Consider the following 57,671-nt stretch of genomic DNA (forward strand, 5'->3'; position numbering starts at 1 on the left):
GCCTGGACGGAAGACGAGAGATTGTTCTGGATGAACACGTTCGACAGCGTCGCGAAGATGAGGACGCCGAACACCGTACCGGTGATCGTGCCCCGACCGCCGACGAGCAGCGTGCCGCCCACGACGACCGCCGCGATGGCATCCAATTCGTAGAGCTGACCGTGCGTGGACGTGCCGGCCGTCGTGCGGCCGAGGATCATGACGGCCGCGATACCCGCGCACAGACCCGTGATGGCGTAGAGCCACATCGTGTGGCGGCGCACGTCGATGCCGGCGAGGCGCGCGGCCTCGCGGTTGCCGCCGACGGCGACCGTGCGACGGCCGAAGGTTGTGCGGTTCAGCAGCACCCAGCCGAGGGCCGCGACGATCGCGAAGATCCAGATGAGGATGTCGACGCCGAGGATGTCGGCGTTCATGAAGGTGATGAAACCGCGGTCCTGCACGACGAGCGTGCGACGCTCGGCGAGGATCTCGGCGAGGCCGCGGGCACCGACGAGCATGGCGAGGGTCGCCATGAACGCGACGACGTTTCCGTAGGCGATGACGATGCCGTTGATGAGGCCGGCGCCGACTCCCACCGCGAGCGCGATGACGACCATGACGCTCCAGTGCAGGTTGTCGGCGAGATCCTGCACGGCAGCGAGGGTCGCGACGACCGAGGCGAGGCCCATGACCGAGCCGACGGACAGGTCGATGCCGCCCGCAATGATGACGAGGGTCATGCCGATGCTGATCACACCGATGATCGAGGCCTGCCGGAGGATGACGAGCAGGTTGTCGACGCTCGTGAACGAACCGGGAGCGGTGACCGCACCGACGACGACGATCACGAGCAGGGCGACGACGAGGCCGATGTTTCGACCGGCCGAACCGGAGAGGAAGCGGCGCCAGGCCGGCGCGGGAGCCGGAGCCGCGACGGCCCCGGTCTCTGTGGGGACCGTGCGCGCACGTGTCGGGGTGGTCTGCTCGCTCACGCGGCGGATCCTTTCATGACGAGATCGAGCACGCCGTGCTCGTCGATCTGGTGGGAGGGGAGGGTGCGGAGGATCCGACCGTCGGCGACGACGAGGACGACGTCGGCGAGACCGAGCACTTCTTCGATCTCGCTCGAGACGACGACGACGGCGTTGCCTGCGGCGGCGAGATCGCGGATGAGGGCGTAGATCTCGGCGCGAGCGCCGACGTCGACGCCGCGGGTGGGTTCGTCGAGCAGCAGCACCTCGGTGCCGTGCACGAGCCAGCGGGCGAGGAGGATCTTCTGCTGGTTGCCGCCGGACAGGGTCCGGGCGGGACGATCGGGATCGGCGGGACGCAGCTCGAAGGCGTCGATCTGCTCACGGGCGATCTTGCGGGCGGCACGGTCGTCGAGGAAGCCGCCCTTGGCGAAGCGCCTCATCGACGCGAGGGCGATGTTGACGAAGATCGGCTCGTCGAGGACGAGGCCCTGGCTCTTGCGCTCCTCGGGAGAGAGACCGATGCCCGCCCCGACGGCGGCGCGGACGGACCCGCGGGGCAGCACCTTGTCGCGCACGCGCACCGTGCCGGCGCTCGATCGGCGCGCCCCGTAGACGGTCTCGAGGATCTCGGATCGACCGGAGCCGACGAGTCCCGCCAGTCCCACCACCTCACCGGCGCGCACCGAGAACGACACCTCCGAGAAGACCCCGTCGAGCCCCAGCCCCTGCACGTCGAGCACGACGGGAGCATCGGATGCCACGGGCACCCGCTCCGGGAAGACGTTGGCGACCTCGCGCCCGGTCATGAGCCGGATGAGCTCGGCCTTCGGGGTGTCGGCGGCGGAGAGGCCCACCGCGGTGGTGCGGCCGTCCTTCAGGACGGTGATGCGGTCGCCGATCTCGCGGATCTCTTCGAGGCGGTGCGTGATGTAGACGACGGCGATGCCCGCGGCGGTGAGTTCGCGCACGACCGCGAACAGGTTCTTGACCTCTTCGGTGTCGAGCACGGCCGAGGGCTCGTCCATGATGATGAGCTTGATGTCGTGCGACAGGGCGCGCGCCATGCTCACGATCTGCTTGTTCGCGGCGCTGAGCGAGCCGACCTCGGTGTTCGGCGAGAGCGAGGCGTGGCCGAGGCGGCGCAGCAGCTCCTTCGTCTGGCGAGCAGCCTCGGCGCGCTGCGTGAAGCCGCCGCGGGCGAGCTCGTGGCCCAGGAAGATGTTCTCGGCGATGGTCAGGCCGTCGACGACGTCGAGCTCCTGGTACATCGTCGCGATGCCCAACTCGATGGCCGCGTCGGGGTCGGCGATCTCGACGTTCTCGCCCAGCCAGACGATCTCCCCCTCGTCGGGTCGGTGGACCCCGGCGAGCGTCTTGATGAGAGTCGACTTGCCCGCGCCGTTCTGGCCCAGCACGCAGTGCACCTCTCCGGCGACGATGTCGAGGTCGACACCGCGCAGGGCGCGGACACCGGCGAAGGACTTGGTCACGCCTCGGACGGTGAGTAATGACGACTGATGGTCAACTTTGATCACGCGGCGAACATAACACGCCGCCTCTTCGTCGCGCGACCTCAATTCTGCGGAGGAGCCCGCCCCGCCTCCCGCGTGCGCGCGAGCGCCTCTTCGGCGAGAACACCGTGAGAACCGACTTATGCGGACAAAAAAACAAAAGTTGCTTGCGCATCCGACACTTCTGCTAGCGTGGGCGACGTCAGAGTGGACCCTTCCTTCCGGAATGACCCGGGGCCGCGATGACCCCAGCTGCATCACATTTCAAGGAGGAAACATGCGCTCACAGTGGAAGTCGCGTTCACGACTCGTCCTGACCGGCATCGCCGTCGTCGCCTCGGTCGGCCTGCTGGCCGGTTGCACCGGTTCGGGCGGCGATGACGACAACATCGTCGGCCAGGGCACCACGACCGAGGAGAACGCCGCCGCCGGCGACACGGTCACCATTGGCTTCTCCGGCCCCGCCGCCGACCACGGTTGGCTCGGAGCCATCAACTCCGGCGCACTCGCCGCCGCCGAGAGCTTCCCCGACGTCGACCTCAAGGTCGCCGAGGGTACCAACGACGTCAACGCGCAGATCGCGGCCGTCGAGACCTTCATCAACGACGGCGTGGATGCCATCGTGCTTCTCCCGAGCGACGGAGCCGCCCTCACCGAGGTCGCCATCAAGGCGATGAACGCGGGCATCCCCGTCATCAACGTCGACCGCGAGTTCTCGAGCCCCTTCGCCGCCCGCTCGACGATCCTCGGCGACAACTACGGCATGGGCGTCAGCGCCGGCACCTACATCTGCGAGCAGCTCGAGGGCAACAGCAACGCCATCGTCGGCGAGATCGCCGGCATCGACTCCCTGCCGCTCACGCAGGACCGCTCGGCGGGCTTCGCCGACGCCCTGTCGGACTGCGGCCTCAAGGTCGGACCCCGTGTCGCCGCGGACTTCACCGTGCAGGGCGGCGAGGCGTCGACCTCGCAGCTGCTGTCGGCCAACCCGAAGATCGACGCCCTCTGGAACCACGACGACGACCAGGGCATCGGCGTGCTCGCCGCCATCACGGCCGCCGGGCGCGACGAGTTCATCATGGTCGGCGGCGCGGGCAGCCGGAACGCGATGGAGTCCATCCAGGCCGACGACAGCGTCCTCAAGGCAACGGTCATCTACCCGTCGACGCAGGCCGCCGACGGTATCGCACTGGCGCGCCTGATCGCCCAGGGCAAGACCGCGGGAGACCTCATCACGCCCAGCGTCCCCAACCGCATCGTGTTGGACGCCCCCGTGGTGACGAAGGACAACGTCGCGTCCTTCATCGACCTCTCGTTCCAGTCCTGACCCGGTCCGGGGCGTCCGCGTTCGTCGCGGGCGCCCCGTCCCTCGTCCCCCCCACAGAAAGACGTCATCGTGACCCAGCCCCTTCGCATCGCCATGATCGGTGCGGGATTCATGGGCGCCGCGCATTCCCAGGGATGGCGCGTCGCCCCTCGTTTCTTCGACCTCCCCCTCGCCCCCGAGATGAGCGTGCTCGTCGGGCGCGACGTCGGCCGCACGCAGGCGGCCGCCAACACCTGGGACTGGCACGAGAGCGCGACCGACTGGCGAGAGGTCATCCACCGCTCCGACATCGACGTCGTCGACATCGTCACCCCCGGCGATTCGCACGCCGAGATCGCCATCGCGGCCCTCGCGGCCGGCAAGCACGTCCTGTGCGAGAAGCCCCTCGCCAACACCGTCGACGAAGCCCGCAGCATGGCCGAAGCCGCCGCGGCCGCCTCCGCCAGCGGCATCCGCTCGATGGTCGGCTTCACCTACCGGCGTCTTCCCGCCACCACCTTCGCCCGCGACTTGGTCGCCGCGGGTCGTCTCGGCGACATCCGCCAGGTCCGCGCCGAGTACCTGCAGGACTGGCTCAGCGACGCCGAGGCCCCGCTCACGTGGCGCCTGCAGAAGGACCGCGCGGGTTCCGGCGCCCTCGGCGACATCGGCGCCCACGCCGTCGACCTCACCGAGTTCATGACCGGGCAGCGCGTGACGCGCGTCACCGGCGTTCTCGAGACCATCGTGTCCGAGCGTCCCGTCCTCGCCTCGTCGTCCGGACTCTCGGGGTCGGCCGGCACCGAGCGCGGAGCCGTCACCGTCGACGACCTCGCCCTCTTCACCGGCCGTCTCGAGGGCGGCGCCCTCGCCTCGTTCGAGGCCTCGCGTTTCCGCCTGGGCCGCAAGAACGCCCTGCGCATCGAGATCTCCGGCTCCCTCGGCTCGCTGTCGTTCGACCTCGAGAGCCCCAACGAACTGCGGTTCTACGACGCCACGGCCCCGGCCACCGAGCAGGGCTTCCGCCGCATCCTCGTGACCGAGCCGGAGCACCCCTACGTGGGCGCGTGGTGGCCCACGGGTCACATGCTCGGCTACGAGCACGGCTTCTCGCACCAGGCGAAGGACTTCGTCGACGCCGTCGCCGCGGGGACCGCACCGACGCCCTCGTTCGCCGACGGCCTGCACGTGCAGGAGGTGCTCGATGCCGTCTCGCGCAGCTCCGAGGCCGACGGCGTCTGGACCGGGGTCGAGGCCGACCTCGCCGCCGCCCCTGCCGCGGGCCGCGCGTTCGCGGCATCCTGAATCCGCTCCCCCATGCGCACCGACGAAAGGACGACGCGATGACGCGACCGATCACTCTCTTCACCGGCCAGTGGGCCGATCTGCCCTTCGAGGAGGTGGCCCGTCTCGCCGGCGAGTGGGGTTACGACGGCCTCGAGATCGCCTGCTGGGGAGACCACCTCGACCCGTGGCGGTGGGACGACGAGGCCTACGTGCAGGGCAAGCTCGACGTTCTCGAGCGCAACGGCCTGAAGGTCTGGACCATCTCGAACCATCTGAAGGGGCAGGTCGTCTGCGACGACCCCATCGACCAGCGCCACCGCGACATCGTGTCGGACCGCGTGTGGGGTGACGGCGACCCGGAAGGCGTGCGCCGGCGTGCCGCCGAGGAGCTGAAGATCACCGCACGCCTCGCCGCGAAGCTCGGAGTGAAGACCGTCACCGGCTTCACCGGGTCGAGCATCTGGAAGTACGTCGCGATGTTCCCGCCCGCCACGGAGCAGATGGTGGATGCCGGCTATCAGGACTTCGCCGACCGCTGGAACCCGATCCTCGACGTGTTCGACGAGGTGGGCGTGCGCTTCGCCCACGAGGTGCACCCCTCGGAGATCGCCTACGACTACTGGACGACCAAGCGCGCGCTCGAGGCCATCGGTCACCGCGAGGCGTTCGGGCTGAACTGGGACCCCTCGCACATGGTGTGGCAGGACATCGATCCGGTCGCGTTCCTGTGGGACTTCCAGGACAAGATCTTCCACGTGCACTGCAAGGACACGAAGAAGCGTCTGAGCAACGGGCGCAACGGGCGCCTGTCGTCGCACCTGCCGTGGGCCGACCCGCGCCGCGGCTGGGACTTCATCTCGACCGGCCACGGCGACGTGCCCTGGGAAGACGCGTTCCGCATGCTGAAAGCGATCGGCTACGACGGTCCGCTGTCGGTCGAGTGGGAGGACGCGGGCATGGACCGCCTGGTCGGAGCGCCCGAGGCGCTCGGCTTCGTGCGGAAGCTGTCGTCGTACGAGCCCTCGGGGGCGGCGTTCGACGCGGCGTTCAGCCAGCGCTGATCCGGGGGGATCGGTCGGAAGCGAGACGAAGGGCCGGATGCCACGGCATCCGGCCCTTCCGCGTGCCGTCGCCTGGTCGAGTGTCCCGAACACGCCGCGCCATGCCGGGGCGGGACGGCGTGTCCTGCACACTCAACCGGGGGGCTGACCTGTCGGGCCCCGCGCGCGCGAGCCGCGGAGCGCCCGGATCGAGCGTCATCAGAACAGGGGATGCCACCAGAACAGGACGCAACCGCTCAGAACGACCTGTTCTCGACGCACCGCCCGCGGCGCCCCCTGCGCGAGACGCACCGCCCGCGGCGCAGGCAGCGCTCGTGCCAGACGCCGAGCCCGCAACACCCGGACGCGCTGCCCGGAGCCGTCACCAGAACAGGGGGATGCCACCAGAACAGGACGCAATCGCTCAGAACGACCTGTTCTCGGCGCATCCCCTGTTCTCGACGCACCGCCCGCGGCGCGGGCGACCCCCGCATCAGACGCCGAGCCCGCGCAGCACCAGGTCGCGCACGCCCGCGGCGGGCAGCGCCTCGGCATCGGGCAGCAGGCCGGCGTCGCTCGTGACGAGCATCGGCCCGTCGCGCCGCGACGACGACAGGCGCCCGTGCGTCCCGCGCACACATGACGGGTCGAGCGGTACGGTGCTCATCGCGTAGCGCAGGCCCAGCTTCTTCTTCACGAGGTTCGCCCCGGCCTTGGCTTTGGCGAGCCGGTCGGCCGGGTCGAAGAACAGCTCGGCGGGGTCGTACCCCGGCTTGCGGTGGATGTCGACGCCCCGCGCGTACTCGGGCGCTCGGTCGTCGTCGAGCCAGAAGTAGTAGGTGAACCACGCGCCGGGCTCGGCCACGACGACCAGTTCGCCCGAGCGCTCGTGGTCGAGGCCGTACCGCGCCTGCGCCTCGCGATCGAGCACCTCGTCGACACCCTCGAGCCCGCGCAGCAGTGCCGTGACGCGCGGGAGGTCCGCGGCATCCGGAACGTAGACGTGGGCCACCTGGTGATCGGCGACGGCGAAGGCGCGCGAGGTCCACGGATCGAGCTGCTCGCGGCCGTCTTGCACATAGACCTCGAGCAGGCCCTCGCGGCGGAGGGCACGGTTGATGTCGACCGGGCGGGATGCCTGCTCGATGCCGTACTCCGACACCGCGACGACCGTGTACCCGCGGTCGCCCGCATCGTCGAGCAGCGGGGTGATGGCGTCATCGAGCTCGCGGGCCGCGCGGGCGGCTTCGGCGCCGTTCGGTCCGAAGCGCTGCAGGTCGTAGTCGAGGTGCGGGAGGTACGCCATCGCGAGGTCGGGCGCCGGCCCCCATCGCTCGGTGATCACCCCGCGCGTCGCCTCGGCGAGCCACGCGCTGCTCTGGATGGTCGCGGTCGGCCCCCAGTACTGGAACAGCGGGAACTCCCCCAGCGCCCCCACGAGCTGGTCGTGCAGGGCGGCCGGACGAACGTAGGCGTCGGGGCTCTTGCGGCCGTCGGCGTGGTAGATCGGGCGCGGCGTCACCGTGATGTCGGTCGTCGCTCCCATCGCGAACCACCACCCGAGGTTCGCGGTCGTCAGCTCGGGCCGCGAGCGGCGGGCGGTCTCCCACACCTTCTCGCCCGCGACGAGCTTGTTGTGCTGGCGCCACAGCAGCGGGTCGCCGAGACCGCGGAAGTGCCAGCCGTTGCCGACGATCCCGTGCTCGCGCGGCATGGTGCCGGTGAGCATCGTCGATTGCACGCTGCAGGTGACGGCCGGGAGGATCGTGTCGAGTCCGAGGTGGCCGCCCGCGCGACCGAGGGCGGTGAGCCGGGGCATCGCGGCGAGCGCGCGCGGCGTGAGCCCCACGATGTCCAGCAGCAGAACCTTGCTCATGCGCGGCTCCTTTCGTCGGTTCCGGATGCCGGGACCCCGGCGACGGCGTGCGGCAGGTGCGCGTGCACCCAGCGCAGTTCGGCGGCGATCCCGCCCACGAGCGTCTCGGGCTGCAGAGCGTCGGGCAGCACCGCCCAGGTGTAGGTCTCGACGTCGAGGTGCGCCGCGTCGCCCCGGGGCGCTGCGAGGACCGCGTCGACGGCCGCGAGAAGCACCTCGGTCGTGGCGCGGAGGGGAGCCGCGGGGCGGGCGTGCAGGGGAATGTGGACGTGCACGCGCCACGGGCGGTCGGTCGGCCACGGCTCGGTGGCGGCGAGCACCTCGGGCAGGTCGTCGGCCCGCCGCGTGCCCTCGGCCTCGCGCACCTGGTGCACGTAGCGCTCCTCAGCGAAGGGCCGCAGCGCCTCCGCCGTGCGGGGGTCGGCGGGATCGGGCACCTCGAGGGCGACCGAGGCCTGCACCTTGACGATCCGGATGCCGGCGGCGGTGGCCGCGGCGACCGCTCCGGCGGGATCGGCGAACGACACCGCGAGGTGGCAGGTGTCGAGGCAGAGTCCGAGGCGGCCCTCGGCCGTCAGCCCGGGGCGCGCACCGAGCCAGGCCACGACGTCGGCGACGTCGTCGAGGATGCACCCCGGCTCGGGCTCGATCGCCACGCGCACGGTGCGCCCCGTCTCGCGCTCGAGATCGGCCAGGCCATCAACCAGCCGGGAGAGGTGCTGTTCCGCGGCGCGGTCGGCCGCGGCATCCCATCCCGCTCTCCACCCGAGCGGCAGCGTCGAGATGCTCCCCTCGGCCCCGTCGGGCAGCAGGGCCGCGAGGGCGCGTGCGCAGTCCAGGGTGTACCGCAGGCGCTCGGGCGTGGTCCAGTCGGGGCGGTAGACCGCGAGCTTGACGACGTCGTCGTGGAACCCCCGGTACGGGAAGGCGTTCACGGTGCGCAGCTCCAGACCGTTGCGCGCGAGGGCGTCGGCGAGCACGACACGGGCCCCCGCGTCGCCGGACAGGGTGGATGCCACGCCCACCGGCATCCACAATCCGACGCCGAGACGGTCGAGTCCCGCCGCCCGCCGGATCGGGCCCGCGTGCTCGTCGAGCTGGCGGACGATGCCCGGGAGGTCTTCGGCGGGGTGGACGTTGGTGCAGTACGACAGCTCCACCCTCAGGCCCCCTGGCGCGACGCCATGCCGCGCAGCACCGAGTTGCCCGCGAACAGCTCGGGGCCCTGGCGCGCGGGCGCGAAGCCCTCGATCGGGTCGGTGTTCACGCGGCCGCTCTGCGCGTAGAAGTCGCGGGGGTTGCGCCACAGGATCCGGTCGACGTCATCGTCGCTGAAGCCCGCGTCGAGCATGGCCAGGCCCGTCTTCGCGGTCTTGAGCGGGTCGGAGCGGCCCCAGTCGGCCGCGGAGTTGACGATCACGCGGTCGAGGCCGATGCGGTGCATGATCGCCACCACGCGCTGCTCGTCCATCTTCGTGTCGGGATAGATCGAGAAGCCCATCCACGCGCCGCTGTCGGCGACCGCGTCGACGCAGGTCTCGTTGAGGTGGTCGACGAGCACGTGTTCCATCGGGATGCCGGACTCGGCGACCACGTCGAGCGTGCGCTGCGTGCCGACGGTCTTGTCACGGTGCGGGGTGTGCACGAGGACGGGGAGAGCGAACTCGATGCCGAGGGCGAGGTGCTGGCGGAGGATCTCGTCTTCTTCGGGGGTCATCGAGTCGTACCCGGTCTCACCGACGGCGACGACCCCGTCCTTGGCGAGGTAGGTCGGCAGCTCAGCCATCACCTCTCGGCAGCGCGCGTCGTTCGCCTCTTTGGGGTTCAGCGCGATCGTGCAGTGGTGGCGGATGCCGAACTGCGCCGCCCGGAACCTCTCCCACCCGATCAGGGCGTCGAAGTAGTCGAGGAACGACCCCACGCTCGTGCGCGGTTGGCCGAGCCAGAACGCCGGCTCCACCAGGGCACGGACGCCGGCGTCGTACATGGCCTCGTAGTCGTCGGTGGTGCGCGCCGACATGTGGATGTGGGGGTCGAAGATGCGCATGTCAGGCCCTTTCGCGAGCACGCAGGAGGAAGAGGTCGTCGGGCACGGTCCGGCCCGCGGCGCGACGCTCGGCCGCGAAGCGCTCGGCCATCGCGGCGAGTTCGTCGTCGGCGCGGGCGTCGAGGCCCGACACGACGGAGAGGGGGATGCCGAGGAACACGCACTTCAGCACGCCGTGGCGCCACGCGTGGTCGTCGAGGTGCTCCGCCGCGAAGCTCCCGAGGGCGGCGGCGACGAGCCGGGTGTCGTTGGCGCGGAGGGCGTCGACGACCAGCTCGAGACCGGCCCCGCGCCACGCGGGCGAGGGCGCGGTGATCGCGTCGAGTCCGCGCAGCACGCCCCGGCGTTCGGCGTCGTCTCCGCGTCGGTACAGGGCGACCGCCACGGCGGGGTCGGCTCCGCTGTCGGCCAGGGCGGCGATGATCGCGGCGCGGGCGGCATCGTCGGCGGTCGGCCCGAAGGGCTCGGCGGAGAGGGGGTCGCGCCCCACCTCGCGCCCCGCCGACGCGAACAGGCGCGCGGCGCGGGTGGCATCCGTCCGCACCTGCTCGATCGCGCGGGTGGTCCAGGGGTGTGCCGGCGGGGCCGCGGGTCCCGGAGCGGAGGAGGTTCGGACAGCGGAGGACCCCGCGAGGGACCGGGGCCCTCCCCTGGCCGAATCTCCTCCCCCCGCAGGCCCCGCGGGGGCCGTGCGCTCCGCCGCCGCCACCAGCGCGGCCATGCTCGCGCGGGCCAGTTCGGGCGCCGCGTGCGCGTGCCGCGGCAGCTCGACCGCGATCACCCCGGCGTAGTCGATCTCGCGCAACGTCGAGAGCGCGGCATCCAGATCGAGCTCGCCCTCCCCGAACGGCAGGTGCTCGTGGGCGGCGGGCAGCATGTCGTCGGCCTGGACGTTGCGCAACAGCCCGCCCGCGGCGCGCAGGGCCCCGACCACTCCCGTGGGCTCCACGACCACGCAGTGCCCGAGGTCGACGGTCAGGCCCAGGTTCGCGGGGTGACCGAGGCGGGCTCGGAGCGCCAGGGCGTCGGCCACGGTCTCGACGAGCATGCCGGGTTCGGGCTCGAGGGCGAGGGTGACGCCCGCGTCGGCGGCGAACGCGGTGAGCTCGAGCAGACGCTCCTCGAGCAGCACGCGGGCCTGATCGACCGAGACGTCGTCGGGCACGACTCCGCTCCACAGCGACACGCACTCGGCATCGAGGATCGCGGCGATCTCGACGGCCCGGCGCAGGAAGGCCATGCGCGGTTCGGCCTCGCGGTCGACCAGGGTCGGCCGGTGCTTGCGCAGGGGATCGAGAAGATAGCGGGCACCCGTCTCGACGACCACCCGCAGGCCGCGGCGACGCAGGTCGGCGGCGAGCGCCTGGGTCAGCGCGCGCCAGTCGGCGGCGAAGGGGTCGAGGTGCGGGTGACCGAGCGTGAGGGCCACGGCACCGTAGCCGTGATGCTGCAGCACGTCGAGAGCGGCGGGCAGCGGGTGGTCGGTGAAGCCATTGGTGCCGTATCCCCAGGTCCAGCTCATGTGATGTCTCCCGTCGATCGGCGGCGGCCGAGCACGCGGCCGAGGGTCTCGACGCCCAGCAGGGCGGCGGTGGCGAGCGGCGAGCCCGCGCGGGCGGCGAGGGCCGACTGCAGGGGGACGACCGAGCGGATGCCGGCGCGGGTCGCGTCTCGCGCTTCGGCGGCTCCGGGCCGGCGGGCCACGCGCAGCTGCCCGGGCAGGACCGCGGCGAGGTAGCGAGCTGCCCCGAGGAGGGCGGCGGGGCGGTTTCCCCGACCGAGCAGACCGGATGCCGCGACGGCGACGCTCACGGCCACGGCGGCGCGCCCGGTGGTCACGGTCGATCCGTCGACCTCGCCCCGCGAGATCGCGGTGACGGCGACGGTGTGCGCGGCGACGGCGCCCGCGGGAACCAGCGCCGAGCGCCACCCCGGGCCCGCGGCGCCCATCATCACGTCGAGCCCTCGGCACGCGGCCATGACCACGGGGCCGGCCGCGGTGGGCTTGAACACGGTGTCGTACGCCCACAGTGCCCCGGCGAGAGCGATCGCGACCAGGCCCGAGGAGCGACCGGCGACGAAGGCCGAGCCGACGCCCAGAACGGTGAGTCCCGCACCGACCGCGAGGGCGCGGTCACGGCTGATCCGCCCCGAGGGAATGGGGCGTTCCGGGCGTTCGAGCGCGTCGAGGTCGGCATCCGCCCAGTCGTTCAGGGCCATGCCGGCGCTGTACAGGCAGACCGACGATGCCGCGAGGGCACCGATCCGCAGGGGGGCGGCCGCACCCGGCCCGCGCGCACTCAGCGCCCCGACGAGTGCGTCGCCGAGGACGGTGAGCGAGGCGGGGGCGCGGACGAGGTCGAGGTAGTCCGCGGCCCGGGTCACGGTGCGGCGACCCGAGCTGCCGCGACGGCGGCGGCGGTCTCGTGCACCCACGAAACGAACTGGGTGGTCTGCTCCCCGAAGCCGTGGACGTCGCTGCCCCACGGGTCTTTGAAGAAGCAGCCGAGGGCGGTGACGACACCGGCGTGGCCGGCGCGGGTCGCGAGCGACAGCGCGCGGACGAGGTCGATCACCAGGGGGGCGGCGAGGGCCGAGTCGTAGGCGCTCCACGTGGTCTGCAGCGTCACGCGGCTGCCGAGGAAACCAATCGCGCTGACGTGGTCCCAGGCCGTCTTGACGTCGCCGAGGTCGGGGACGTTGTCGATGTGCAGCGGGGTCACGACGTCGTCGCCGACCAGGGCGTGCAGGCCGCGGTTCTTCGACACGAGCTTGGAGCGCACCGCCTCGGGATCGGCCAGGGTCGCGCCGTCGCCGCCGCCGAGCAGGTTCGTGCCGGCCCAGGACTGCACGCGGAACCCGCGGGCCGTGAACATCGGGGCCAGCACCGTGCGCAGCAGCGTCTCGCCGGTCTTGCCGTCCTGACCCGCGTAGGCGATGCCCGCGCGTTCGGCGCGCTCGCGCAGGACGGGGAGGTTGAGGGATGCCGAGGGGGTGAAGGCCGCGTAGGCGGCTCCGGCCGCGATCGCGGCGAGGGCGGCGCGCGAGCTGGGCGGCAGCACCCGCACGCCCGGCGTCGTAAGAGCCGCCTGCAGCAGCTCCTCGTCCTCGAATCCCGGGTGGTAGGGCGGCAGGGGCTCGGTGGACGAGACGTCGATCACGACGACCTCGCGCAACTCGTAGCGCTCGCGGAAGTCGATGATGTCGGCCGCGAGGAGGTCGATCTCCTCCTGCTGGGTCGCCGTCATCGTGGGGACGGCGCGGAGGTTCTGCTCGGTCTCGCGCAGGCGCTCGACGACCCGGTCGACGAGGGCCGCGGGGAACATGCCCCCGGCGGCGAGCTGCCGCGCACGCTCTTCGAGCGGGGTGGTCGAGATGTCGTGGCCGCCGATGACGATGTCGGCAATCGCGGGGAACTCGTCGACGCGCACCGCGTCGGTCTCGGTCGTGAGGCCCACGGGGGTGGCGGCCCCCGTGGCGAGGGCGTGGATGCCGAGGGTTGCCGTCGTGGCGAGCGAGCCTCGCGCACCGATGAACCAGGCGCCGACGTCGGCGGTGCGGCGGGTGTCCGAAGTGTTCACGTGGGGGTCCGTTCTTCGTTGAGGGACGTCGATTGCCGGGCACGCGCGACGGCGCGACTCCGCGGGTGGGAGGTGTTCGGGTGGGACGCTCCCGTGGGGGATGGAGGGCGGCCCAGGGGTGATCGAGGGGGGACTCGTCGTCGAGGTGTCCTGGCCCTTTTGACAGTAGTGAGGCTTTTGCAGAAAGGCAACCAAAAGTTGTCGTATCGGGGCGCAATAAACGGAGACCGCTCGACGCAGCCCCCGGATGCCGCGTCAGCCGCGCACAGTGAGCGCGCGGAGTACCTCGAGCTGGTGAACCGGGCCGCCGCCCTCGTGGCCGTTCCAGGGGTAGACGCGGATGCTCTTCTCACCCGCGTAGTGGTTGTACGCCGCATACACGGTCGACGGCGGGCACACGGCATCCCGAAGTCCGACCGAGAACAGCGCGGTGACATTCGCCCTCGCGGCGAAGTTCACGCCGTCGAAGTAGGAGAGCGTGCGGAAGACCTCCTCTTCCTGCCCGCGCCGGGTCTGCAGGTAGGTGACGATCTCGCTGTAGGGCGCGGCGTCGGTGATCGCGACGGCCCGACGCATGGCGCTCAGGAACGGGAAGTCGATCGCGGCGAACCGCAGCCCCTCGCTCAGCGCCGTCGCGGCGAGGGCGATGCCCCCACCCTGGCTGCCGCCCCACACGCTCACGCGCGTCGCATCGATGGCCGGGTGCGCGCGCACGGCGTCGATCGCGAGCACCGCGTCGCAGAACACGCGCCGGTAGTACGAGCGGGCGGGGTCGTCGAGGCCCTCGGTCACGCGACCGGCGACGTGCGGAGCGCCGCCCACGGGGTCGGCGGTCGCACCGGGGAGCGCCCCGCTGGTCTGGCCCCGCGTGTCCATGACCATCACCGCGAAGCCGGCGGAGGGCAGGAGCGTGTGCTGGTGCGCGAGGCCGCGGCCCGAGTTATAGCCGATGTACTGCACGACGCACGGCAGGGGGCCGGAGGCCCCACGCGGGCGCAGCAGCCACGCCCGCACCTCGTGTCCCGCGAACCCCGCGAAGACGACGTCGTCGACCTCGACGCCGATCACACCGCTGTCGGCGGCGTCGACCGGGGTGAATCGCGCGGGCCATGCCGCCCTGCGCGCCTCGGCGAGCGTCTCGGTCCAGAACCGGTCGAAGTCGACGGGCTCCTCGCGCTCCGGGTAGAACGCCTCGAGCTCGGCCAGGGGCAGATCGAACTGGGTCACGGGTTCTCCTTCTCCCCGACGAGGCGCGAGAGCACCCCGTCGATGTGAGCGCGCGTGGCGGCGAAAGCGCGTGTCCGGACCTCGTCGAGACCGGCGTACTCGCGATGGCCGTAGGGCTGCACGTCGAGCTCGAGCTCGGCCCCCGGCGCCTCGTCGATCGCATTCGCGACCGCGAACTGGCCGGGCGGGGGAACGTGGCGGTCGCGTAGCGCGCACTCCACGCGAACCGGCACGCGCAGGAAGGTCGCCGCCGTCGAAGCGTCGAAGAAGCGCAACACCTCGCGCGCCTCGGGGTGGGTGGCGACGTGGGCGCGCACCCGCTCCCCGCTGCCCTCGCACGGCAGGCGCAATCGCAGGTCGTACTGACCGAAGCTCGGCACGATCAGCGTCGCGCCGACGAATCGGTCGTCCCACGGCAGGGCCAGCGCGCCGATCCCGCCCCCGAAGCTCTCGCCCACGTAATACAGGGGAACGGACCCGGCGAGCGCCCGCAGCGCCGACCCGGCGTGCCAGAGGTCGACGGCGCACCTGCCGAGGACGTACTCCTCGATCGAGTGGATGCCGTGGAGCACATGCCCCTCGGCGGGCGTCGGCGCCCCGAGACCGGCGTTGAGCACCCCTTGCCCCCGGGCGACGGGGAAGAACACCGCCGCATCGTCCGGGACGCGGTCGACGTCGGGCGCCTCTCGACCGCCGTAGCCGTGGCCGTGCACGATGCCCACGCGGGGCGGCACCCCGTCGACGGTCGTGGCGAACCACCCGCGCAGGCGCAGGCCGTCGGCGACGGTGTGCTCGACCAGGAACAGGGCACGACCGGCGACCCGCCCCAGGGGGCTCATGCGGGGGTCGGGGTCGACCCGCGTCGCCTCCGCCGCCCAGGCCCGCCAGCGCTCGGCGAATCCGGCGGACGGGGCGACCGGTGGCACCGCGCGCAGGGCCGGCAGCTCGAAGCCGTAGGCTCCATCGCCCGCGGGATCGGCGATGACGCCGTTCACGAGCGGACCGCCGTGGAAGACTGGAGGCCCGAACGAGAGGAGCGATCGTGCTCGCCGCCGAACGCCGATCCCGCCTCCTGGCCGAGGTCCGCCGCCAGGGCGCCGCCGCGGTCCCCGACCTGGCCGTGACCCTCGGCGTCAGCGAGATGACCGTCCGGCGCGATCTCGACGTGCTGGCCGCCGACGGCCGCGTCGACAAGGTGCGCGGCGGAGCCCGCAGCCCGCAGCCCGGAGTCGGCGGCTCTCGAGACCTCGCCACGCAGGCCCGCCGCAACGGCGACGGCAAGCGCGCCATCGCGCGCCGCGCCGCCGAACTCGTCGAGGCGGGCATGTCGGTGGGTCTGGGCGGCGGATCCACGACCTGGGCGCTCGCCCGCGAGCTGCGCGGAATCGACGACCTCACGATCGTGACGAACTCGCTGCCCGTCGCCGATGTCTTCGCCCGACCCGACCGGGCGGACGAGCCCTACACCCAGACCGTCGTGCTCACCGGTGGCGTCCGTACTCCCGCCGACGCGCTCGTCGGCCCGGTCGCGGTCGCCTCGCTCGAGCACCTCCATTGCGACATCGTCTTCCTCGGCGTCCGCGGGATCGACCTCACCGCGGGGTTGACGACCTCGAACCTGCTCGAGGCCGAGACGAACCGCGCGCTGGTCGCTGCGGGGGCCCGGGCGGTCGTGCTCGCGGATCACACCAAATGGGGAGCGGTGGGACTCACCACGATCGTCGATCTGAACGAGGTCGACCTCGTCGTCACCGACGCGGGACTCTCCCCCGAGGCCGAAGAGACGCTGCGCGCGCATGTCGCCGAGCTGTGGGTGGCCGCCGACGGCGACGCCTGAGACGCGCCCTCGTCCTCGAGAGGACCGGGCGGCGACAGCCGCGCTCACCGCGCCGTGCTCGCTCGCGCGATGACCGTGGCATCGACCACGATGTGCCGGACCGGGACATCGGCGCCCGGGCGAGCCGCCATCTGACGCTCGAGCTCGGCGAACGCCGCCTCGACGATGCCCTGGTCGTCGGGGGCGACCGACGACAGCGCGGGCACCGAGAATTGCGCTGCGTGCACGTTGTCGATGCCGATCACCGCGACCTCGCCCGGCACCGCGAGTCCGCGCTCGTGCAGCGCCGCCAGCACACCGAAGGCGACGGAGTCGTTCGAGCACACCACGCCGTCGAAGGCGATGCCCGAGTCGTGCAGACGCCGCAGCGCCGCCGCCCCCTCTTCCGAGGTGAAGGCGTCGACGGGCACGATCAGCCCGGGCTCGTCGGCCAGGCCCAGGCGCGACACGGCGTCGCGGTAGCCGGCGAAGCGCTGGTCCGCGGCATCCGAGGGACGGGAAACGCGCGGCCCCAGGAAGGCGACCCGGCGGCACCCGGCAGATGCGAGGTGCGAGGTCGCCAGGTCGGCCGTGCGACGGTTGTCGATCGAGACGTGGGTGAAGGGGCTTACGGCGATGTGCTCGCCGAGCAGGACGAGGGGGCCCGGGTCGGTGCGCCGCGTCAGGTCTCCGACGGTCAAGGACCGAGGGATGTGGATCAGGCCGTCGGTCGCCGGGAGCCCCACACCGTTGGCGATGTCGATCTCGCGCTGGTGATCGCCCTCGGTCTGCTGGATGAGAATCGACAGTCCGCGCGCCTCGGCACCCCGCGCCAGCAGCGTGGTCAGCTCGGCGAAGTACGGCTCTTCGAGATTCGGCACCGCCAGCGCGACGATTCCCGTGCGCTCGCGACGCGACAGGGGGGAGATCCGCCGCGTCGCCGAGGGCGTGTCGGTCATGGCGGGGCTCCTCGTCGAGGACCGGGCGGCGCTCGCGCGCGCCGCGGGGCGGTCTGTTCTGGGGGCTACGGTATCGCGCGGCATGTCACTCCTGAACACGGAAGGCCACGATGCGGGCCTCCGGCGCGCCGTGGGTCGCCGTCACCACCACTCGCGCGGCGCTGATCGCGCCGAGCCCCTCGGGGAGCGGGTGCCGGCGGCGGCGACGTCTGTTCTGCGTCACCGCCGCGACCTCGACCCATTCCTGCGCCCCGGCCGTCTGCGCCTCGACCCGGTAGGCCTCGACGAGCGAGGGCATCACGAGGTGCGGGTCGCGGTGGTGGTGGAGGGTGTTGAGCTCGACGTCGGGGTCGTCGTCGAACACCAGCACGACCTCGCGCGCGACGACCGGCTGCTCCCAGTCGAGACGGAGCCACGCGTCGCCCTCGGCCAGAGGTGCCGAGGCCCAGAGGTTCGGACCGCCGAAGGGGCGCTGGTAGCCGCCGACGGCGCGCTCCGGTGCCAGGGCCTCCGACGGAGAGGGGACGCGGAACTGCACCGACCGCCCCCGCAACGGCTTGGTCGGCCACTGCACGAGCAGCTCGTCGAGGCTCACCTGGACGTTCTGGTCGTCGGCATCCGAGGTGTGGACGAGGGTCAGGATGCCGGGAGGAAGCTCGTCTGTCACGAACACGCTCACGCCGGGCTGGGCGCGCACGACGACGACCGCATTGGCGGGGGCCTGGGGCTCCCAGCGCACCGGGGCGTGCACCCACTGCGCCTCGCCCGCGGCCACGGCGACGGTGACCGCGTGCTCGAGGTGCTCGGGCACGACGTTCTGCGGGAGCCCCGTCGACCACACCTCGACCTCGAGATCGACGTCGTGCTCGGCGGTGACCCGCAGGTCGAAGCCATCGAGACGCGGGTGCACGGGCACGACGATGCCGAGGTCGTGCTCGAGCGGATGGGGCCGGACCGAAGCCGCCTCGCTCGGTCCGAGACCCGCGCGCACGCCCGAGGCCGTCACCCGCGCCGAGGCGGCGAGGTTCTGCGGGTCGGTGTCGGCCACGCCGATGAGCGGGGCGTCCTGTCGCAACAGCAGCTGTCGGAGTTCTTCACGGTGATTCTCGTAGAGCCCGCGGGGGCTCGTGTGATGAGCGAGGGCGAGGGATGCCGCGGTCCCCGCCGCCTCGCCCATCGCGGCGCACGTGGCCATGACGCGCGCGGCGCCGAAAGCGATGTGGGTGGCCGAGACGTCGCGCCCCGCCATGAAGAGGTTCTCGACGTCGGCGGAGTAGAGGGAGCGGAACGGGATCTCGAAGACGCCGTTCGAGAAGCGCTGCACGGCGCCCGCACCGGTCGAGTACATCCCTTCTTTGGGGTGCAGATCGATCGACCAGCCCCCGAAGGCCACGCCGTCGTCGAAGCGCGTCTGCTCGATGATGTCGCGCTGGTGCAGCGTGTAGTCGCCGACGAGGCGGCGGTACTCGCGCTTGCCGGGGACGTTGCCGATCCACTCCAGGTCGAGGTTGTCGGCGTCGAACTCGCCCGAGTTCTTGATGTGGTCCCAGATGCCCAGGATCACCGAGCGCAGTTCGTCGCGGATGCGCTCGTTGTCGTGCACGATGTCGAGCTCGCCGCCCCACTCGATCCACCAGTAGTGCGCTCCGCTGTCACCGCTTCGGATGATGCGCGACGACGGGATCGGGGTCTCGAGGATCGACTTCGCCGAATCGGGTGCGACGAAACGCACCGGATGCCCCACGTCCTTCGTGTAGAACAACAGCGTCGAGCCGAGAAAGGTGCGCTCGGCCTCTTCCGGCGCCCAGTCCTCGTCGAACTCCACCCGCGACTCCTTGCCGAGCCGCGCCCTCGCCCCGGAGAGGTGGCCGACGAGTCCGTCACCGGTGCAGTCGAGGAAGACCGGGGCGACGAAGCGCGTCTCGGTCTCGGCTCCCATGGTCCATCCCGTCACCGACTCGATGCGGCGCGCACCCTCGGGGCCGGTGGCGGCCACGTCGCGCACGTCGGTGTTGAGGTACAGCGAGATATTCGCTTCGGCGCGCACGGCATCCAGCACCACGTCGTCCCAGTGAATGGGGTTGCCGTCGGGATTGCGGTACTGGTTCTCGAGGTACAGCTCGCCGATGATGCCGTTCTCGCGCGCCCACCTCTGATTGCCGTGCGCGGTCGCTCCGCACACCCAGACGCGGACCTCCGACGAGGAGTTCCCCCCCAGGACCGGTCTGTTGTTGATGAGGGCGACGCGCCGGTCGAGCCGGGCGGCGGCGATGGCGGCGGCGACTCCGGAGAGTCCTCCGCCGACCACGACCACGTCGAAGTCGGCCGTGTGTGAACGCATGCTGCGGGTGTCCTTCCTGGGACGCGGGGGCGTCCGGGTGTGGTGCGGGGAGCGATCGACGGGCTCAGTCCACGGCGATCGCCTCGATCTCGAAGACCCGGGCGACATCGGTAGTGGATGCCGAGGGATCGCTGATGAGCAGCCGCACGCCATCGGCGACGGCGCCCGCGGCCGAGATGCTCACCAAGCGCTTCGTGTTCGCGGTGACGGAGCCGAGGCTCGTCCAGCCGGTGGCCGTGTGCACCTGCACCTCGAAGGAGCGCAGGACGGCGGCCGAGCCCGAGTCGGCGCTGTAGCCGCTGCGCACCCGCACCTCTTCGAGCGCCGCCGGTGCGGTCAGGCTCAGCGAGATCCACGGCGCGGTGTCACCGACCGCCGAGATCCACCGGCTCGCGTCGCTGCAGACGCCGTCGACGGCGAGTGCGGGACCGGTGTCGGCGCGCAGGCTCGACGAGGCGGTGGCCGTCGCGCCCAGCGCGACGTTCACCCCGCCCGGGTCGTCGCGGAGGTCGGCGACCAGGTCGGCCAGCGAGGTGGCGGGACCGACCGCCGCGTCTCGCGGGACGACGGCGCGGGCGAGACGGGCCGGGGACGCCGCAGGGGCCGAGAGGTAGACGACGTCGGCGTCGTCGGTCGATCGCGTCTGCGCCCGCAGGCGCTGCTGGCCCAGGCGCGCCTCGCCGACGCCGGCGTAGGTCCACGCGGTGGCGGTGTCCGCGCGCTCGGCGACGACCGCGCGGCTGCGCACCTCGCCGCAGACCTGGGCGGTCACGACGGTGTAGAGCCGCGTCGTCGATCCGGCGCGGGTGACGTCGACGGCTGCCGACGTGGCGACCCCGTCGCCGAGGGCCGCGGAGTCCACGACCTTCTCGTCGATCCAGGCCGATCCGTCCCACCGCACGAAGCGCGCGTCGTAGGCCGTGCGGTCCTTCTCGACGAAACGGTAACCGATGCCCGCGAGAGCGGAGCCGTCGAGGGCGAGCTTCGCGGACTGCACCGCCGGGGTGTAGCTGCGGATCGTCTCGTCGGACTGGAACGGCCGCCAGACCACCGCCCCCGCCGAGGCGGGCGTGATCGGCCCCGCGACCGCGGCGCCGGCGGCGTCGGCGAGCAGGCCGGTCGCGGGGTCGTAGACGGCGTACGAGCCGAGGTGGCGCGCGGGATCCGCGGGGAACGGGCCCCACTCCCACAGCACGTGCACGCGGCCGTCGGGCGAGACCTCGAGGTCGTCGGGATAGAAGGAGTAGCCCTTCGCCGCGGCGATCGTCGTCTCACGCTCCCACGAGCCGGCACCCCGGTCGTAGTGGTAGAGCACGCCCTCGCGGGCCCCGTCGGCATCGGTCCCGGTCCGCACGAGCACCCACGCGTCGCCGTCGGCTCCGCGGGCGGTCACCGGGTAGGTGATGTCGACGTCGAGGTCGGGCATGGTCGAGGTGCGATCCACCATCGTGCGCACGTCGCCCGCGGTGTCGGAGCGGAAGTAGTTCCACTGCTCGTTGTGCATCGAGACGAAGGCGTGGATGACCCCGTCGCCGTCGACGACGATCGAGGGCTGATTGTGGCCGTTGTCGTCGACGAAGGTCACGCACGCGGCGCCCGGGGAGGTGCGCAGGCACCCCTCGGTCCAGGTGCCGTCGGCAGCCCGCGAGGCGAGATGCACCTCGTGCCGCGCCGCCTGGGCCGCGGGGGCGTTGAAGGCGAAGTAGGTCACGTCCCCCACGACATCGAGGGGGTTCCACCACGCCGCCTGGTTCGACGAGTCGACCGCGAACGGCAGCTCTTCGACCGTCGGTGCCCCACCGACGGCGTGTGCCGACGGCGCGACGACGAGGCCGAGGGCCAGCGCGGCGATCGCCGCCGCGCTGCCTCCGCGCAGAACCCGCATGTCAGCCGACCAGCTTCTGCGCGGCCTCGCCGGCCCGCTTCATCGCGTCCGCCGGCGAAGCGGACCCGATCAGAACGGCCTGGACGTTGTCGGCGATCGCCGACTCGATCTGCGAGTACGCGGTGAACTTCCACAGCGGGTTCGAGCTCGCCGTCGCCGTGATGCGCTCGCTGAACTGCGCTCCGAAGGTGTCGGCGGCGACCTCCGACGACGAGAGCGCCTCGGTGGTCGCCGGCGGCAGACCGCGCAGGGCGTAGTCGGCCAGGATCGCGTCGAGGTCGGACGTGGCGTACTGGGCGAAGTCGCCCGCGGTGGCCGCACCCGTTCCATTGACCACGGCGATCGCGCCGCCCCAGACGAGGGCGCGCGGGGTGTCACCCGCCTTCAGCACCGGGCGCGACACGGGGGCGAGCTTGGTCGCGAGACTCGCGTCGGGCGATTCCTTCGTCACCGCGGCGCGGCCCACGGGAGCGTCGTCGTACATCGCGGCGCGGCCCTGTGCGAACAGGCTCCGCGCGTCGAAGCGATCGACGTCGGCGGCGATCAGGCCCCGGTCGTAGAGCCCCTTGTACCAGGTGACCGCTTCGATGCTGGCGTCGTCGCCGATCGTGACGGTGTCGCCGTCGACCAGCGGGCTGCCGAAGGTCTGCATCCAGATGAGGATGTCCTTCAGCTGCGCGGCCTTGGTCGAGGCGGCGTAGGGGATCAGGCCGTTTCCGAGGCCCTTGAGCGAGACCAGGGTCTTCTCGAACTCGTCCACCGTCGTCGGGAACGCATCGGGGGCGACGCCGACCTTGCCGAGCGTCTCGGAGTTGGCGACGAGACCGATCGCGCCGATGGTCCACGGCAGGGCGTACTGCACGCCGTCGAAGGTGGCCGCCTGCAGGGCCGAAGAGGTGTATCCGCGACCGGATGCCAGGGCCGAGACGTCCTGCAGCTTGCCGGTGGCCGCGAGGCTTCCGAGCCAGGCGACGTCGACGTGCGCGGCACCGGTGAACTGACCGCCCGTGACCTGCAGCATGAGCTGGTTGATGTACTCGTTGTACGGGAACGCCGTGCGCTTGATGGCGATGCCGCGAGCCTTCTCGTACGCCGCGAGGGTGCCCTCGAGCGCCGGCTTCGCCGACTCCTCGGTGAGCGACCACGACGAGAACGCGAAGTCGGTGGGATCGGCGCCGTTCAGGCCGGCCGCGCCGGCGGCGGGCCCGGCGCTGCCGGTGGGTACGCATCCGGCCAGGGCCGCGGCGGCGGCACCGATGCCGAACATCTGCAGCGCGCGACGACGGGTGATCAACGGGTTGGGAAGCGATGAAGCTGACATAGGTGTCCTCCTTGACAGGGCGAGCAGAAGAAAGGGAGTTGGGGCGGTCAGCCCTTGACGGCGCCGGCCGTCATACCGCTGACGAGGAAGCGCTGCAGCAGCATGAAGGCGATCGCCACGGGCAGCGACACCACGAGCGAGGCGGCCATGAGTTCGGGCCACGCCGTGGCCGCTTCGCCGACGTAGGTGTTGACGAGGCCCGGGGGCAGCGTCTGCTTGTCGGGGCCGGCGAGGGTCAGGGCGAAGATGAAGTCGTTCCAGCCGCGGACGAAGGCGAACAGGCCCGCGGCGACCAGACCGGGGGCGGCCAGCGGGAGCACGATCGAGTGGATCGTGCGCAGGCGCGACGCACCGTCGACGCGGGCCGCCTCGATCAGCTCGTCGGGGATGGTGTCGAAGAAGCCCTTCAGCATCCAGACGCACAGCGGCAGCGTGAAGGTCGTGAACGACAGTACGAGCGCCGTATAGGTGTTCAACAGGCCGTACGCGCTGAACACGCTGTAGAGGGTGACGAGCAGCAGGGCCTGCGGGAACATCTGAGAGGCCAGCACGAAGTACATCAGCTGTCGGCGGCCGCGGTAGCGGAACTTCGAGAACGAGTACCCCATGTAGGCCGAGACGATCACCGACAGCAGCGCGGTGATGACCGAGACGATCACGCTGTTCTGCAGGTAGGTGAACAGCTGGGGGTTCGAGACCAGCGCGGTGTAGGCGTCGAAGGTGATGGTCGTGGGGAACAGCCTCGGCGGGTACGAGAAGACCTGATCGCGCGGGGTCAGCGAGGTGGCGAGCAGCCAGTAGACCGGCAGCAGGGCGAAGCCGCCGCAGACGATGAGCGCGGCCCACGAGGCGAGTCGGACACCCGGGCGGTCGGAGCGCAGCCCCGAGCTCGAACGACGACGACGCTCGGGCGCCGCGGCGGCGACCACCGGCGGCACGTCGGGGGCGGGGGTGACGGTGGGGAGTGCGGTACTGGTCATCGCTTCTCGCCCCTCTCGGAGAATCGGACGTGGACGACGACGAGCGCCATGAGCAGGATGAGCCAGAGCAGGCCGAGCGCACCGGCGTGGCCGAGGTCGAAGCCGTGGAAGGCCGTCTCGTACACCGAGGTCGCGAACGTCTCGGTCGAGCCGGCCGGTCCCCCGCCGGTGAGCACGTAGATGATGTCGAAGTGCTGGAAGTTCCAGATGAACTCCAGCAGCAGCACGAGGCCGATGATCCCGCCGATCTGCGGAACGGTGATCGAGAAGAAGCGGCGCACCGTTCCGGCGCCGTCCATCTCGGCGGCCTCGTGCAGCTCCTTGGGCACCGTCTGGAGCCCGGCGAGCAGCATGACCATCATCCAGGGGAACGACTGCCACGTCTTGGCCACGATCACGGCGAACATCGCGGTTCCGGGCTGGGCGAGCCACGCCTGCGGGCTGACGCCGAGCGGTTCGAGGATCGCGTTCATCACGCCGTAGTTGGCGTTGAAGATCCACATCCACAGGAACGAGACCACGACGCCCGGCACGAGCCAGGGGATGAGCATGAGACCGCGGAACACCTTCGACCCGCGGATCTGCGTGTTCAGGGCCAGCGCGAGGGCGAAGCCGATGACGAACGGCGCGATCGTGGTGCCGAGCGTGAAGACCAGGGTCTGCCACAGCAGGCGCAGGAAGTCGTCCTGCAGGACGTCGATGATGTTCTGGAACCCGACGAACTCACGACCCGGCAGCACCAGGCTCTGCTTGAAGAACGCCGTGACCAGAGCGGAGACGAGGGGATACGCCACGACGACGGCCATGAGCGCCATGCCCGGCACCACCAGCAGGACGGCGAACATGCCGTTGCCGAGCCGCTCGGGGCGGGACGCGCGAGTGCGCGGCTGCCTCGACCTGTTTGTTTTGTTTGAATCTGTTACCACTTGTGAGTTAGTCATCGTCACGTCCGTGTGCGCTTTCCTCGGCATTGAGGGACCCAGGGGCCCGTTTGCGGCGTCCTGCGCCGTCATCGACCGCTTCAGCTTGGCCGCTCGCGGCCGCGGGGTCAATTCGCGGGAGGTAACGCTTGGGTCACGGCGTGTTCATACCTGTTCGCACATGTTGCTTTAGTGTGACATGACGCACACGTTTGTCCACGCACGAACATAGAAACGCCGCGACGAAGAGCGGCGGGCGCCATCCGGGTCAGCGGCGCAACGGCATCCGTCGGTCGAGCCAGGCCAGCAGATCGGCCCGCACCTCGGCCTGGCACCTCTCGGCGAAGAGCTCGTGCCGGGCGCCCGGGTACACGAGGGTCGTGACATCGCGCAGTCCGGAGCGACGCGTGTAGGCGTCCGCGAGCTTGTGCACGCTGCGCGGTCCACCGACGGTGTCGTCGCGACCGACCATGAGCAGGAGCGGCACGTCGCGCTCGAGGTCGCGTCGCGGTCGACCGAGGAGCCTCGCCGTGTCGATGGGCCCGAACAGCCGCGCGAGCGGCGTGGAGGTCGTGAGCGCATCGGCGACGAAGTCGATACCCACCTGCTCGTCGCTCGACAGCCACTGCATGCCGGAGCCGCGGAGGTGCTTCCACGGGGCGTTCAGGTCGCCGGCGTTCAGCGACCCGGGCACCCGCAGGGCCGAGCCGGTCATCACGACGGCGTCGAAGGCCTCGGGATGCCGATCCAGCAGCATCTGCGCGAGGAACGAGCCCCAGGAGTGACCGAGCAGCACCAGCGGAAGCGCGGGGTGCTCCTCGCGGATGCGCTGCGTGAGCGTCCAGACGGCGTCACGGGCGGCGCGGAGCCCGCCGGGCCCGAGCCGGCCGAGCTTGCGGTGGTCACCGTCCCATTGGCGCAGACCCGTCCGGCCGTGACCCCGGTGATCGTCGGCGTAGACCGTGTACCCCGCGTCGACGAGCGCCTCGATCAGAGCGCCGTACCGCCCCGCGTGCTCCCCCACGCCGTGCAGCAGCTGCACCACCGCCCGCGGCCCGGTCGCTTCGTACACGTCGTAGACGATCGGGATGCCATAGGCGTCGACGAACTCGGGCATGGGGGGAGTCTAGGGCGGTGCCGCTCCGGTGACGCTAGGGCGTCGGCGTCACCCGCGCGACGACCACGAGGTTGTCCCGCGCCGCGGCCCCCTCGCGCGGGACGCACGTGATCACGATGAGCCGCCCAGCCGCCGGGGTCCACAGGTCTTCGTCGAAGGCCAGATCGGGTTTGGGGACACGGCGCACCTGCGTCACCGTGTACCTCGTCGTCGCGACGTCGATGAGGTCGCCCGCCCCAACCGTCGTCTCGCCGGAGATCGGGTCGGTGAACGCGTTCCCCGGGGCGGATCCGCCCGACAGGGCGTGCATGGCCACCACCACGGTGCCGGTCGACGCGTCATCCCACGCCACGCTCCGATCGCGCACGACGTACGCCGAGGTGAATCCCGGCGGAGTGACCTCGCCGTCGACCGAGTCCAGCGACCCGAGGGCGACGTCGAGTCCGTGCGAAGCCGCGCGCAGCCGCATCCCCTCGTCATCGACGGCCCGCGACCGCGATGTCGGGGGTGGGCTCGTCCCCGGCTCGAACGCGACCGCGGCTCCCTCGAGATCGCGCGGCGTCGCCGAGGCATCGGTCCCCGAGCCGACGAGGCTCCCGGCGACGACGGCGACGACGCCCGTGCACGCGAGGATGCCCACGACTGCCCACCGATGACCTCGGCGACGCGGCTTCACCGGCGTCCCCGCGACCGGAACGTGAGCAGGACGGCGAGGACGATCGCGGCCAACAGCGCGGTCAGGCCGGCGAACACCAGCAGACCCGTCAGCCGCGACTCCGTGGTCACGGTGCCCCCGGTGTGGGCCGAGAGGCCGAGGGGAGCGGGCGCCGCGACCACCGACGGGGTCGGCGTGGCGATCGGCGTGGGCGCGGGGATCGGCGTGGGCGTCGCGCTCGACACCGGCGTCGCGCTCGGCACCGGCGTGGGCGATGCACTCGGCGCAGGTGCCTGCCCTCCGCCCGTCCCCCCGCCCCCGTGGCGCACGACCTGACCGGTCACGGCGGTGTCGCTCGCGCCCGCGATGCTGATCTCGGCGCGGTTCTCGTAGCGTCCCGCGACTCCCTGATCGGTGACCCGAGCGGCGAAGCGCACGTCGTAGTAATGCCCGGCCTGCGCCGTGAACGTCACGGTGCGATCGGTCGCGGCGTACGTCGAACGGTCGACGGGTGCCCAGGCGCCGGGTGATTCCCGACCGTCGGCACCGGTGACCAGGCGAGGAGACGACCAGAGCTCGGCGTAGCGCACGCCGTTCAACTCGGCGAGGAGTTCTTGGTTCTCGGCGAGCACGTCGGTCACGGTGACGACCTCTCCCCCCGACAACCCGTCACGACCCGAACCGATCTGTACGACCCAGACGATGGTGCCGGCGGCGGCGTCGTACATACCCCACTTCCCCGCGCCGCGCCCGGGGAAGGCGCAGTTCTCGGTGCACACCCCGGGGCCGGTGCCCGTACCCGGATCGGGCGACGGCTGCACATCGATGGCGAGGGTATGGCCGCCGACGTCGTAGGTGACGAGCCCTCCCCCGCCGGGCTCGTTGCGCACCGTCACCCAGAAATAGAACGTGCCGTGCAGGTTCTCGGGGTGCGCCGTCAGGTAGTCCGCAGCGAACGTGCACTCCAGGGTCGACGCGTCGACGACGCATCGCCCCATGACCGCCCCCTGAGGATCGAGCAGCGGGAATCCGTCCGACCGGCCGGCGAGCTCCGGGGGCAGGGCCAGCGTGAACCCCGCGGGAACGGTCGGGTGGTCGGGCAACGACCAGGTACCGCGGATCTCGGCCGACGATCCCGACGCCACTGTCTCACTGGTGAAGTCCAGAGAGTCGATCGATGCCGTGGTGGCTCGCTCGACCGTGGCTCCCGACGCGGGGGCCGGCAAGGTGAACGAGGCACCGGCGATGCCGAGAGCGGCCAATGCGGCCAACGACACGCGCGCCCAGGTGCGCGGTCTCACGAGCAAGGGGAATGAGGTCACGATGACTCCAATGCAGGACTGGTCTCAACTCCCGCACCGTCTCGAACGGTACGGCTTCCCCTGAGAGAGACGGCCCGACGTGTTTCATCACGCGATACAACCGAAGTTTCTCGAGACGGCCCGTCACCGCGTCATCGCGCCGCGACAGCACCCCGTCATCGCAGGGTGCCGGCAGACGGAGTTGCGCACCATCCGCGCCTGACGGTGTCGCTCAGCCGACGGGCGAGACCGTGAACGTCACCCGCGTCGTGCCCGCGGCGCTTGCGTCGAGCCGCTGGTAGGCGACCTCGAGCTCGTGCATTCCCGGGGCGAGACCGATGAGCCCCGACGCCGTCGAACGCCCGATGCGTCGATCGAGAACTCCGGATGCCGGGATCTCCAGGTCGCGCGCCAGTTCCCGACCATCGAGACGGACCACCAGCCGGCTCGAGGCCCACCCGCGAACGCGGAGGGCGACGGGATCGACCCCCGCCGCTGTTCCCTCCGTGGGCGCCTCGACGAGAGGAACGAACGCGAAGGGCGCAGACGACACGGTCGGCGAACGCCTCCCCTGCGGATCGATTGCGAGGGCCGCCACCGCGACATCCGTGGGGCGCAGATCCTCGATCCGCATCGACCATGCTCCGGATGCCGGCACCTCCGTCTCGACAGCGACCTCGGGGCGCCCCTCGGGCCAGATGCGCACGCGCGTCCCCGGTGCTGCACGACCCTCGATGAGCGGCGCGACGGTCGCCGCGGGATCCCACTCGTCGTTCAGCGTTGGAGCCTCGGGGGCGAGGGCGGCCTCCGTCTCGGATGCGTCCGAGGGGGAAGGCTCTTCCGACGACGACTCCACGGTCGATGATCCGTCTTCCTGCGGAGCCAGCGGCGCGACGGGGGCCGATGGTTCCGGCGCCACCGGTGACGGAACGGGGAGGGACTGATCGGGCTCGGCGATCACGACGGTGTCGTCCGGGTCGGTGGCCGGCCCGACGACGTTCTCCGGGATCGATGCGTCGTCGGGGATGACCGGTGGAGCGGCCGTGGGGTTCGCCCCCTCCGTCGTCACGCCGTCGTCGGCGACGGAGCTCGCGGACGAGCCGAAGGACGCCGTCACGGCGAACCCCGCACCCGCCCCCGCCCCGACAAGGGCGACGATCGACGCGGCGACGACGAGCGACCGCCCCGGGGTCGTTCTCCGCTCCCCGGGAACTGTCTTCGCTTCGGGCACAGGACGCGCGCCCCACCCGACCGCCGCCGTGGCGGACAGTCCCCCGATGAGCAGAAGCAGAGCCGGCAACACGCGCGCGACCGAGCGAACCTCCTCGACGAGCGGCGGGCACCAGGGGCACGTGGACACATGATCCTCGAACGACCGACGATCCCGGGCCGAGGCGGTTCCCTCTTCGACGGCACCGAAGACGGCGAGTGCGCGGCGGCAGTCGTCGGGGCGTCCCTCGAGTTCGAGGTGGGCTTGCATCCAGGCCGCGCGCAACGAGCGGCGCGCCCGGTAGACCAGCGCCGACGTCGCGTGCGGCGAGAGCCCGAGCAGAGGGGCGACCCGGCGTGGCGGGAGGCGCTCGACGTCGACGTACCAGAGCACTGTCTGCCAGCGCTCCGGCAAGGTGCGGAACGCCCGCCCGAGCAGCGACTCACCGAGACGGGTCGCGAACATCGCCGCGGGGTCGCTCTCGGTCGTCGCTTCGTCGAGGGAGTCGAGCTCCACGGCATCGGCGAAGCGCTGTCCGCGACGATGCTCCCGCGATGCGAGGTTGCGCACGACCGTGTACAGATAGGGCCGCATGAGCTCTTCGGGCCCGGAGCCCCCACGCAGCGCGAGCATGGTGCGCTCGAACGCCTCCGACGTGAGGTCGTCCGCCATCGATGGAGACGACACCACCGCTGCCAGCTTGGTGACGGGCTTGTGGTGCCGACGCCACAGCAGAGCGACGGCTTCGTCGTCTCCCCGACGGATCCGAGCGATGAGCGCCCGGTCGCTCGTTTCCGATACCGACATGCGCTCCCCCCCCTGCCACCCATTCGCGGCAGCCCCCCGCGGTGCAGAGCGTCACCCCTCCGAACCGGCACGGGAGGACTTCCGGCCGCCGAACGTTCACGATAACGAAATTCACCTGATGGGTGAATGTGCGGGTGAAATTTTCGCCGCCGCGGGGGACGCGGGTGGCGTGAGGGACGACGATGATCCGTTCCGATGCGCACCACGAGCGTGACGCCGCTTCCCGGCATCCCCATTCCCTTAGCAAGGCTAATGAGATATCCTGCTCACAGGAATATGAACGATCGCGTCGACGAATCCCCCCTTCCCGACCTGAATTCCGACCACAGCGCCGCAGCATCCGAGCTGCGCATGGCGACATTCCGTCTCGCGCGACGCCTCCGGGCGCAGCGCGCCATCGACACCATGAGCGACGGTCAGTTCGCTGTCCTCGCCGCGCTGACGGTGCACGGAGCGCACACCCTCGGCCAGTTGGCCGACCGTGAGCGCGTCACGGCTCCGTCGATGAATCGCACGGTGTCGCAGCTCGAGGAGGCGGGCTACCTGACGCGCATTCCCGACGAGATCGATCGCCGCCGCGTGACCATCGATCTCACCGACCTCGGTCGCCGGATCGTCGACGAGACGGTCCGACGCCGGGACGCCTTCGTCGAGGAGGCCCTCGCCGAGCTCTCCCCCGAAGAACGACAGGTGCTGGCCCGCGCCACCACGATCATGAGGAAGGTCGCAGACAGATGAGCACGTCGATGTTCCGGTCGCTGTCGATCTTCAACTACCGCGTCTGGTTCATCGGAGCCCTCGTCTCGAACGTCGGCGCCTGGATGCAGTCCACGGCCCAGAACTGGGTCGTGCTCACCCAGCTCACGAACAACGACGCCGCCGCCATGGGCGTCACCATGGCCCTGCAGTTCGCGCCCCCGCTGCTGCTGGTGAGCGTCACCGGGTGGGTCGCCGACCGGTTCGACCGCCGCAAGCTCATCATGTGCACCCAGAGCGCCCTGCTGCTGTTGGCCGTGTCCCTGGGTATCCTGCTGCTGAGCGGAGCGATGACCCTGCCGTTGATGTTCGGCTTCGCGCTCGCGCTCGGAGTCGTCACGGCCTTCGACAACCCGGCGCGCCAGGCCTTCGTCTCCGACCTCGTCTCGCAGGAGAACGCGTCGAACGCGGTCGCCCTCAATGCCGCGTCGTTCAACATGGCGCGTCTCATCGGCCCGGCCGCCGCCGGCGTCATGATCGTGCTCGTCGGCACCGGCTGGGTCTTCCTGGTCAACGCCTTCACCTTCCTGGCGATGCTCGGCGCCCTGTTCGTCATGCGCCCGCACGAACTCGTCGCCCGCCACCGCCGCGGTGGTCCCGCGCGTCTGGCCGACGGCTTCCGCTACGTGGCCCGGCGTCCCGATCTCGTGGTCATCTTCGTCATGGTGTTCCTGCTCGGGGCGTTCGGCATGAACTTCCCGATCTTCGCGTCCACGATGGCGCTCGAGTTCGGCCGCGGTGCCGACGGGTTCGGCCTCCTGAGTTCCTTCGTCGCCATCGGCTCCCTCGCCGGCGCCCTGCTGGCGGCGCGGCGCGAGCGCGCGCGGATGCGGGTGGTCATCCTCGGCTCCGGCGGTTTCGCCGTGGCATCCGCCCTCTCGGTCCTCGCCCCCAGCTACGGGGCCTATGCGGCCACGCTGGTGCTGACCGGCTTCTGCGTCGTCACGACCCTGACGACCGCGAACGGCTACGTGCAGACCACGACCGATCCCGTGCTGCGCGGTCGCGTGCTGGCGCTGTACATGGCGATCCTCCTCGGTGGCACGCCGGTGGGCGCCCCGATCGTCGGCGCGGTGGCGGCGGAGTTCGGCCCGCGCGTGGCGATCGGCCTGGCCGCGATCGTGGCCGTCATCGCGTGCGGCATCGGAGCGACCTGGACGGCGATGTCGGGCCGCCTGCACCGCCACGAGACCAAGCGCTTCCGCCTCACGCTCGACGAGACGCGTCCGATCACGACGATCGCGCCCGAACCCGAGGACTTCAGCGACGAGGTCGCCGGCACGACGCCGATCCCCCTTCCACCCGGGGAGCGCTCGCCTCGCGTAACGCCCCGACCTCGCCACGGCGGCTGATCGGGCGACGGCTCAGCCTCAGCGTTCCGCACAACCTCCGTCGACCTCGCCCCGAACGACCCGAGGGTGCGCGGATCGCGGAGGTTCCGCGTCGTCCGGCCCCGCCCGCAGCCCGACGCCACCTCGATGATCCGCAGGATCTCCGTCGCACCCGCCCCGAACCACCGGAGGGTGTGCGCTCACGACCCCGGCGTCACACCCGCGCGTCGACCCCCGCGTCGGCCACCGGCACGAGCCGCGTCAGCTGCGTCACGTGCCTCGGTTCGAGCTCGTCCAGCGACGAGACGCCCAACAGGGTCATGGTCCGTTCGATCTCGCTGCGCAGGATCGCGATCGTGCGGTCGACGCCCTGGCGCCCACCGGCCATGAGGCCGTAGAGGTAGGCCCGGCCGATCAGCGTGAACTTCGCCCCCAGAGCGACGGATGCCACGATGTCGGCGCCGTTCATAATGCCGGTGTCGACCATGACCGTGGCGTCTTTTCCGACCTCGCGCACGACCTTCGGCAGCAGGTGGAAGGGGATGGGCGCGCGATCGAGCTGGCGGCCGCCATGGTTGGACAGCACGATGCCGTCGACGCCGAGGTCGACCAGACGCGCGGCATCTTGGACGTTCTGCACGCCCTTGACGACGATCTTGCCCGGCCACATCGCCCGGATGACCTCGAGGTCGTCGTAGCTGATCGTGGGATCCATCGCGGCGTTCAGCAGCTCGCCGACGGTTCCGCCCGTGGTGCTCAGCGAGGCGAACTCGAGCTTCGGCGTGGTCAGGAAGTCGATCCACCACCACGGCCGCGGGATCGCATTGACGATCGTGCCGACGGTCAGCTGCGGCGGGATCGAGAACCCGTTGCGCTTGTCGCGCAGGCGCGCCCCGGCGATGGGGGTGTCGACGGTGAACATGAGAGTGTCGAACCCCGCCCGGGCGGCTCGCTCGACGAGGCCGTACGAGATGTCGCGCTGGCGCATCACGTACAGCTGGAACCAGTTGCGACCGACCGGGTTCGCGGCCTTCACGTCTTCGATCGAAGTGGTGCCGAGGGTCGAGAGGGTGAACGGGATGCCGGCGGCTGCCGCCGCGGAGGCGCCCGCCGTCTCGCCCTCTGTCTGCATGAGACGCGTGAAACCCGTGGGCGCGATGCCGAAGGGCAGCGCGGAGGGGCCGCCGAGGATCTCGCACGAGGTGTCGACGTCGGCGGCGGGGCGCAGGATGTCGGGGTGGAACTCGACGTCCTCGAACGCGCGACGGGCGCGATCGAGCGAGAGCTCGCCCTCGGCGGCGCCGTCGGTGTAGTCGAAGGCGGCCTTAGGGGTGCGCCTCTTGGCGATGGTCCGGAGGTCGGCGATGGTCAGCGCCGCGTCGAGGCGGCGCTTGCGCGCGTCGAGTTCGGGCTTCTTGAACTGCATGAGCTCGAGGAGCTCGCCGACCTTGGGGAGCTGTCGCTGGACCATGGGAAATCTCTCTTTCATGTGGTCTGACCACATCGTACGCCCGCATCGCGCGGGCGGGAAGGGGTTTCAGGAACGGGGTTCGAAACGCCGCGGCGGAAAGGCCGCGGCCACGAGCGCGCGGAGATCGGCAAGCGGGGCATCCGGACCGAAGGCGCCGAGAGCCCGGGCCTGCACGAGCACGTTGCCGAGCGCCGTCGCCTCGACGGGCCCGGCCAGCACCGGCAGCCCCGAACGATCAGCGGTCGCCTGGCACAGCAGGGTGTTCAGGGCCCCGCCGCCGACGAGATGCACGACGTCGATCTCGCGATCCGCGAGGGCCGCCGCGGTGCGCAGCGTCGTCGCGAACGCCTGGGCGATGCTCTCGACGATGATCCGCGCGAACAGCGGGCGCTCAGAGCGAGCGGGGACGTCGATCCCGAGCAGGGCGGCGATGCGCGTCGGCATGTCACCGGGCGCCGCAAGCGAGGGGTCATCGGCGTCGAACAGCCGGTCCGGCGTCGGGACCGAGCCCGCGGCGGAGAGCAGCTCCCCGAGGTCGACGGGCACACCGTCGACCTCCGACCACGCGCGCACGGTCTCGCTCAGCAGCCACAGGCCGGTGACGTTGTGCAAGAACCGGATGCGCCCATCGACACCGCCCTCGTTGGTGAAGTTCGCCCGGCGGGCGGCATCCGTCACGATGGGCTCCTCGAGCTCGAGACCCACCAGCCCCCACGTGCCGCACGAGATGTAGGCCGCGTTCGCCGACGACATCGGCACCGCGACCACGGCCGAGGCGGTGTCGTGCGAGCCGACCGCGACCACCGGAAGCGCGTCGAGGTCGGCGGCGAGGCCCACGGTCTCACCGGGGTCGACGAGCGGGGGGAGTACGGATGCCGGCAGGCCCAGCGCTCCGGCGAGCGCGGCGTCCCACTCCCCCGTGTGGACGTCGAGCAGACCCGTCGTCGACGCGTTCGTGCGCTCGGCGACGCGGCGACCCGTCAGGCGCTCGGCGAAGAGGTCGGGGATCAGCAGGCTCGACTCGGCAGCCGCGAGTCGCGCGTCCGCGGCGTACTGGTACACCGTGTTGAACGGCAGGAACTGCAGACCGTTGCGGCGGTACAGCTCTTCGAAGGGAACGACGGCGTGCACGGCATCCACCCCGCGCGCGCTGCGCTCGTCGCGGTAGTGGAACGGCTCCGCGACGAGTTCGCCGTCGCGCAGCAGCCCGTAGTCGACCGCCCACGAGTCGATGCCGACGCTCTCGATCGCGGGCTCGCGGCGCAGCGCCTCGGCGAGGCCCGCGCGCACGTGACCCCAGAGCGCTTCGATGTCCCAGTGCCAGCCGTCTTCGCGCTCGACGGGTCCGTTCGGAAAGCGCGCGACCTGCTCGAGCTCGAGCACTCCCTCACCGACGCGGCCGATCATCACCCGGCCGCTGGTCGCGCCGAGGTCGACGGCCGCGACGGCGCGGACGGGCCCGGCCGCCCACGCCGTGTCGACCCCGACCGGGGCCGGCGCGGCATCGACGGGCCCGGCCGACCCGGCACCGCTCATCGCAGGAACGCCGCGGCGACGCCCGAATCGACGGGGATGTGCAGGCCGGTCGTGCGCGAGAGCTCGGGACCGGTGAGCACGTACACCGCGTCGGCGACGTTCTCGGGCACGACCTCGCGCTTGAGGATGGTGCGGTTGGCGTAGAACTGACCGAGGTCCTTCTCGTCGACGCCGTAGGTGGCGGCGCGGTTGGCGCCCCAGCCCGCGGCGAAGATGCCCGAACCGCGCACGACGCCGTCGGGGTTGATGCCGTTGACCCGCACGCCGTGCTCTCCGAGCTCGACCGCGAGCAGTCTCACCTGGTGCGCCTGGTCGGCCTTGGTGGCCGAGTACGCGATGTTGTTGGGGCCGGCGAAGACGGAGTTCTTCGACGAGATGTAGATGACGTCTCCACCCATCTTCTGCGCGATGAGGGCCTGGGCCGCCGCCTTCGACACGAGGAACGAGCCCTTCGCCATGACGTCGTGCTGAAGGTCCCAGTCCTTCTCGGTGGTCTCCAGCAGCGACTTCGACAGCGAGAGCCCTGCGTTGTTGACGACGAGGTCGACGCCGCCGAAGGCCAGAACCGTGGCGTCGATCGCGGCCTGCACGCCCTCGGCGTCTGCGACGTTCGCCGCCACGCCGATCGCGACGTCGGTGCCGCCGAGCTCCGCCGCGGCGGCCTGGGCCTTCTCGAGGTCGAGGTCGGCGACGACGACGCACGCGCCTTCCGCGGCGAGGCGGGTGGCGATGGCCTTGCCGATCCCGGATGCCGCCCCCGTGACGAACGCGATCCGGCCCTGGTGCGTCTTGGGCTTCGGCATGCGCTGCAGCTTCGCCTCTTCGAGCGCCCAGTACTCGATGCGGAACTTCTCGGCATCCGAGATCGGAGAGTACGTCGACAGGGCCTCGGCTCCCCGCATGACGTTGATGGCGTTGACGTAGAACTCCCCCGCCACCCGCGCCGTCTGCTTGTTGGCGCCGTACGAGAACATGCCCACGCCCGGTACGAGCACGATGAGCGGGTCCGCCCCGCGGATGGCGGGCGAGGAGGCATCCGCGTGCGCGTCGTAGTACGCCTGGTAGTCCTCGCGGTACGCGACGTGCAGCTCTTTCAGGCGCGCGATCGACGCCTCGACCGACGCATCGGCGGGCAGGTCGAGGATTAGCGGCTTGACCTTGGTGCGCAGGAAGTGATCGGGGCAGCTCGTGCCGAGAGCGGCGAGAGCGGGGGCCTTCTCGGATGCCAGGAAGTCGAGCACCGCCGAGGAGTCGGTGTAGTGGCCGACCATGGGCTTGTCGGTCGAGGCGAGCCCGCGGATCGTCGGGGCGAGGGCTGCCGCCTTGGCCCGGCGCTCGGCCTCGGGGAGCGCGGCGAACCCGTCGCGCACCCCGCCGAAGGGCTCGGCCGCCCCGTGCGCGTCGATGTAGGCCTGCGCGGTGTCGATGATCCAGAGGCTGTGACGCTCGGCCTCTTCAGAGGTGTCGCCCCACGCCGTGATCCCGTGACCGCCGAGGATCGTGCCGATCGCCTGCGGGTTCTGCTCCTTGATCGCTGCGATGTCGAGACCCAGCTGGAAGCCGGGGCGACGCCACGGCACCCACACGACCTTGTCGCCGAAGATCGTGGACGTCAGCTCCTCGCCGTCGGCCGCGGTGGCGATCGCGATGCCCGCGTCGGGGTGCAGGTGGTCGACGTGCGCGGCATCCACGAGTCCGTGCATCGCGGTGTCGATCGAGGGGGCGGCGCCCCCCTTGCCGTGCAGGCAGTAGTCGAAGGCAGCGACCATCTCGTCTTCGCGCTCGATGCCGGGGTACACGTCGACGAGCGCGCGCATGCGGTCCAGGCGCAGCACCGCGAGGCCCTTCTCGGTGAGGGTGCCGAGGTCGCCCCCGGAGCCCTTGACCCACAGCAGCTCGACCGGCTGGCCGGTGACGGGGTCGATGTCGGTGCCCTTGGCGGAGGTGTTGCCCCCGGCGTAGTTGGTGACCTTCGGGTCGGAGCCGAGGCGGTTGCTGCGCGCGACGAGGTCGGCGGCGGTGGAACGGGTCATGGAAGTGTCCTCCTGGAAGAGAGCGATCAGAGGTTCGGGGGCACGGGCGTCGACAGGGGCACGTTCGCGCCGTACCGCTCCTGCTCGATCTCTTCGAGCGACTTGCCCTCGGTTCTCGGCGCCCACACGGTGCCGATGACGAGCGCCGCCACCAGCAGCGCCAGGATGATGAGCCCCAGCACGGCCAGCCCGGTCTGGGCGAGCAGGATCGGGAACACCAGGCTCAGCAGGCCCACCATCACGCGGGCGAGCATGAAGAGAACGCCCTGGGCGCTGGCGCGGTACCGGGTGGCGAACAGCTCCGCCGTCCACAGGCCGTAGAACGCCTGGGCACCGAGACCCGCCGAGACACCCCACGCGACCGCGAAGAACAGCAGCGAGCCCAGGCCCGGCGGGGCGTAGATGAGCACGGCCCACGCGACAACCCCGAGTGCGGCTCCGCCGAAGTAGAGCCAACGGCGGCTGACGCGGTCGCCGTAGCGCATGAAGCCGAAGTACGTGGCGGCCGCGGTGAGGGTCCACACGAGCACCTGCAGGAGGTTCTGCTGCACCGGGTCGTGCAGCCCCGAGGCGTCGTAGACACGCGGCTGGAAGATGCCCGCTTGACCGGCCACGGTGTTCCACAGGCCGTAGACGCCGAGCAGGAACAGCAGCGCCGTCCAGTTCTTGCGCTCGCGCAGGAGCCCCGCGAGCCCGCTGAAGAACGAGATCCGCTCCCCCGCGCTGGTCGCAGCCGCCCGCTGCTCCTTCCAGCGGCGCGACTCGGGCAGGCCCCGGCGCACCCACCACGTGACCGCGGCGATGACGAACAGGTGCAGGAAGATCAGGCGCGAGCCCCACAGGCCCAGCGGGCCCACCACGACGGCGAGCAGGAACCCGACGGCCGGGCCGATCGACCACGCCAGCTGTGCGGTGCCGACGTGGGCCGCGCGGTGCTCGCTGGGCGCTTCCTCGGCGATGTAGGTCCAGGATGCCGGCACCCCGGCGCCGACCGCGATGCCCATGAGGATGACCCCGGCCAGGAGCATGGCGACGTTGGCCGAGAAGGCGACCAGAAGGGCACCCACCATGAACACGATGAGGTCGTAGGTGTAGATGAACTTGCGGCCGAGACGGTCGCAGAGGGGGCCGCCGATCGCGGCGCCGATCGCCGAACCGAAGGCGTTGGCGGACAGCGCGGCGATCACGCCGACGACGCCGTCGCTGAAGCCGAACGACTCCTGCCACAGGGTGAGGCTCGTGGCGAGGGCGATGATGGCCCCGGCCTCGATGTAGTTCGACATGGCCACGGCGATCGTGGCCTTCCACGCCGACAGCGGGCGCTTCGTGGTGGTCGTGGTCATGATCAGGCTCCCCATCCGGCCTGGGTGCCGCCGACGCGGTCGGCGGCGATACGGGTCTGGTAGTCGGAGGCCGCGTAGGCCGCCATCGGGTCGGCGGGCAGGCCCCGCGACTCCCGCCACTCGGCGAGGGCGGGACGCACGTCGGTCGAGAACGCGTCCATGAAGATCGCGTTCGCGGTGAGCACGTCGTTCTCCTGCTGAGCCGCGGCGAGCGCGTCGCGGTCGAGCAGCAGCGCGCGAGCGGTCATCTCCTGCACGTTCAGCACCGAGCGGATCTGCCCGGGGATCTTGGCCTCGATGTTGTGACACTGGTCGAGCATGAAGGCGACCTCGGGGTTGTTCAGGCCGCCGCCGCGCACGACCTCGACGAGGATGCGGAAGAGCTGGAACGGATCTGCCGCCCCGACGATGAGGTCGTCGTCGGCGTAGAAGCGTGAATTGAAGTCGAACGAGCCGAGCTTTCCGAGCCGCAGCAGCTGCATGACGATGAACTCGATGTTCGTCCCCGGCGCGTGATGCCCGGTGTCGAGGCAGACCATGGCCTTGTCGCCGAGCGAAGCCACCTGCACGTACGACGTTCCCCAGTCGGGGACATCGGTGTGGTAGAACGACGGCTCGAAGAACTTGTACTCCAGCACGAGGCGCTGGTCGTCGCCGAGGCGCGCGTAGATCTGGCGCAGGGAGTCGTTCAGACGGTCCTGGCGATCGCGCATGTCGTTCTGACCGGGGTAGTTCGACCCCTCGGCGAGCCAGATCTTCAGATCGCGCGAGCCCGTGGCATCCATCACGTCGATGCAGGCGAGGTGGTGCTCGATCGCCTTGCGGCGAATGCTCTCGTCGTGGTGGGTGAGGGCGCCGAACTTGTAGTCCTCGTCCTGGAAGGTGTTGGAGTTGATGGTGCCGAGGCGGACCCCCAGGTCTTCGGCGTGACGGCGGAGGACGCCGAAGTCGTCGACGAGGTCCCACGGGATGTGCAGGGCCACGCTCGGCGCGAGCCCGGTCAGGCGGTGGACCTCGGCGGCATCGGCGATCTTCTCGAAGGCGTCTCGCGGGGTGCCGGGGGTGGGGAACACGCGGAAGCGCGTTCCGGAGTTGCCGAACGCCCACGAGGGCAGCTCGATGGCCTGCTTCTCGAGGGTCGCGAGGATGTCGGGTGACAGCGTCGTCATGAGCGGGTGCTTTCGGTCGGGGCGGATGCCGGAGACCCGGCGTCCGCGAGCTGATCGGCGAGGTGGAACACTTCGGTGAGGGGCGTGGCGGCCTGGTCGGGTCGACCGTCGAGATCGGCGAAGAACGGGGCCATCTCGGCCTCCCACGCCGCGGCGATCGGGGACGCGGCGAGATAGGCCTGCGCGGCGGCATCGTCGTCGGTCTCGTAGTAACCGAACAGCGTGCTGGTGCCGCGATCGAGGAACAGCGAGTAGTTGCGGCGTCCCGCCGCGGCGATCTCGGCGAGCATCTCGGTACGCACGGGGCTGTGCCGCGCGACGTACGCATCGGCGAGATCGGGTCGGACGCGCAGCGTGAAGGCAACGCGGTCTGTCATGTCACTCCTTCGTGGTCGTTCACGGATCGGAGAGGGCAGACGTCGCCCGGCGACGATTCGATGTTGAATCGTTCCAATCGGTGAATCGTTTCAGAGAGTAACCTGGTCGGACGCGTTCGTCAACAACCGGGGGGAGCACCGATGGCGCCGAGCATCAAAGACGTCGCCGCGGCCGCCGGCGTCTCGGTCGGCACGGTGTCCAACGTGCTCAATCGCCCCGAGAAAGTCGCGCCCTCGACGGTCGAACGCGTGCACGAGGCGATCGACGATCTCGGCTTCGTCCGCAACGACGCCGCGCGGCAGCTCCGGGCGGGCAACAGCCGCTCCATCGGCCTCATCGTGCTCGACAGCGCGAACCCGTTCTTCGCCGACGTCGCCCGCGGCGCCGAGGACCGCGCGGCGGAACACGGCATGACCGTCCTGCTCGGCAACAGCGGCCACAACGGCACTCGCGAGAGCGCCTACCTGGACCTCTTCCGCGAGCAGCGCGTGCGCGGAGTGCTCCTCACCCCCAGCGACCTCGCCTCACGGGCCCTCGCATCCGCGGGCATCCCGCTCGTTCTCGTCGACGGGGAGCTGCCCGATGCCCGCGTCCCCGCCGTTGCCGTCGACGATGTCGAGGGCGGCTACCTCGCCGTGCAGCATCTGCTCGCCCAGGGACGACGCCGCATCGCGTTCATTGGCGGACCGCTGTCCGTACGGCAGGTGGCCGACCGCCTTGCCGGCGCACGACGGGCCCTCGCCGAGGTGCCCGGCGCCCACCTCGAGGTCATGCCGACGCCGGCGCTGACGGTACTCGCGGGTCGCGCCGTCGGCGAGCAGTTCGCCGCGCGCGCCGAAGCCGACCGACCGGATGCCGCGTTCTGCGCCAACGACCTCCTCGCCGTCGGCGTGCTCCAGGGCGCGACGATCCTCGGCTCGATCCGCGTGCCCGCCGATCTCGCCCTCATCGGCTACGACGACATCGACTTCGCCCAGGCGACGGTGGTGCCGCTGTCATCCATCCGCCAGCCCGCGCACGCGATCGGCGCGACGGCGGTCGATCTGCTCCTGGAGAACAGCGCCGACCCGCCCGCCGCACCGCGCACCGTGCGCTACCGACCCGAGCTCGTCGCCCGGGCATCGACCGGAGCCTGAACCCAGACCCGGCCGACGGCCCCGGGGTCGGCCATCGGCGGACGCGTGATCAGCCCCTCCACGAGGCAGGCCCCGCCGTGGCCCGCGTCACCCCTCGACCGGCTCCTGACGCGTCGTCCGCGCGTCAGTGCGCCGGTATTCCCTCGACGCCATCGGCCTGCTTCGGCGTCCGCACGAAGGCCGCGAGCACGATGACCGCCAACGACAGGCACGCCGCGACGAAGAAGGCGGTGTGGATGCCGGAGGCCGTGGCATCCACCATCGAGACTCCCTCACCGGTCGCGGCCGCCGCGGCGCCGACCGTCATGAGCGTGACGAACACCGCGGTGCCCGCGGCTCCGGCCAGCTGCTGAACGGTCGAGACGATCGCCGAACCGTGCGGGTAGAGGTGGCGCGGAAGCGAGCCCAGGGCCGAGGTCATGAGCGGGGTGAACATGAACGCCAGACCCAGACTCAGCACGCAGTGCACCGCGATGACGAAGCCGATCGACGTCGAGGCATCCAGCGTCGCGAAGCCCCACAGGGCGACGCTCGCGACGATCGCGCCGGACAGCACGAGGGGACGGGCGCCGAAGCGGTCGAAGAGGTTGCCGACGAGGGGAGCCATCAGCCCCATCAGCAGGCCACCGGGCAGCAGCATCAGCCCCGTGGGCAGGGTGCCGAGTCCGAGCACGTTCTGGACGTACAGCGGCAGCAGGATCAGCACACCGAAGAGCATCGTCATCGCGACCACCACCAGCACCACGGCCACGGTGAACGTCGAGTGCCGGAACACCGCGAGGTTCAGCAGCACCCGGTCGGTCGACCCGAGACGGAGCTGACGGACGACGAAGACGGCGAGCGACGCGACGCCGATCACGAGCGGGATCCAGATCGGCACGAGGGCGTGGCCGCCGGCCGCCTCGCCGATGCTCGACAAGCCGAAGATGATGCCGCCGAACGCAAGCGCCGAGAGGACGACCGACAGCACGTCGAGGGTGACGCGACGCGTCTCGGTGAGGTTCTGCACCCAGCGGGCACCGAGCGCGATCGCGATGAGGGCGATCGGAACCATGACGATGAACATGGCCCGCCAGGGGAAGACCGAGAGGATCAGGCCCGAGACCGTGGGACCGACGGCGGGTGCGACCGAGATGACGATCGAGATGAGGCCCATCATGCGTCCGCGGCGGTGCGCGGGCACGACGTTGAGGACCGTCGTGAACAGCAGCGGGATCATGATCGCCGTCCCCGACGCCTGCACGATACGACCGATGAGCAGGACGCCGAAGCCGGGGGCCGAGGCCGCGACGATCGTGCCGAGGGTGAACAGCCCCATCGCGGTGAAGAACAGGGCGCGAAGCGGGAAGCGCTGGATCAGGTAGCCCGTGGCGGGGATCACGACGGCCATGGTGAGCAGGAACGCCGTGGTGAGCCACTGCGCGGTGGCCGCGGTGATGTCGAGCTCGCGCATGAGCTCGGGCAGGGCCACACCCATGATCGTCTCGTTGAGGATCACGACGAAAGCGGCGATGACGAGCAGGGCGATGACGGCGCCCGGGCGGCTGGCGGCCTTTGCGGGCGGGCTGACGGTGGGAACGGTTCCGGTGGCGACCACGAGCGACCAATCTAAGCAGAGCGGGACAAGTTGGCAGTTACTGCCAATAAGACATGGACTACTGTAGCCGACATGGAGACCGCAGCGGCACCCGTCGGCGAGGGACTACGCGAACGTCGCCGACGCGAGACGACCCTCGAGATCTGCGAGGCGGCCCTCGACCTGTTCGAGGAGAAGGGCGTCGCCCGCACCACGGTCGACGAGATCGCCGCCCGTGCCGGGGTGTCGGCGCGCACGTTCTTCCGCCTGGCGGGCACGAAAGAAGACGCCGTCTTCATCGACGACGAGCGCTTCGTCTCGGCCCTGGCCGAGGTCGGATCCGACGGTGACGACATCGCCGCCCTCACCCGGGCCCTGCGGGAGGTCTTCGCTCTCGAGCTCGGCCGCCTCAACGCCGACGCGCGAGCGCGCGAACGTTTCCTTCGCGTGCGCCGCCTGATCGGCCATGAGCCGTCCCTGCTGGGCACAGCCATCCGCCGGGAGTCGACCTCGTCCGACCGCTTCGTTCCCGACGTCGCTGCTCGCGTCGGCCTCGGCGAACTCCCCGTGCGAGCCGCGATCGGCCTCGCGGCCCTCGAGATGCGCACCGCCCTCGACGAGTGGGCGCGCTGCGCCGACCGTGGCGAGACCGCCGACCTGCTCACCCTGCACGGCGACGTCCAGCGATTGCTGGGCGCCGCGGCATCCGCCCCCGGCCCGGCGCTCAGGTCTCGCGCGTGATCGTGACCTTGACCTTCAGGTTGCTCTTGCCGGGGCCGGCGTAGACACCGCGCAGCGGGGGGACGTCGTTGTAGTCGCGACCGCGACCCACGAGCACGTGCCGGTCGCCGATCTCGATGTTGTTGGTGGGGTCGAACCCCTGCCAGTCGCCGGCGAACCACTCGACCCACGCGTGCGACTCGCCCGTCACCGCCTCGCCGACCTCGGCCGACGGTCTCGGGTGCAGATACCCCGAGACGTAGCGGGCCGGGATGCCGACCTCGCGCAGCGCCCCGATCGCGATGTGCGCGATGTCCTGGCACACGCCCTTGCGGGCCTCCCAGGCGTCGACCGCCGTCGAGTGCACACCGGTGACGCCCTGCATGTAGTCGATCGCGTCGCCGATCGCCTCGGCGATCGCGTGCGCCGCGGGCCCCGGCCGATCGTGCTGCGACGCGATCGAGCGGGCGAGCTCGGCGACCTCGGGGTGCGGGGTCGTCCGACGGGTCTGGGTGAGCTGCTCGACGGTCGTGATCGAGCGAGCGGCCTCGGCGGCCAGCTGCTCCCACGTGATGTCGGCGTGCTCGATGGGGCGCGGGCGCACCTCGACGAGCGAGCGCGCCGTGATCGTCAGCGCCGCGTGCGGCGACAGCACGTCGAAGGCTGCGACACGCGTGCCGAAGTAGTCGACGTACTGATTGACCGAGGTCGAGGGCTCGATGTCGAGCGACGAACTCAGCACGAACTGACTGTCGGTCGAGTGCGGCAGCATGCGTGCCTCGTTGTACGAGGCGACGACATCCCCCGGGTAGACGAACCCGGTCTGGTGCTCGATGCGAAGGCGTTTCATGAGATCTCCCCGATCCAGCTCGGCTCGGCCTGCGTCGGGAAGAACCGCGAGCGGATCGCCTCCGATGCCTCGCGCGTCACCGTCTGTACGCGCTGCATGTGCTCGGGCAGCTCCGCCAGGATGTCGCTGACCGGACGGTACTCGAGATCGTTGCGAATCTGACCGAGGGCCCTGAGCACGGTGTTGGAATGGCCGACGCGATCGGCGCGCGGGTCGATCGCGCTCATGCAGTCCTCGGCGCGCTGGATCGAGTAGATGATCGAGCGCGGGAAGAGACGGTCGAGCAGGAGGAACTCGGCGGCGTTGCGCGCGCTCGGCATGCCCCGGTACGTGCGCAGGTACGCCTCGTACGCACCGCATGAACGGAGGATCGTCGTCCACGACGGACCCGACACCTCGGTGAGCGAGCGGGTCGCCAAGAGGCGCGCGGTCATGTCGGTGCGCTCGATACTGCGCCCCAGGGTGAAGAACTGCCACGCCTCGTCGCGGTTCGTCGACGAGTCGACGATGCCGATCGCCAGGGCCGCGCGCTCGCGCACCCACTGGAAGAACTCGTGCACCTTGTCGGTCTGCAGACGACGCGGCATCCGGGCGTTCGTGGTGTTGAGGATCTCCCACAGCTCGGTCGAGACGATCTCACGCGCACGGCGGGCGTTCTCCCGCGCCGCGGTGAGCGAATAGGCGATGCTCGAGGGGTTCATACGGTCGACCGCGAGACGGGCGAGCACGTCGTCGCGTCGCACGGAGTCGACGTTCTCGGGCCAGGCGGACCCCATGACGCTCAACAGCGACCGGCATGCCGTGTCCTCGTCGATCCACGGGTCCTCGAGCAGCAGCTGCAGATGCACGTCGAGGATGCGGGCGGTTCCGTCGCTGCGCTCGATGTAGCGGCCGATCCAGAACAGCGACTCGGCGATGCGGCTCAACATTCGGGCACCTCCCTCGACTGCTGCTGCTGCTCGGCCTGCGGACCGTGCTGCACCGTGGCATCCTGCTGCTGCTGCTCCTGCTGCTCTTTGCCGGAGGCCGAGCCGGGTCGCGGGTCGCGCGGAGAGGTCGAGGGAGCGGGCTGACCGTCGTAGATGATCGGGATCGACTCGGTCACGGCGGCCTGATCGGCGACGAGGCCCGAGACGCCGTTGCCCTGCCCGTACTCCACGTGGGAGGGGGCGGAACCACCGACGATCCAGGTGTCCTTCGAGCCGCCGCCCTGGCTGGAGTTGACCACCAGCTGCCCCTCGGGGAGCGCGACGCGGGTGAGTCCCCCGGGCAGGACCCAGATGTCGTCTCCGTCGTTCACCGCGAAGGGGCGCAGGTCGGCGTGGCGCGGGCGCATGCCGTCTTCGACGAGGGTCGGGATGGTCGAGAGCATGACGACGGGCTGGGCGATCCACCCGCGCGGGTCGGCCTTCAGCCGCTTGCGGAGGGCGTCGAGCTCGGCGGGCGAGGCGTCGGGCCCCACCACGAGCCCCTTGCCACCCGAGCCGTCGACCGGCTTCACCACGAGTTCGGGGAGGCGGTCGAGCACCTCCTCGAGAGCACCGGGATCCTCGAGCCGCCAGGTGTCGACGTTCTTGAGAATCGGCTCCTCGGCGAGGTAGTACCGGATCAGGTCGGGCACATACGTGTAGAGCAGCTTGTCGTCGGCGACGCCGTTGCCCACGGCGTTGGCGATCGTGACGTTGCCCAGGCGCGCGGCGAGCATGAGCCCGGGCGCACCGAGCATCGAGTCGGCGCGGAACTGCAGCGGGTCGAGGAAGTCGTCGTCGACGCGGCGGTAGATGACGTCGACGCGCTGCGGGCCGCGCGTGGTGCGCATGAACACCTTGCCGCCGATGCACAGCAGGTCACGGCCCTCGACGAGCTCGACGCCCATGAGGCGCGCGAGCAGGGTGTGCTCGAAGTACGCCGAGTTGTAGACGCCCGGGGTGAGCACGACGATGTTCGGGTCGTCGATCCCGGGCGGGGCCGAGGCGCGGAGGGCGGCGAGCAACTTGTTCGGGTAGTCGCCGACGGGGCGCACCCGCATCGACACGAACAGCTCGGGCAGCGTCTGCGCCATGACGCGGCGGTTCGAGATGACGTACGAGACGCCCGAGGGCACCCGCACGTTGTCTTCGAGCACGCGCATCTCGCCGTGCTCGTCGCGGATGAGGTCGATGCCCGACACCTGGATGCGCACGCCGTTGGCGCTGCGGATGCCCGCGGCCTGCCGGTAGAAGTACTGCGACGACGAGATGAGACCGGCGGGCAGGATGCCGTCGCGGACGCAGTGCTGGCTGCCGTAGGCGTCGTCCAGGAACGCCTCGAGGGCTTTGACGCGCTGCTTCACGCCGGCCTCGATGCGCGACCACTCGTCGTACGCGATGACCCGGGGCACGGCATCCAGGGGGAAGGGACGCTCCTCGCCCGCGAAGTCGAAGGTCACGCCCTGCGCGAGGTACGAACTGGCGAGCGACTCCGTGCGTCCGCGCAGCTCTTCCTGCGTCATCTGCGCGAGCGTCTGGTACAGCTCCCGGTACGCCTCGCGAGAGGGGGCGGCTTCTCCGGGACTCGCCGGAACGCCGAACATCTCATCGAACGCCGGAATGCCGGAAGCGGTCTTGCGCGGCGCCAGCGTGGAGCCGTAACCGTCGAACAGGTCACCCATGCGACGACTCTACTCAGCACCGTGTTGCGGTCACGTTTCCCACCCGCGCTGGCGCACCGATCAGGCGTGAGGGGCCGATAACTGTCGCCTGGCGCTGCTCCAGGCGACGAAATTCGACCCCTCACGCGGAGGCGGCGCGGCTCAGCTGCCGGGGCGCAGGACGACCTTGATGCAGCCGTCCTCCTTCTTCTGGAAGGTCTCGTACAGGCCCGGGGCGTCCTCGAGGGGAGCGTGGTGCGTGACGAGGTCCATGACCCCGAGCGGGTCGGCGGGATCCTCGACGAGCGGCAGCAGGTCGTCGATCCACCGTTTGACGTTGCACTGCCCCATCCGAAGGTTGATCTGCTTGTCGAACATCGTCTTCATCGGCAGCACGTCGGCCTCTCCGGCGTAGACACCGCTCAGCGAGACGGTGCCGCCGCGGCGCACGAGGTCGATCGAGGCGTACACGGCCGCGAGACGGTCGAGCCCGGCCTTGTCCATGAGCTTCTGCGCGAGGGCGTCGGGGAGCAGGCCGACGGCGTTCTGCGCCAGCCGGATGCCGCCGTTCCCGTGGGCCTCCATGCCGACGGCATCCACCACGCCGTCCGCCCCGCGCCCCTCGGTGAGGTCGACCAGTTCGTCGACCACGGTGTCGGTCAGGTCGTAGGTCAGGATGCCGTGGCGCTCGGCCATCGCGCGGCGCTCGGGCTCGGGTTCGATCGCGAGCACGCGGTAGCCCAGGTGCACGCCGATGCGCGCGGCGAACTGCCCGACCGGGCCGAGGCCCATCACCGCGAGCGTGCCGCCCTCGGGGACGTTCGCGTACTGCACGCCCTGCCAGGCCGTGGGGACGATGTCGCTGAGGAACAGGTAGCGGTCGTCGGGCAGGTCGTCTCCGACGCGGATGTGGTTGTAGTCGGCCAGCGGAACGCGCAGGTACTCCGCCTGACCGCCCGGCACCTGGCCGTACAGCTTCGTGTAGCCGAAGAGCGCCGCGCCGCTGCCGTACTCGCGCACCTGCGTCGTCTCGCACTGCGACTGCAGACCGCGGCGGCACATGAAGCAGTGGCCGCACGAGATGTTGAACGGCACGACGATCCGGTCGCCGACAGCGAGGTTCGTCACGGCCGATCCCACCTCGACGACCACGCCCATCGGCTCGTGTCCGAGAACGTCGCCCTTGTCGATGAAGGGGCCGAACAGCTCGTAGAGGTGCAGGTCGGAGCCGCAGATGGCGGTCGAGGTGATCTTGACGATCGCGTCGGTCGGCTCGAGGATCTCGGGGTCGGGGACCTCCTCGACGCTCACGTTGCGCTTGCCCTGCCAGGTCAGTGCTTTCATGGTGGTGCCTCTCGTTCCGGGGGGCGTCCAGTCTGCGGCGCGGGTGCACGGCGCCCCAGGCGGTTGACGAGCCCCCGCCCGGTGCGTCAGGCGCCGGGAGCCGCCAGCGGCGGGGCGTCGACCCAGGCGTGCACGCGCGCGAGGAACGCGGCGTATCCCCCGGGGGTGCGGCCGGTGAACCGGCCGGAGGTCTCGACCTCGTGCTCGTCGCTCGCCCGTTCCCGCGCGCCGAGGGCCCGCACCGCGCGGACGAGGGCCACGTCCTCGTGTTCGACGAGATCCGGGATGCCACCCGCTCGGGCGTACGTGCTCGCCCGCACGCCGAGGTTGGCACCGTGGACGTTTCCGGGGGGCCTGCCCCGATGGTGGGTGGCGCGCCAGTACGCCGCGTGCCGGGCGCTGAGGTCGGCGAAGTCGGGGCGCACGGTTCCGAGGACGAGATCGACCCCGGTTTCGGCGAGGTCGAGCTGGTGCGTGATCCAGTCCGACGGCACGACGGTGTCGGCATCCGTCATCGCGATCCACGTGTCGGCCGGGCGCGCCGAGAGGGTCGCGAGCGCCCGCTCGATACCCATCCGGCGAGCGGTGCCCACACGGCGCGCGCCGATCTCGATCGCCTCGACCGGCCACCGTCGCACCTGTGGAGCGGTCGTGTCGCTGCACGCGTCGAGCACGACGACGACCGCGACCTCGAGGTCGGGCGCGCGTTCTCGCGCATGAGCGACGGCCCGGGTGACCGATGCCAGACATCGACCGATGAGGGCTTCTTCGTCGTGCGCCGGGATCACCACGGCCACCGCCCTCACGGGAGCAGTCCGGATTCGGCCGCCACCGACCGCGCGCCCGGGAGTGCGAACACCTCGAGAACGAAGTCCTCCTCCTCGTGCCGGACGAGGCGGACGAGGTCGGGGCGGGCGGCGAGCGCGTCGTGCACGGCGTCGCCGTCGCGCGGGTACTCGGCGACCGGATGCCGCCAGTGGCAGGCGACCAGGTGACCGTCGGCGGCGAGCGAGGCGATGGCCGCCGTGAGCCCGCGGTCGAGATCCGTCCCGGCCCAGTAGTACGCCACCTCCGACAGCACGACCAGCTCGAACTCCCCCTCCGGCCACGCGTCGGGGAGCGTCGCGAGGCGGAGTTCGACGTGCTCGCGACCCGCCAGGCGCGTCCGCGCGCGCTCGAGGGCCGCGGGAGCGAGGTCGACGGCGAGCACCCGATCGCTCCGCTCCGCCAGGTGCGCGGTCAGCGCTCCGGTCGAGCAGCCCGCTTCGAGGGCCGAGCGGTAGCGGCGGCGCGGGAGGGCGGCCAGGAGCACGGCGCGCTTGCGCTCCTCGTACCAGCGCGAGTCGAAGCCCCAGGGGTCGTCGTGGCGGGCGTACATGTCGTCGAAGTACTCGCGGCCGACGCTGCCCGTCGGGGTCGCCGCGCCCTCGGGCACGAGGAAGATCTCCGCGTCGCGCTCGACGTGCGCGCGCATCCCGGGGTGGATCATCGCCTCGTCCCCCGGCGCGGCCGACAGCGGCTCGAGCTGGCTGAGATGCGCGTCGAGGGCGCGGGTCTTGGCCTCCCGCGCCCGGGGGTCGAGGGCGAGACGCTCGACGCGATCCCACGGTACGTCGCCCGGGCCACCCCAGTGCCAGAGCCAGATCGGGAAGGCACGCGAGCGCACCCCGCGCGCGGCGCAGACCTGCTCGACGATCTCGCCGACGACCCGGTGGTCGCGGTGACCGTCGCCGCGCCACGGCGACAACACCAGCACACGCCGACCGGCGGCGGCGTCGAGTGTCTCGCGAAGGGCTGCGGTGATGGCATCCCGATGCTCGTCCGTCCCCCCGTCCGGGAGACCGAGGAAGACCGGTTCGCCGACCAGTCCCACGAGGCGCGCGGCGTCGACGAGCTCGCGGCGGCGGAGCGCGGCGAGGGTCGCGGGCCCGTGCGTGGGCGAGTCGGGGTGAGAGCCCTCGCCGTCGGTCACGACGAGGAGATCGATCGGGATGCCGCGAGCCGCGGCGGTCGCGAGCAGACCCGCGGCTCCCAGGCTCTCGTCGTCGGGATGCGCGGCCACCACGATCAGGCGATCGACGTCGAGGGCGAGCGGGGGCAGGTCTCGGCGAAGAGCCTCGGTCCAGACGTGCTCGTCGGTGCCGGGGTCGCGATGGTCGAAGCTCACCACGCGCCCGCCCCCGTCGCGACGTCGGCGCCGATTCGCGCGACGTCGCGCTCGCCGTGGTGCTGGCGCAGGTAGATCTGCAGGTCGGCGACGCGCCGCGCGTGCGCCTCGTCGGCGACGAGCGGCAGCGGGCCCAGCGCGTGGGCGGCCTCGGCGAGGGTGGTCTCGACGGCATCGGCGACGACGGTGCGCGCACGGGCGGCACGCAGCCCCTCGGATGCCGAACCCCCGGCGCCGAACGCCGTCGCCGTGTCGCGAAGGACGGCACGCGCGGCCCAGAGGGCGGTGTCGGCGCGACCGAGGTGCGTGCGCGAGAGCTGGTCGGCGCGCTCGGACGCGGCGGCCTCGCGCAGCGCGTCGCGGAGCGGCATGGCCCCACCCCACCAGCACGCCGCGACCCCCACCCCTCCGTGCGCGAAGCCGGGTCGTCGCAGGTACCAGCCGGGTTCTCCCACGGGATGGGCGACCGCGGCATCGACGTCGATCGGCGCGCTGACCACCCCGGCGAGGCCCCGGGCGTGCCAGGGCCCGGTCCGCGCGGTGACGGCCGGGTCGCGCAGGTCGAGGACGAAGAGCTGTCGCCGCTCGTCGTCGACCCACGCGGTCACGAGCGCGCGGTCGAGGTGCGCTGCCAGCGAGCACCACGGTTTGGTTCCGTGCAGCGTCCAGGTGCCGGCCTCGCGGCGGGCCTCCAGGCGCATGCCGGGCCCCTCCGCCGCGAAGACGCCCCACGACCCGCCGGGATCGACATCGACGTCTATCCCCTCGCGAGCGGCTTCGCCGAGGATCGCGAGGGCGTCGAGGTGCGGCTCGAGCACACGAGCGGCGGCGACGTCGCGCGCGGCGACGGACGAGAGCAGTTCCCAGGTCGCGGCGAGGGAGCGCGGAGGGGTGACGCTCTTCGCCCACGAGAGGGTGGCGGCGACATTGCTGCCGAGCCCCTCCACGGCATCCGCTGCTCCGAGAGCCTCGCGGACGTCGTCGAGGTCGGTGTCGTCGTCGGAGAACAGGAGGGGGAATGGCTCGTGGCCGCGGTGCTTCACCGCGCCAGCCTGCGCACATCGCTGCTTTTCGGCCAGAACCTTGACACCGCCACCCGTCTCTGACAAACGATGCGGGGGATGCCGGTTGCCTGTGAATACCGCGCGCCCGGCGCCCGGCTGCCCGGCGCTCTCTAGGCTCCCTTCGTGACCCCCGCATCTTCCCGCCGACGCGACCTCGCGGCGATCGTCGCCTCGATCGCCGCGACCGTGTTCGGCGCCGGCCTCGGCGAACTCGCCGCGGCGATCGTCTCGCCCACCGCGAGCCCGTTCGCCGTCATCGGCGGGGGCATGATCGACCTCGCCCCGGCCTGGGCGAAAGACCTGGCCATCGATCTGTTCGGCACGGGCGACAAGGCGGCCCTGCTCGTGGGGATCGCGGTGCTGCTGCTGGTGGTCGCCGGTGCCGCCGGGGTTCTCGAGAGGCGCAAGGCCCCGTGGGGGCGGGTCGTCCTCGTCGGGCTCGGTGTGATCGGCGCGATCGTCTCGCTGACGCGGGCGGATGCCGGCACCCTGTCACCCCTTCCCTCGCTGGTCGCGGGAGCGGCCGCCGCCCTGGCGACCGGGCTGCTGGTCGCCCGACTCCGCCGGCGTTCGGCCCAGTCTCCGACCGACGACGGCGTTTCGCGGCGCAGCGTCCTCGCCCTCTCGGGGGTGGCCGTCATGGCCGGCGCCCTCGCCGCGATCGGATCCGTCGCGGTGAGCGGAGGGGCGCGCGCCGTCAGCGCGGTGCGCTCGGCTCTGCGCCTTCCCACACCCGCCACGACGACGACCGTTCCGGCCGGAGCCGACATCGGGATCGACGGGCTCGGGCCCGTCATCACCCCCGCGTCGGAGTTCTACCGCATCGACACCGCCCTCGTCGTGCCCCAGGTGGACCCGGCGACCTGGACGCTGCGCGTGCACGGCCTGGTCGAGCAAGAGGTGGTGCTGCGGTGGGACGACCTGGTGGCCCTCCCCCAGAAAGAGACCGTCGCCACGCTCGTCTGCGTCTCGAACGAGGTGGGCGGAACGCTCATCGGCAACGCCCGGTGGCTGGGCGTCCCCCTTCGCGACATCCTCGAGCGTGCGAAGCCGACGGCCGAAGCCGACATGGTCCTCTCGCACTCGGTCGACGGGTTCACGGCATCCACTCCGCTCGAGGCCCTCACCGATGATCGCGATGCTCTGCTGGCCATCGGCATGAACGGCGAACCCCTGCCGATCGAGCACGGCTTCCCGGTGCGGATGGTCGTGCCGGGCCTCTACGGCTACGTGTCGGCGACGAAATGGGTGAGCGAGCTCGAGGTCACCCGCTACGACCGCGCCGAGGGGTACTGGACCTCGCGCGGCTGGTCGGAGCGCGGACCCGTGAAGCTGCAGTCGCGCATCGACGTGCCCCGGTCGGGCGCCCGCGTCAGCGCGGGCGACACCGTCATCGCCGGAGTCGCCTGGCAGACGCACGTGGGTGTCTCGGGCGTCGAGGTGCAGATCGACGACGGTCCGTGGCAGGCGGCGACGCTCGCGAGCGCCATCTCGGCCGACACCTGGGTGCAGTGGAGCCTGCCGTGGAACGCCACGAGCGGCTCGCACACCCTGCGCTGCCGGGCCGTCTCGGCCACGGGCGAGACGCAGACCTCCGATACGGCCGCCCCCGCACCCGACGGCGCGACGGGCTGGGACGAGCGCACGGTGTCGGTGGCCTGAGGCCGCTCGGAGGCGCGACGCCCCTGTCCGCGACGCGACGGGCCGCGTCCCACTCCGTGCGGAAGATCAGCACGGAATCCGCACGAAGTGGGACACGCACGCCTCGGCGCGGGCGCGGGGCGTGGGCCGTTCGGCGCTCAGGCCCCCAGCACGTGCCGGACCTGCTCGACGGCCCAGTCCAGCTCGGTCGCGCGGATCGTCAGCGGCGGCGCGATGCGGATCGTCTGGCCGTGCGTGTCCTTCACGAGCACGCCGCGGGTGAGCAGCTTCTCGGCGATCTCACGACCGGTGCCGTAGGCGGGGTCGATGTCGACGCCGGCCCACAGACCCGCGATACGCACGGTCGTGACGCCGTGGCCGATCAGCGACTGCAACGACGTCTCGAGGTGCGCCCCCAGCGCCTTCGCGCGGGTCTGGAACTCCCCGGATGCCAGCATCTCGACCACCCGCAGACCCACGGCCGCGGCCAGCGGGTTGCCGCCGAACGTCGAGCCGTGCTCACCGGCCCGGATGACGCCGAGCACATCCTCGTTCGCCACGACGGCCGACAGGGGCAGGATGCCGCCGCCAAGCGCCTTGCCGAGCAGGTACACGTCGGGCACGACGCCCTCGCGATCGCACGCGAACGTCTCGCCCACACGCCCAAGACCCGACTGGATCTCATCGGCGATGAACAGCACGTCGTTCGCGGTGCAGATCTCGCGGACCCGCTGCAGGAACCCCTCGGGCGGGAGCACGACCCCGGCCTCGCCCTGGATGGGCTCGAGCAGCACGGCTGCGGTGTTCTCGTCGATCGCCGCAGCGATGGCATCCGCGTCGCCGTAGGGCACGTGCACGAAGCCCGGCGCGTACGGACCGAAGTCGTCGTGCGCCGTGGGGTCGTCGCTGAAGCCGACGATCGTGGTCGTGCGGCCGTGAAAGTTGCCGTTCGCGACGATGATCGTCGCGGCATCGGGGGCGATGCCCTTGGTGCGGTACCCCCAGGCGCGCGCGACCTTGATGCCGGTCTCGACGGCCTCGGCTCCGGTGTTCATCGGCAGCACGAGGTCCTTGCCGCAGAGCTGCGCGAGCGCTGTCGCGAAGGGACCGAGGCGATCGTTGTGGTACGCGCGGCTGGTCAGCGTCAGGCGGTCGAGCTGCTCCCGAGCGGCCGCAAGAATCGCCGGGTGACCGTGCCCGAAGTTGAGCGCGGAGTACGCCGACAGCAGATCGAGGTAGCGCTTGCCCTCGACGTCGGTGACCCACACGCCCTCGGCGCGCGAGACGACGACGGGCAGCGGGTGGTAGTTGTGCGCGAGGTGGGCGCCCTCTTCGGCGATCAGGCGGGCGCCGAGGTCGTCGACGGTGGTGCTCATCGCGAACCGCCGCGCAGCTCCAGCGTGCAGCACTTGATGCCGCCGCCGCCGAGCAGCAGCTCGGACAGGTCGACCTTCACGGGGGTGTAGCCGCGCTCGCGCAGCTGCGCCTCGAAGCCCACCGCGCGCGGCGAGATGATGACGTTCTTGCCGTCGCTCGCCGAGTTCAGGCCGAACACTGCGCCGTCGCTGTCGGACACGCGGATGGCGTCGGGGTACCGCTCGCGCAGGATCGCCTGGCTGCGCTCGTCGAACGCGTTCGGCAGGTACGCGATGTTCGCCTTCTCGACGCCGCCGGCGCCCTCGACGGGATCGAGCACGGCGATCGCGGTGTCGAGGTGGTAGAAACGCGGGTCGGTCAGCGTCAGCGACACGACCTCGCGCGAGAAGACCTCGCCGACCTCGCGGTGGCTGTCACCGGTGGAGCGGAACCCGGTGCCGGCGAGGATCGTCTCGCCGACGAGCAGGAAATCACCCTCGCCCTCGTTGACCTCGACCGGCTCGGCGACCTCGAAGCCGTTCGCGGCGAACCAGTCGATGAACGCGGGCGCCTCGGCGGCACGCTCACGGAAGCGGAACTTGGGGCCGTACGCGACGCCGTCGATCACGAAGCCGCCGTTGGCCGTGTAGACCATGTCGGGCAGGCCCTCGAGCGGGTCGATGAGCTCGATCTCGTGGCCGAGCGACACGTAGGTGTCGTACAGCGACTGCCACTGCCTCAGGGCGAGGTTCGTGTCGGTGGGGCGCGAGGGCTCCATCCACGGGTTGATGCTGTAGCTGACCGTGAAGTGCTCGGGACGGCACATGAGGTACCGACGGTGCTGCTGCACGCGCTCGCCGGGGGTGGCCTCGGCGGGGGTGGCGATGGGGGTAGCGGACATCTCTGCTCCTCGGAGGAAAGGTGCGGCGGACGCTGTCCTGGGGCTCGGTGGCCCTTCGAACCCGCGCGGCACCCATCAGCTGCATGTGGCGCCGTGCGGGGAAAGGTCGGTCCGAGCACGCCGGTGTCATTGTCGCACGCGCGTGCGCGCGGGGGCGAGCGGCGCGGCCCGGCAGCGTCCACTTCTCGCGGATTGCGCGGGGAAGGCTCCGTCGGGCGCTCCCCGCGGCTCGTCAGCCCACGCGCCGCAGCGCCACCGCCGCCCACGCGACGGGAGGCAGAACCAGGTGCAGGATGCCGTCCGCCAGGCGCGTGTCGACCGGCTGCGGCCGCACCCGCTCGGGGTCGTCGAGGGTGTTCGCCGCACCAAGGTCGTCGTCGTGCAGGAGGTGCGTCTCCACCACCTCGACCGCACCCAGGGCGCTCACGTCGATCGCGAGGGCGACGGGCTGATCGAGACCGCGGTGGACGACGAAGACCGCCGCGGTTCCGGCCTCGTCGTCGACGGTGGCCACGGCATCCACCGCGGGTACCCTCCCGTAGCGGGCGGTGTCGATCGACGGGGCCTCGAGGGGCAGTCGCACCGCCTCGCCCCGCGCGAGGCGCGAGGTGATCGAGAAGGGGAAGAAGGTCGTCTGGCGCCACGCGGGGCCGCGGGGCTCGGTCATGATCGGGGCGATGACGTTGACGAGTTGAGCGAGGGACGCCGACGCCACCCGGTCGGCGTGCTTCAGCAGCGAGATGAGCAGACTGCCGAAGACCACGGCATCCAGGACCGAGTACACGTCTTCGAGCAGGCGCGGGGCGACCGGCCAGTCGTCGATGGCGGTGGGCTTCACGGCGTCGACGCGGTCGATGTACCAGACGTTCCATTCGTCGAACGAGATGTCGATGCGCTTCGCGCTGCCGCGCGCCGCGCCGACGTGGTCGGCGGTGGCGACGACCGCCTCGATGAAGCGGTCCATGTCGACGGCCGAGGCGAGGAAGGATGCCGCGTCTGCGTCGTGCTCCTGGTAGTAGGCGTGGCACGAGATCATGTCGACGTCGTCGTAGGTGTGCTCGAGCACGACGCGCTCCCACTCGCCGAACGTGGGCATCTGCGCACCCGACGAGCCGCACACCACGAGCTCGAGGGAGGGGTCGAGCTGGCGCATGCCCTTCGCCGTGCGCGCCGCGAGTTTGCCGTAGTCGTCGGCGGAGCGGTGGCCGAGCTGCCACGGGCCGTCCATCTCGTTGCCGAGGCACCACACGCGCACGTCGAACGGTGCGGCGCGGCCGTTGTCGATGCGGCGCTGCGACAGGGTCGAGCCGCCGGGGACGTTGGCGTACTCGAGCAGGTCGATCGCCTCGAGAGTGCCCCGCGTGCCGAGGTTGACCGCGAGCATGAGGTCGCTGCCGACGGCGTCGAGCCAGTCCGAGAACTCGTGCAGGCCCACCTCGTTCGTCTCGGTCGAGTGCCAGGCGAGGTCGAGGCGGCGCGGGCGCTCGGCGCGCGGTCCGACACTGTCTTCCCAACGGAACCCCGAGACGAAGTTGCCACCGGGGTACCGGATCGTCGAGACGCCGAGCTCGCGGACGAGCGCGATCACGTCGCGGCGGAACCCGCGCGCGTCGGCCTCGGGGTGACCGGGCTCGTAGAGGCCGTCGTAGACGTGGCGGCCGAGATGCTCGACGAAACCGCCGAACAGGCGCCGGCGCACGGGGCCGATCGCGAAACGGGGGTCGACGGTGAGTCGGGCAGCGGTCATCGGTGCTCCTCGCGGTTTCGACGACGGTACCCCGGCCGGGGCCGCGCGCTAAACGTTTTCGAAACCCGACACCGAACCGCCGAGATCACCGGCCATGGACGAGATCACGGACGTTCGCGGCGGAACGCGGGTCCTCTCGCGCAGACGGGGTCATCTCGGCGAGTCGGGCGTGCGGCGGAGCGCGCGGCCGGTCAGATGACCGCGGCGCTCCACGCGTCGACGACGCCGAAGCGGAAAGCACCGATCGACACCGCCTGCTCACGCAGGAAGGGCAGCAGTTCGAGGCGCCCGGCCGTGGTGACCTCGTTCGCGTACACGGTCAGCGAGACGTCGCCTCCGACCGTCTCGGCGACGGCCGCGCGCAGCGTCGACACGGTCTC

47 protein-coding genes (2 of these 47 running past the window's edge) are annotated in these 57,671 nt (G+C 71.2%); 9 read left to right on the forward strand and 38 right to left on the reverse strand.

Translation table 11 applies throughout. The features are described 5' to 3' along the window. Both J2X55_RS00470 and J2X55_RS00475 read right to left on the reverse strand, forming a co-directional pair. Window positions 1-974, reverse strand: partial view of an ABC transporter permease gene (locus tag J2X55_RS00470; RefSeq protein ID WP_115917073.1) — the 5' portion only. It extends 76 nt beyond the left edge of the window; 974 of the gene's 1,050 nt are visible here — the first part of the coding sequence; the start codon lies at window positions 972-974; the stop codon falls past the left edge of the window. After that, a complete protein-coding gene (locus J2X55_RS00475; RefSeq protein ID WP_115917071.1) occupies window positions 971-2,446 on the reverse strand; it encodes a sugar ABC transporter ATP-binding protein in 1,476 nt (491 codons plus the stop codon). Before J2X55_RS00475 ends, J2X55_RS00470 begins: the two co-directional genes overlap by 4 nt. Before the next feature lie 298 nt (window positions 2,447-2,744). On the opposite strand from J2X55_RS00475, the gene J2X55_RS00480 reads away from it, so the two are divergent. From J2X55_RS00480 to J2X55_RS00490, 3 genes are all read left to right on the forward strand, one after another. Beyond that, on the forward strand, window positions 2,745-3,794 hold the full coding sequence (locus J2X55_RS00480; RefSeq protein WP_115917069.1) for a substrate-binding domain-containing protein: 1,050 nt from the start codon (window positions 2,745-2,747) through the stop codon (window positions 3,792-3,794). Window positions 3,795-3,887: 93 nt separating this feature from the next. After that, complete coding sequence (locus J2X55_RS00485; protein WP_115917545.1) at window positions 3,888-5,078, forward strand: Gfo/Idh/MocA family protein; 1,191 nt, start codon at window positions 3,888-3,890, stop codon at window positions 5,076-5,078. Between the two features lie 38 nt (window positions 5,079-5,116). Next, window positions 5,117-6,121, forward strand: coding sequence for a sugar phosphate isomerase/epimerase family protein (locus J2X55_RS00490; protein WP_309821428.1), 1,005 nt, complete (start codon window positions 5,117-5,119; stop codon window positions 6,119-6,121). Window positions 6,122-6,593: 472 nt separating this feature from the next. Here J2X55_RS00490 and J2X55_RS00495 read toward each other — a convergent pair whose 3' ends face one another. From J2X55_RS00495 to J2X55_RS00530, 8 genes are all read right to left on the reverse strand, one after another. After that, window positions 6,594-7,976: a nucleotide pyrophosphatase/phosphodiesterase family protein gene (locus J2X55_RS00495; protein ID WP_115917065.1), complete on the reverse strand. Its 1,383-nt coding sequence runs from the start codon at window positions 7,974-7,976 to the stop codon at window positions 6,594-6,596. Continuing rightward, window positions 7,973-9,136 carry a metabolite traffic protein EboE gene (gene eboE / locus J2X55_RS00500; RefSeq protein ID WP_115917063.1) on the reverse strand — a complete coding sequence of 388 codons (1,164 nt, stop codon included), beginning with the start codon at window positions 9,134-9,136 and terminating at the stop codon, window positions 7,973-7,975. Before eboE ends, J2X55_RS00495 begins: the two co-directional genes overlap by 4 nt. A 2-nt stretch (window positions 9,137-9,138) precedes the next feature. After that, window positions 9,139-10,023, reverse strand: coding sequence for a TatD family hydrolase (locus tag J2X55_RS00505; RefSeq protein WP_115917061.1), 885 nt, complete (start codon window positions 10,021-10,023; stop codon window positions 9,139-9,141). A 1-nt stretch (window position 10,024) separates the two neighbouring features. Further along, window positions 10,025-11,545, reverse strand: a complete 1,521-nt coding sequence (locus tag J2X55_RS00510; protein ID WP_115917059.1) for an EboA domain-containing protein — start codon at window positions 11,543-11,545, stop codon at window positions 10,025-10,027. Beyond that, window positions 11,542-12,408 (reverse strand): SCO3242 family prenyltransferase, encoded by an 867-nt coding sequence (locus tag J2X55_RS00515; RefSeq protein WP_309821433.1) that lies wholly within the window; start codon window positions 12,406-12,408, stop codon window positions 11,542-11,544. Before J2X55_RS00515 ends, J2X55_RS00510 begins: the two co-directional genes overlap by 4 nt. After that, the gene (locus tag J2X55_RS00520) at window positions 12,405-13,604 is read right to left on the reverse strand and encodes an inositol-3-phosphate synthase (protein WP_309821435.1); all 1,200 of its coding nucleotides are present in this window, start codon (window positions 13,602-13,604) and stop codon (window positions 12,405-12,407) included. The genes J2X55_RS00515 and J2X55_RS00520 overlap by 4 nt, the downstream gene beginning before the upstream one ends. Window positions 13,605-13,859: 255 nt before the next feature. Further along, window positions 13,860-14,831, reverse strand: a complete 972-nt coding sequence (locus tag J2X55_RS00525) for an acetylxylan esterase (RefSeq protein WP_309821436.1) — start codon at window positions 14,829-14,831, stop codon at window positions 13,860-13,862. Then, a complete protein-coding gene (locus J2X55_RS00530) occupies window positions 14,828-15,826 on the reverse strand; it encodes an acetylxylan esterase (RefSeq protein WP_309821437.1) in 999 nt (332 codons plus the stop codon). Before J2X55_RS00530 ends, J2X55_RS00525 begins: the two co-directional genes overlap by 4 nt. A gap of 47 nt (window positions 15,827-15,873) precedes the next feature. Here J2X55_RS00530 and J2X55_RS00535 point away from each other — a divergent pair, with 47 nt between their 5' ends. Continuing rightward, window positions 15,874-16,668 (forward strand): DeoR/GlpR family DNA-binding transcription regulator, encoded by a 795-nt coding sequence (locus J2X55_RS00535; protein WP_309821439.1) that lies wholly within the window; start codon window positions 15,874-15,876, stop codon window positions 16,666-16,668. Window positions 16,669-16,712: 44 nt separating this feature from the next. Here the strand turns inward: J2X55_RS00535 and J2X55_RS00540 are convergent, their stop codons facing one another. The 10 genes from J2X55_RS00540 to J2X55_RS00585 all read right to left on the reverse strand — a co-directional run bounded on the left by J2X55_RS00540 (window position 16,713) and on the right by J2X55_RS00585 (window position 30,143). Then, window positions 16,713-17,606, reverse strand: coding sequence for a substrate-binding domain-containing protein (locus tag J2X55_RS00540; protein ID WP_309821441.1), 894 nt, complete (start codon window positions 17,604-17,606; stop codon window positions 16,713-16,715). 85 nt (window positions 17,607-17,691) lie between these two features. Continuing rightward, window positions 17,692-19,947: an FAD-dependent oxidoreductase gene (locus J2X55_RS00545; protein ID WP_309821444.1), complete on the reverse strand. Its 2,256-nt coding sequence runs from the start codon at window positions 19,945-19,947 to the stop codon at window positions 17,692-17,694. A gap of 64 nt (window positions 19,948-20,011) precedes the next feature. Next, on the reverse strand, window positions 20,012-21,832 hold the full coding sequence (locus J2X55_RS00550; RefSeq protein WP_309821446.1) for a BNR-4 repeat-containing protein: 1,821 nt from the start codon (window positions 21,830-21,832) through the stop codon (window positions 20,012-20,014). Window position 21,833: 1 nt separating this feature from the next. Then, entirely contained in the window at window positions 21,834-23,153 is a 1,320-nt protein-coding gene (locus tag J2X55_RS00555; protein WP_115917047.1) for an extracellular solute-binding protein, read from the reverse strand. A gap of 47 nt (window positions 23,154-23,200) precedes the next feature. Next, on the reverse strand, window positions 23,201-24,133 hold the full coding sequence (locus J2X55_RS00560) for a carbohydrate ABC transporter permease (RefSeq protein WP_309821449.1): 933 nt from the start codon (window positions 24,131-24,133) through the stop codon (window positions 23,201-23,203). Then, window positions 24,130-24,978 (reverse strand): sugar ABC transporter permease, encoded by an 849-nt coding sequence (locus tag J2X55_RS00565; RefSeq protein WP_309821451.1) that lies wholly within the window; start codon window positions 24,976-24,978, stop codon window positions 24,130-24,132. The genes J2X55_RS00560 and J2X55_RS00565 overlap by 4 nt, the downstream gene beginning before the upstream one ends. A 343-nt stretch (window positions 24,979-25,321) precedes the next feature. Next, window positions 25,322-26,170: an alpha/beta fold hydrolase gene (locus J2X55_RS00570; protein ID WP_115917041.1), complete on the reverse strand. Its 849-nt coding sequence runs from the start codon at window positions 26,168-26,170 to the stop codon at window positions 25,322-25,324. Window positions 26,171-26,204: 34 nt separating this feature from the next. Beyond that, window positions 26,205-26,810, reverse strand: coding sequence for a class F sortase (locus J2X55_RS00575; RefSeq protein ID WP_309821454.1), 606 nt, complete (start codon window positions 26,808-26,810; stop codon window positions 26,205-26,207). A 32-nt stretch (window positions 26,811-26,842) separates the two neighbouring features. Beyond that, window positions 26,843-28,147 (reverse strand): hypothetical protein, encoded by a 1,305-nt coding sequence (locus J2X55_RS00580; protein WP_309821455.1) that lies wholly within the window; start codon window positions 28,145-28,147, stop codon window positions 26,843-26,845. Window positions 28,148-28,358: 211 nt separating this feature from the next. Further along, window positions 28,359-30,143: a sigma-70 family RNA polymerase sigma factor gene (locus J2X55_RS00585; protein WP_309821457.1), complete on the reverse strand. Its 1,785-nt coding sequence runs from the start codon at window positions 30,141-30,143 to the stop codon at window positions 28,359-28,361. Between the two features lie 276 nt (window positions 30,144-30,419). Between J2X55_RS00585 and J2X55_RS00590 the strand changes: the two genes are divergently transcribed. Together J2X55_RS00590 and J2X55_RS00595 are read left to right on the forward strand one after the other, a co-directional pair. Continuing rightward, window positions 30,420-30,881 (forward strand): MarR family winged helix-turn-helix transcriptional regulator, encoded by a 462-nt coding sequence (locus J2X55_RS00590; protein ID WP_210111344.1) that lies wholly within the window; start codon window positions 30,420-30,422, stop codon window positions 30,879-30,881. Then, entirely contained in the window at window positions 30,878-32,251 is a 1,374-nt protein-coding gene (locus J2X55_RS00595) for an MFS transporter (RefSeq protein WP_309821461.1), read from the forward strand. The genes J2X55_RS00590 and J2X55_RS00595 overlap by 4 nt, the downstream gene beginning before the upstream one ends. 193 nt (window positions 32,252-32,444) lie before the next feature. Here the strand turns inward: J2X55_RS00595 and J2X55_RS00600 are convergent, their stop codons facing one another. The 6 genes from J2X55_RS00600 to J2X55_RS00625 form a co-directional block, all read right to left on the reverse strand. After that, the gene (locus tag J2X55_RS00600; protein ID WP_210111345.1) at window positions 32,445-33,701 is read right to left on the reverse strand and encodes an alpha-hydroxy acid oxidase; all 1,257 of its coding nucleotides are present in this window, start codon (window positions 33,699-33,701) and stop codon (window positions 32,445-32,447) included. 66 nt (window positions 33,702-33,767) lie between these two features. Further along, entirely contained in the window at window positions 33,768-35,237 is a 1,470-nt protein-coding gene (locus J2X55_RS00605; RefSeq protein ID WP_309821464.1) for a rhamnulokinase family protein, read from the reverse strand. Further along, complete coding sequence (locus J2X55_RS00610) at window positions 35,234-37,270, reverse strand: bifunctional aldolase/short-chain dehydrogenase (RefSeq protein WP_309821466.1); 2,037 nt, start codon at window positions 37,268-37,270, stop codon at window positions 35,234-35,236. Before J2X55_RS00610 ends, J2X55_RS00605 begins: the two co-directional genes overlap by 4 nt. A gap of 26 nt (window positions 37,271-37,296) precedes the next feature. Then, window positions 37,297-38,613, reverse strand: coding sequence for an MFS transporter (locus tag J2X55_RS00615; protein WP_309821468.1), 1,317 nt, complete (start codon window positions 38,611-38,613; stop codon window positions 37,297-37,299). A 2-nt stretch (window positions 38,614-38,615) separates the two neighbouring features. Further along, window positions 38,616-39,782 carry an L-rhamnose isomerase gene (rhaI, locus tag J2X55_RS00620; RefSeq protein WP_309821470.1) on the reverse strand — a complete coding sequence of 389 codons (1,167 nt, stop codon included), beginning with the start codon at window positions 39,780-39,782 and terminating at the stop codon, window positions 38,616-38,618. Next, complete coding sequence (locus tag J2X55_RS00625; RefSeq protein WP_210111350.1) at window positions 39,779-40,159, reverse strand: L-rhamnose mutarotase; 381 nt, start codon at window positions 40,157-40,159, stop codon at window positions 39,779-39,781. The genes rhaI and J2X55_RS00625 overlap by 4 nt, the downstream gene beginning before the upstream one ends. Before the next feature lie 141 nt (window positions 40,160-40,300). Here J2X55_RS00625 and J2X55_RS00630 point away from each other — a divergent pair, with 141 nt between their 5' ends. Then, window positions 40,301-41,296, forward strand: coding sequence for a LacI family DNA-binding transcriptional regulator (locus J2X55_RS00630; RefSeq protein WP_309821472.1), 996 nt, complete (start codon window positions 40,301-40,303; stop codon window positions 41,294-41,296). Window positions 41,297-41,420: 124 nt separating this feature from the next. Here J2X55_RS00630 and J2X55_RS00635 read toward each other — a convergent pair whose 3' ends face one another. Continuing rightward, window positions 41,421-42,893: an MDR family MFS transporter gene (locus J2X55_RS00635; RefSeq protein ID WP_309821474.1), complete on the reverse strand. Its 1,473-nt coding sequence runs from the start codon at window positions 42,891-42,893 to the stop codon at window positions 41,421-41,423. Window positions 42,894-42,965: 72 nt separating this feature from the next. Between J2X55_RS00635 and J2X55_RS00640 the strand changes: the two genes are divergently transcribed. Further along, window positions 42,966-43,613 carry a helix-turn-helix domain-containing protein gene (locus tag J2X55_RS00640; RefSeq protein WP_309821476.1) on the forward strand — a complete coding sequence of 216 codons (648 nt, stop codon included), beginning with the start codon at window positions 42,966-42,968 and terminating at the stop codon, window positions 43,611-43,613. Here J2X55_RS00640 and J2X55_RS00645 read toward each other — a convergent pair. From J2X55_RS00645 to J2X55_RS00675, 7 genes are all read right to left on the reverse strand, one after another. Then, on the reverse strand, window positions 43,597-44,442 hold the full coding sequence (locus tag J2X55_RS00645; protein WP_115917014.1) for a transglutaminase family protein: 846 nt from the start codon (window positions 44,440-44,442) through the stop codon (window positions 43,597-43,599). The genes J2X55_RS00640 and J2X55_RS00645 overlap by 17 nt on opposite strands. Beyond that, window positions 44,439-45,371 carry an alpha-E domain-containing protein gene (locus tag J2X55_RS00650; RefSeq protein ID WP_115917012.1) on the reverse strand — a complete coding sequence of 311 codons (933 nt, stop codon included), beginning with the start codon at window positions 45,369-45,371 and terminating at the stop codon, window positions 44,439-44,441. The genes J2X55_RS00645 and J2X55_RS00650 overlap by 4 nt, the downstream gene beginning before the upstream one ends. Beyond that, entirely contained in the window at window positions 45,365-47,092 is a 1,728-nt protein-coding gene (locus tag J2X55_RS00655) for a circularly permuted type 2 ATP-grasp protein (RefSeq protein ID WP_309821478.1), read from the reverse strand. The genes J2X55_RS00650 and J2X55_RS00655 overlap by 7 nt, the downstream gene beginning before the upstream one ends. A 141-nt stretch (window positions 47,093-47,233) precedes the next feature. Further along, entirely contained in the window at window positions 47,234-48,415 is a 1,182-nt protein-coding gene (locus J2X55_RS00660) for a zinc-dependent alcohol dehydrogenase (protein ID WP_309821480.1), read from the reverse strand. A gap of 86 nt (window positions 48,416-48,501) precedes the next feature. Continuing rightward, complete coding sequence (locus tag J2X55_RS00665) at window positions 48,502-49,212, reverse strand: glycosyltransferase family 2 protein (RefSeq protein ID WP_309821482.1); 711 nt, start codon at window positions 49,210-49,212, stop codon at window positions 48,502-48,504. 5 nt (window positions 49,213-49,217) lie between these two features. After that, window positions 49,218-50,585 (reverse strand): bifunctional PIG-L family deacetylase/class I SAM-dependent methyltransferase, encoded by a 1,368-nt coding sequence (locus tag J2X55_RS00670; RefSeq protein WP_309821483.1) that lies wholly within the window; start codon window positions 50,583-50,585, stop codon window positions 49,218-49,220. After that, the gene (locus tag J2X55_RS00675) at window positions 50,579-51,625 is read right to left on the reverse strand and encodes an acyl-CoA dehydrogenase (RefSeq protein WP_309821486.1); all 1,047 of its coding nucleotides are present in this window, start codon (window positions 51,623-51,625) and stop codon (window positions 50,579-50,581) included. Before J2X55_RS00675 ends, J2X55_RS00670 begins: the two co-directional genes overlap by 7 nt. A gap of 144 nt (window positions 51,626-51,769) precedes the next feature. Here J2X55_RS00675 and J2X55_RS00680 point away from each other — a divergent pair, with 144 nt between their 5' ends. After that, window positions 51,770-53,308 carry a molybdopterin-dependent oxidoreductase gene (locus J2X55_RS00680; protein ID WP_309821487.1) on the forward strand — a complete coding sequence of 513 codons (1,539 nt, stop codon included), beginning with the start codon at window positions 51,770-51,772 and terminating at the stop codon, window positions 53,306-53,308. A gap of 137 nt (window positions 53,309-53,445) precedes the next feature. Here the strand turns inward: J2X55_RS00680 and rocD are convergent, their stop codons facing one another. From rocD to J2X55_RS00700, 4 genes are all read right to left on the reverse strand, one after another. Beyond that, window positions 53,446-54,663 carry an ornithine--oxo-acid transaminase gene (gene rocD / locus J2X55_RS00685; protein WP_309821488.1) on the reverse strand — a complete coding sequence of 406 codons (1,218 nt, stop codon included), beginning with the start codon at window positions 54,661-54,663 and terminating at the stop codon, window positions 53,446-53,448. Then, on the reverse strand, window positions 54,660-55,544 hold the full coding sequence (ddaH, locus tag J2X55_RS00690) for a dimethylargininase (protein ID WP_115917000.1): 885 nt from the start codon (window positions 55,542-55,544) through the stop codon (window positions 54,660-54,662). Before ddaH ends, rocD begins: the two co-directional genes overlap by 4 nt. Before the next feature lie 232 nt (window positions 55,545-55,776). Next, a complete protein-coding gene (locus J2X55_RS00695) occupies window positions 55,777-57,291 on the reverse strand; it encodes an alpha-N-arabinofuranosidase (protein WP_309821489.1) in 1,515 nt (504 codons plus the stop codon). A 191-nt stretch (window positions 57,292-57,482) separates the two neighbouring features. Next, a protein-coding gene (locus J2X55_RS00700) for an aldehyde dehydrogenase family protein (protein ID WP_309821490.1) crosses the window boundary here: on the reverse strand, window positions 57,483-57,671 show its end. Its footprint extends 3,516 nt past the window's final position; 189 of the gene's 3,705 nt are visible here — the last part of the coding sequence; the start codon falls outside the window, past its right edge — the gene reads right to left on this strand; it ends in the stop codon at window positions 57,483-57,485.

The sequence above is a fragment of the Microbacterium sp. 1154 genome, from assembly GCF_031455375.1.
GTDB lineage: Bacteria > Actinomycetota > Actinomycetes > Actinomycetales > Microbacteriaceae > Microbacterium.

Bases quoted from the DNA above. Each gene is read 5' to 3' on its own strand.
- J2X55_RS00480 (WP_115917069.1), top strand. From the start codon at position 2,745: ATGCGCTCACAGTGGAAGTCGCGTTCACGACTCGTCCTGACCGGCATC.
- J2X55_RS00485 (WP_115917545.1), top strand. From the start codon at position 3,888: ATGATCGGTGCGGGATTCATGGGCGCCGCGCATTCCCAGGGATGGCGC.
- J2X55_RS00490 (WP_309821428.1), top strand. From the start codon at position 5,117: ATGACGCGACCGATCACTCTCTTCACCGGCCAGTGGGCCGATCTGCCC.
- J2X55_RS00495 (WP_115917065.1), bottom strand. From the start codon at position 7,976: ATGAGCAAGGTTCTGCTGCTGGACATCGTGGGGCTCACGCCGCGCGCG.
- J2X55_RS00505 (WP_115917061.1), bottom strand. From the start codon at position 10,023: ATGCGCATCTTCGACCCCCACATCCACATGTCGGCGCGCACCACCGAC.
- J2X55_RS00510 (WP_115917059.1), bottom strand. From the start codon at position 11,545: ATGAGCTGGACCTGGGGATACGGCACCAATGGCTTCACCGACCACCCG.
- J2X55_RS00540 (WP_309821441.1), bottom strand. From the start codon at position 17,606: ATGACCGACACGCCCTCGGCGACGCGGCGGATCTCCCCCCTGTCGCGT.
- J2X55_RS00545 (WP_309821444.1), bottom strand. From the start codon at position 19,947: ATGCGTTCACACACGGCCGACTTCGACGTGGTCGTGGTCGGCGGAGGA.
- J2X55_RS00550 (WP_309821446.1), bottom strand. From the start codon at position 21,832: ATGCGGGTTCTGCGCGGAGGCAGCGCGGCGGCGATCGCCGCGCTGGCC.
- J2X55_RS00555 (WP_115917047.1), bottom strand. From the start codon at position 23,153: ATGTCAGCTTCATCGCTTCCCAACCCGTTGATCACCCGTCGTCGCGCG.
- J2X55_RS00560 (WP_309821449.1), bottom strand. From the start codon at position 24,133: ATGACCAGTACCGCACTCCCCACCGTCACCCCCGCCCCCGACGTGCCG.
- J2X55_RS00565 (WP_309821451.1), bottom strand. From the start codon at position 24,978: ATGTTCGCCGTCCTGCTGGTGGTGCCGGGCATGGCGCTCATGGCCGTC.
- J2X55_RS00570 (WP_115917041.1), bottom strand. From the start codon at position 26,170: ATGCCCGAGTTCGTCGACGCCTATGGCATCCCGATCGTCTACGACGTG.
- J2X55_RS00585 (WP_309821457.1), bottom strand. From the start codon at position 30,143: ATGTCGGTATCGGAAACGAGCGACCGGGCGCTCATCGCTCGGATCCGT.
- J2X55_RS00590 (WP_210111344.1), top strand. From the start codon at position 30,420: ATGAACGATCGCGTCGACGAATCCCCCCTTCCCGACCTGAATTCCGAC.
- J2X55_RS00595 (WP_309821461.1), top strand. From the start codon at position 30,878: ATGAGCACGTCGATGTTCCGGTCGCTGTCGATCTTCAACTACCGCGTC.
- J2X55_RS00600 (WP_210111345.1), bottom strand. From the start codon at position 33,701: ATGGTCCAGCGACAGCTCCCCAAGGTCGGCGAGCTCCTCGAGCTCATG.
- J2X55_RS00605 (WP_309821464.1), bottom strand. From the start codon at position 35,237: ATGAGCGGTGCCGGGTCGGCCGGGCCCGTCGATGCCGCGCCGGCCCCG.
- J2X55_RS00610 (WP_309821466.1), bottom strand. From the start codon at position 37,270: ATGACCCGTTCCACCGCCGCCGACCTCGTCGCGCGCAGCAACCGCCTC.
- J2X55_RS00615 (WP_309821468.1), bottom strand. From the start codon at position 38,613: ATGACCACGACCACCACGAAGCGCCCGCTGTCGGCGTGGAAGGCCACG.
- rhaI (WP_309821470.1), bottom strand. From the start codon at position 39,782: ATGACGACGCTGTCACCCGACATCCTCGCGACCCTCGAGAAGCAGGCC.
- J2X55_RS00625 (WP_210111350.1), bottom strand. From the start codon at position 40,159: ATGACAGACCGCGTTGCCTTCACGCTGCGCGTCCGACCCGATCTCGCC.
- J2X55_RS00630 (WP_309821472.1), top strand. From the start codon at position 40,301: ATGGCGCCGAGCATCAAAGACGTCGCCGCGGCCGCCGGCGTCTCGGTC.
- J2X55_RS00640 (WP_309821476.1), top strand. From the start codon at position 42,966: ATGGAGACCGCAGCGGCACCCGTCGGCGAGGGACTACGCGAACGTCGC.
- J2X55_RS00645 (WP_115917014.1), bottom strand. From the start codon at position 44,442: ATGAAACGCCTTCGCATCGAGCACCAGACCGGGTTCGTCTACCCGGGG.
- J2X55_RS00650 (WP_115917012.1), bottom strand. From the start codon at position 45,371: ATGTTGAGCCGCATCGCCGAGTCGCTGTTCTGGATCGGCCGCTACATC.
- J2X55_RS00655 (WP_309821478.1), bottom strand. From the start codon at position 47,092: ATGGGTGACCTGTTCGACGGTTACGGCTCCACGCTGGCGCCGCGCAAG.
- J2X55_RS00660 (WP_309821480.1), bottom strand. From the start codon at position 48,415: ATGAAAGCACTGACCTGGCAGGGCAAGCGCAACGTGAGCGTCGAGGAG.
- rocD (WP_309821488.1), bottom strand. From the start codon at position 54,663: ATGAGCACCACCGTCGACGACCTCGGCGCCCGCCTGATCGCCGAAGAG.
- ddaH (WP_115917000.1), bottom strand. From the start codon at position 55,544: ATGTCCGCTACCCCCATCGCCACCCCCGCCGAGGCCACCCCCGGCGAG.
- J2X55_RS00695 (WP_309821489.1), bottom strand. From the start codon at position 57,291: ATGACCGCTGCCCGACTCACCGTCGACCCCCGTTTCGCGATCGGCCCC.